General features: G+C 68.4%; 53 protein-coding genes and 1 pseudogene (2 of these 54 cut by a window edge). 22 read left to right on the top strand and 32 right to left on the bottom strand.

Annotated elements, in window-relative coordinates; genetic code table 11:
• The 4 genes in view from VQ065_RS16335 to VQ065_RS16320 are tightly spaced (each overlapping or abutting the next) and all read left to right on the top strand, a layout consistent with a single transcriptional unit that may run on beyond the window.
• Positions 1–26: the 3' end of a DUF72 domain-containing protein gene (locus tag VQ065_RS16335; protein WP_003088937.1), read on the top strand. 913 nt of this gene lie to the left of the window's left edge; 26 of the gene's 939 nt are visible here — the last part of the coding sequence; its start codon lies beyond the left edge, outside the window; it ends in the stop codon at positions 24–26.
• On the top strand, positions 23–760 hold the full coding sequence (locus tag VQ065_RS16330; RefSeq protein WP_003113649.1) for an endonuclease/exonuclease/phosphatase family protein: 738 nt from the start codon (positions 23–25) through the stop codon (positions 758–760). The genes VQ065_RS16335 and VQ065_RS16330 overlap by 4 nt, the downstream gene beginning before the upstream one ends.
• Entirely contained in the window at positions 757–1,962 is a 1,206-nt protein-coding gene (gene clsB, locus VQ065_RS16325) for a cardiolipin synthase ClsB (protein ID WP_003088935.1), read from the top strand. The genes VQ065_RS16330 and clsB overlap by 4 nt, the downstream gene beginning before the upstream one ends.
• Entirely contained in the window at positions 1,959–2,954 is a 996-nt protein-coding gene (locus tag VQ065_RS16320) for a lysylphosphatidylglycerol synthase domain-containing protein (protein ID WP_003088933.1), read from the top strand. Before clsB ends, VQ065_RS16320 begins: the two co-directional genes overlap by 4 nt.
• A 1-nt stretch (position 2,955) precedes the next feature.
• On the opposite strand, the gene glgB is transcribed toward VQ065_RS16320, so the two are convergent.
• The 9 genes from glgB to VQ065_RS16275 form a co-directional block, all read right to left on the bottom strand.
• Complete coding sequence (glgB, locus tag VQ065_RS16315) at positions 2,956–5,154, bottom strand: 1,4-alpha-glucan branching protein GlgB (RefSeq protein WP_003113646.1); 2,199 nt, start codon at positions 5,152–5,154, stop codon at positions 2,956–2,958.
• A complete protein-coding gene (treS, locus tag VQ065_RS16310) occupies positions 5,151–8,453 on the bottom strand; it encodes a maltose alpha-D-glucosyltransferase (protein ID WP_003088929.1) in 3,303 nt (1,100 codons plus the stop codon). The genes glgB and treS overlap by 4 nt, the downstream gene beginning before the upstream one ends.
• 10 nt (positions 8,454–8,463) lie before the next feature.
• Positions 8,464–10,458 carry an alpha-1,4-glucan--maltose-1-phosphate maltosyltransferase gene (locus VQ065_RS16305; protein ID WP_003088927.1) on the bottom strand — a complete coding sequence of 665 codons (1,995 nt, stop codon included), beginning with the start codon at positions 10,456–10,458 and terminating at the stop codon, positions 8,464–8,466.
• A 143-nt stretch (positions 10,459–10,601) separates the two neighbouring features.
• Entirely contained in the window at positions 10,602–11,483 is an 882-nt protein-coding gene (gene ku / locus VQ065_RS16300; RefSeq protein ID WP_003088925.1) for a non-homologous end joining protein Ku, read from the bottom strand.
• A 22-nt stretch (positions 11,484–11,505) separates the two neighbouring features.
• Positions 11,506–11,748 carry a hypothetical protein gene (locus tag VQ065_RS16295; protein WP_003088922.1) on the bottom strand — a complete coding sequence of 81 codons (243 nt, stop codon included), beginning with the start codon at positions 11,746–11,748 and terminating at the stop codon, positions 11,506–11,508.
• 13 nt (positions 11,749–11,761) lie between these two features.
• Entirely contained in the window at positions 11,762–12,253 is a 492-nt protein-coding gene (locus VQ065_RS16290) for an MgtC/SapB family protein (protein WP_003088919.1), read from the bottom strand.
• Positions 12,250–12,384 (bottom strand): PSPA7_2676 family Cys-rich small protein, encoded by a 135-nt coding sequence (locus VQ065_RS16285; protein ID WP_003088917.1) that lies wholly within the window; start codon positions 12,382–12,384, stop codon positions 12,250–12,252. Before VQ065_RS16285 ends, VQ065_RS16290 begins: the two co-directional genes overlap by 4 nt.
• Positions 12,385–12,480: 96 nt before the next feature.
• Complete coding sequence (gene katE / locus VQ065_RS16280; protein WP_003088914.1) at positions 12,481–14,610, bottom strand: catalase HPII; 2,130 nt, start codon at positions 14,608–14,610, stop codon at positions 12,481–12,483.
• Positions 14,611–14,690: 80 nt separating this feature from the next.
• On the bottom strand, positions 14,691–14,858 hold the full coding sequence (locus tag VQ065_RS16275) for a general stress protein (RefSeq protein WP_003088912.1): 168 nt from the start codon (positions 14,856–14,858) through the stop codon (positions 14,691–14,693).
• 248 nt (positions 14,859–15,106) lie between these two features.
• Between VQ065_RS16275 and VQ065_RS16270 the strand changes: the two genes are divergently transcribed.
• Complete coding sequence (locus tag VQ065_RS16270) at positions 15,107–15,271, top strand: hypothetical protein (RefSeq protein WP_003088911.1); 165 nt, start codon at positions 15,107–15,109, stop codon at positions 15,269–15,271.
• A gap of 85 nt (positions 15,272–15,356) precedes the next feature.
• Complete coding sequence (locus VQ065_RS16265; protein WP_003088908.1) at positions 15,357–15,755, top strand: hypothetical protein; 399 nt, start codon at positions 15,357–15,359, stop codon at positions 15,753–15,755.
• A 6-nt stretch (positions 15,756–15,761) separates the two neighbouring features.
• Here the strand turns inward: VQ065_RS16265 and VQ065_RS16260 are convergent, their stop codons facing one another.
• A complete protein-coding gene (locus tag VQ065_RS16260; protein ID WP_003088906.1) occupies positions 15,762–18,200 on the bottom strand; it encodes a glycogen/starch/alpha-glucan phosphorylase in 2,439 nt (812 codons plus the stop codon).
• A 52-nt stretch (positions 18,201–18,252) separates the two neighbouring features.
• Complete coding sequence (locus VQ065_RS16255) at positions 18,253–18,540, bottom strand: DUF2513 domain-containing protein (RefSeq protein WP_003088904.1); 288 nt, start codon at positions 18,538–18,540, stop codon at positions 18,253–18,255.
• A gap of 254 nt (positions 18,541–18,794) precedes the next feature.
• On the opposite strand from VQ065_RS16255, the gene VQ065_RS16250 reads away from it, so the two are divergent.
• The gene (locus tag VQ065_RS16250) at positions 18,795–18,971 is read left to right on the top strand and encodes a hypothetical protein (protein WP_169057975.1); all 177 of its coding nucleotides are present in this window, start codon (positions 18,795–18,797) and stop codon (positions 18,969–18,971) included.
• A gap of 19 nt (positions 18,972–18,990) precedes the next feature.
• Here VQ065_RS16250 and VQ065_RS16245 read toward each other — a convergent pair whose 3' ends face one another.
• The 6 genes and pseudogenes from VQ065_RS16245 to VQ065_RS16220 all read right to left on the bottom strand — a co-directional run bounded on the left by VQ065_RS16245 (position 18,991) and on the right by VQ065_RS16220 (position 23,885).
• A complete protein-coding gene (locus tag VQ065_RS16245) occupies positions 18,991–19,851 on the bottom strand; it encodes an SDR family oxidoreductase (protein ID WP_003088901.1) in 861 nt (286 codons plus the stop codon).
• Positions 19,848–20,395: pseudogene (locus tag VQ065_RS16240) on the bottom strand (CinA family protein). The gene VQ065_RS16245 and the pseudogene VQ065_RS16240 overlap by 4 nt, the downstream one beginning before the upstream one ends.
• 10 nt (positions 20,396–20,405) lie before the next feature.
• Positions 20,406–20,645: a metallothionein gene (locus tag VQ065_RS16235; RefSeq protein ID WP_003088895.1), complete on the bottom strand. Its 240-nt coding sequence runs from the start codon at positions 20,643–20,645 to the stop codon at positions 20,406–20,408.
• 19 nt (positions 20,646–20,664) lie between these two features.
• Positions 20,665–20,880, bottom strand: a complete 216-nt coding sequence (locus VQ065_RS16230; RefSeq protein ID WP_003088893.1) for a PLDc N-terminal domain-containing protein — start codon at positions 20,878–20,880, stop codon at positions 20,665–20,667.
• A 75-nt stretch (positions 20,881–20,955) separates the two neighbouring features.
• A complete protein-coding gene (gene ligD, locus VQ065_RS16225; RefSeq protein WP_014603804.1) occupies positions 20,956–23,478 on the bottom strand; it encodes a DNA ligase D in 2,523 nt (840 codons plus the stop codon).
• A 17-nt stretch (positions 23,479–23,495) separates the two neighbouring features.
• Positions 23,496–23,885, bottom strand: coding sequence for a response regulator (locus VQ065_RS16220; protein WP_003088884.1), 390 nt, complete (start codon positions 23,883–23,885; stop codon positions 23,496–23,498).
• A 248-nt stretch (positions 23,886–24,133) separates the two neighbouring features.
• On the opposite strand from VQ065_RS16220, the gene VQ065_RS16215 reads away from it, so the two are divergent.
• Complete coding sequence (locus VQ065_RS16215) at positions 24,134–24,658, top strand: hypothetical protein (RefSeq protein ID WP_003088874.1); 525 nt, start codon at positions 24,134–24,136, stop codon at positions 24,656–24,658.
• Between the two features lie 25 nt (positions 24,659–24,683).
• Positions 24,684–25,133 (top strand): DUF421 domain-containing protein, encoded by a 450-nt coding sequence (locus VQ065_RS16210; protein ID WP_003088873.1) that lies wholly within the window; start codon positions 24,684–24,686, stop codon positions 25,131–25,133.
• Here VQ065_RS16210 and VQ065_RS16205 read toward each other — a convergent pair.
• From VQ065_RS16205 to VQ065_RS16170, 8 genes are all read right to left on the bottom strand, one after another.
• On the bottom strand, positions 25,111–26,475 hold the full coding sequence (locus VQ065_RS16205; RefSeq protein WP_023098667.1) for a cation:proton antiporter: 1,365 nt from the start codon (positions 26,473–26,475) through the stop codon (positions 25,111–25,113). The genes VQ065_RS16210 and VQ065_RS16205 overlap by 23 nt on opposite strands.
• 28 nt (positions 26,476–26,503) lie before the next feature.
• On the bottom strand, positions 26,504–27,028 hold the full coding sequence (locus tag VQ065_RS16200; RefSeq protein ID WP_003088871.1) for a DUF4142 domain-containing protein: 525 nt from the start codon (positions 27,026–27,028) through the stop codon (positions 26,504–26,506).
• Positions 27,029–27,168: 140 nt separating this feature from the next.
• On the bottom strand, positions 27,169–28,026 hold the full coding sequence (locus tag VQ065_RS16195) for an EAL domain-containing protein (protein ID WP_003088869.1): 858 nt from the start codon (positions 28,024–28,026) through the stop codon (positions 27,169–27,171).
• Positions 28,023–28,736 carry a fimbrial biogenesis chaperone gene (locus VQ065_RS16190; RefSeq protein WP_003109870.1) on the bottom strand — a complete coding sequence of 238 codons (714 nt, stop codon included), beginning with the start codon at positions 28,734–28,736 and terminating at the stop codon, positions 28,023–28,025. Before VQ065_RS16190 ends, VQ065_RS16195 begins: the two co-directional genes overlap by 4 nt.
• Positions 28,726–30,087, bottom strand: coding sequence for a fimbrial protein (locus VQ065_RS16185; protein WP_003088866.1), 1,362 nt, complete (start codon positions 30,085–30,087; stop codon positions 28,726–28,728). Before VQ065_RS16185 ends, VQ065_RS16190 begins: the two co-directional genes overlap by 11 nt.
• Entirely contained in the window at positions 30,084–32,702 is a 2,619-nt protein-coding gene (locus VQ065_RS16180; RefSeq protein ID WP_003088865.1) for a fimbria/pilus outer membrane usher protein, read from the bottom strand. The genes VQ065_RS16185 and VQ065_RS16180 overlap by 4 nt, the downstream gene beginning before the upstream one ends.
• Positions 32,686–33,432 (bottom strand): fimbrial biogenesis chaperone, encoded by a 747-nt coding sequence (locus VQ065_RS16175; protein WP_003088863.1) that lies wholly within the window; start codon positions 33,430–33,432, stop codon positions 32,686–32,688. Before VQ065_RS16175 ends, VQ065_RS16180 begins: the two co-directional genes overlap by 17 nt.
• Positions 33,433–33,519: 87 nt before the next feature.
• Entirely contained in the window at positions 33,520–34,071 is a 552-nt protein-coding gene (locus VQ065_RS16170) for a fimbrial protein (RefSeq protein WP_003120281.1), read from the bottom strand.
• An 853-nt stretch (positions 34,072–34,924) separates the two neighbouring features.
• On the opposite strand from VQ065_RS16170, the gene VQ065_RS16165 reads away from it, so the two are divergent.
• From VQ065_RS16165 to VQ065_RS16155, 3 genes are read left to right on the top strand one after another with little or no spacing between them, the layout of a single operon-like run.
• Entirely contained in the window at positions 34,925–36,151 is a 1,227-nt protein-coding gene (locus tag VQ065_RS16165; protein ID WP_003088855.1) for a phosphoadenosine phosphosulfate reductase, read from the top strand.
• Entirely contained in the window at positions 36,148–36,660 is a 513-nt protein-coding gene (locus VQ065_RS16160) for a GNAT family N-acetyltransferase (RefSeq protein WP_003088854.1), read from the top strand. The genes VQ065_RS16165 and VQ065_RS16160 overlap by 4 nt, the downstream gene beginning before the upstream one ends.
• A complete protein-coding gene (locus VQ065_RS16155; RefSeq protein WP_003088853.1) occupies positions 36,578–37,213 on the top strand; it encodes an IbrB-like domain-containing protein in 636 nt (211 codons plus the stop codon). The genes VQ065_RS16160 and VQ065_RS16155 overlap by 83 nt, the downstream gene beginning before the upstream one ends.
• A 35-nt stretch (positions 37,214–37,248) precedes the next feature.
• Here VQ065_RS16155 and VQ065_RS16150 read toward each other — a convergent pair whose 3' ends face one another.
• From VQ065_RS16150 to VQ065_RS16135, 4 genes are all read right to left on the bottom strand, one after another.
• Complete coding sequence (locus VQ065_RS16150; RefSeq protein WP_340080426.1) at positions 37,249–38,697, bottom strand: aldehyde dehydrogenase family protein; 1,449 nt, start codon at positions 38,695–38,697, stop codon at positions 37,249–37,251.
• Positions 38,698–38,718: 21 nt separating this feature from the next.
• On the bottom strand, positions 38,719–40,356 hold the full coding sequence (locus tag VQ065_RS16145) for a GMC family oxidoreductase (protein ID WP_014603802.1): 1,638 nt from the start codon (positions 40,354–40,356) through the stop codon (positions 38,719–38,721).
• Positions 40,357–40,460: 104 nt separating this feature from the next.
• Positions 40,461–41,393 (bottom strand): LysR family transcriptional regulator, encoded by a 933-nt coding sequence (locus VQ065_RS16140; protein ID WP_003088848.1) that lies wholly within the window; start codon positions 41,391–41,393, stop codon positions 40,461–40,463.
• 36 nt (positions 41,394–41,429) lie between these two features.
• Positions 41,430–42,566 (bottom strand): SRPBCC family protein, encoded by a 1,137-nt coding sequence (locus tag VQ065_RS16135; RefSeq protein ID WP_023657456.1) that lies wholly within the window; start codon positions 42,564–42,566, stop codon positions 41,430–41,432.
• A gap of 125 nt (positions 42,567–42,691) precedes the next feature.
• On the opposite strand from VQ065_RS16135, the gene bsrA reads away from it, so the two are divergent.
• The 4 genes from bsrA (at position 42,692) to VQ065_RS16115 (ending at position 45,670) form a co-directional block, all read left to right on the top strand.
• Complete coding sequence (gene bsrA / locus VQ065_RS16130) at positions 42,692–43,597, top strand: LysR family transcriptional regulator BsrA (protein ID WP_003088838.1); 906 nt, start codon at positions 42,692–42,694, stop codon at positions 43,595–43,597.
• 147 nt (positions 43,598–43,744) lie between these two features.
• Positions 43,745–44,173, top strand: coding sequence for a nuclear transport factor 2 family protein (locus VQ065_RS16125; RefSeq protein ID WP_003088837.1), 429 nt, complete (start codon positions 43,745–43,747; stop codon positions 44,171–44,173).
• Between the two features lie 16 nt (positions 44,174–44,189).
• A complete protein-coding gene (locus VQ065_RS16120; protein ID WP_003088836.1) occupies positions 44,190–45,302 on the top strand; it encodes a DUF2855 family protein in 1,113 nt (370 codons plus the stop codon).
• Between the two features lie 125 nt (positions 45,303–45,427).
• On the top strand, positions 45,428–45,670 hold the full coding sequence (locus tag VQ065_RS16115) for a DUF2790 domain-containing protein (protein ID WP_003088835.1): 243 nt from the start codon (positions 45,428–45,430) through the stop codon (positions 45,668–45,670).
• Positions 45,671–45,836: 166 nt separating this feature from the next.
• On the opposite strand, the gene ada is transcribed toward VQ065_RS16115, so the two are convergent.
• Complete coding sequence (ada, locus tag VQ065_RS16110) at positions 45,837–46,913, bottom strand: bifunctional DNA-binding transcriptional regulator/O6-methylguanine-DNA methyltransferase Ada (protein ID WP_014603800.1); 1,077 nt, start codon at positions 46,911–46,913, stop codon at positions 45,837–45,839.
• A gap of 191 nt (positions 46,914–47,104) precedes the next feature.
• On the opposite strand from ada, the gene VQ065_RS16105 reads away from it, so the two are divergent.
• Positions 47,105–48,088: a hypothetical protein gene (locus tag VQ065_RS16105; RefSeq protein WP_003088832.1), complete on the top strand. Its 984-nt coding sequence runs from the start codon at positions 47,105–47,107 to the stop codon at positions 48,086–48,088.
• On the opposite strand, the gene VQ065_RS16100 is transcribed toward VQ065_RS16105, so the two are convergent.
• Complete coding sequence (locus VQ065_RS16100) at positions 48,073–48,870, bottom strand: putative hydro-lyase (RefSeq protein ID WP_003088830.1); 798 nt, start codon at positions 48,868–48,870, stop codon at positions 48,073–48,075. The two genes, VQ065_RS16105 and VQ065_RS16100, sit on opposite strands and share 16 nt — an antisense overlap.
• Before the next feature lie 106 nt (positions 48,871–48,976).
• Positions 48,977–49,930: a LysR family transcriptional regulator gene (locus tag VQ065_RS16095; protein ID WP_003088829.1), complete on the bottom strand. Its 954-nt coding sequence runs from the start codon at positions 49,928–49,930 to the stop codon at positions 48,977–48,979.
• Between the two features lie 254 nt (positions 49,931–50,184).
• On the opposite strand from VQ065_RS16095, the gene VQ065_RS16090 reads away from it, so the two are divergent.
• The 5 genes in view from VQ065_RS16090 to VQ065_RS16070 are tightly spaced (at most 32 nt apart) and all read left to right on the top strand, a layout consistent with a single transcriptional unit that may run on beyond the window.
• Positions 50,185–51,456: an MFS transporter gene (locus tag VQ065_RS16090; RefSeq protein ID WP_003088828.1), complete on the top strand. Its 1,272-nt coding sequence runs from the start codon at positions 50,185–50,187 to the stop codon at positions 51,454–51,456.
• A 24-nt stretch (positions 51,457–51,480) separates the two neighbouring features.
• Positions 51,481–52,710 carry an OprD family porin gene (locus VQ065_RS16085; protein WP_003088827.1) on the top strand — a complete coding sequence of 410 codons (1,230 nt, stop codon included), beginning with the start codon at positions 51,481–51,483 and terminating at the stop codon, positions 52,708–52,710.
• Positions 52,711–52,742: 32 nt separating this feature from the next.
• Entirely contained in the window at positions 52,743–53,486 is a 744-nt protein-coding gene (locus VQ065_RS16080; protein ID WP_003088826.1) for a 5-oxoprolinase subunit PxpA, read from the top strand.
• Complete coding sequence (locus VQ065_RS16075; protein ID WP_014603798.1) at positions 53,483–54,196, top strand: 5-oxoprolinase subunit B family protein; 714 nt, start codon at positions 53,483–53,485, stop codon at positions 54,194–54,196. The genes VQ065_RS16080 and VQ065_RS16075 overlap by 4 nt, the downstream gene beginning before the upstream one ends.
• On the top strand, positions 54,193–54,572 hold the start of the coding sequence (locus VQ065_RS16070; RefSeq protein WP_010794134.1) for a 5-oxoprolinase subunit C family protein. Its footprint extends 562 nt past the window's final position; only the first 380 of its 942 coding nucleotides appear in the window; it begins with the start codon at positions 54,193–54,195; its stop codon lies beyond the right edge, outside the window. Before VQ065_RS16075 ends, VQ065_RS16070 begins: the two co-directional genes overlap by 4 nt.

The raw sequence follows: 54,572 nt of genomic DNA, 5'->3' as shown, positions 1-54,572 counted from the left end.
ATGACCTGCGGGAGAGTGCCGCATGATCCTGCCGCGCCTGCAGGTGCTGACGGTGAACACCCACAAGGGTTTCAACCCGTTCAATCGGCGCTTCATCCTGCCGGAGTTGCGCGAAGCGGTGCGCAGCGTCGGTGCCGACCTGGTGTTCCTCCAGGAGGTCCTCGGCTCCCATAGCCTGCACGCCGCGCGCCTGCCGTCCTGGCCGCCGGCGCCGCAATACGAGTATCTGGCCGACAGCATGTGGCCGCAGTTCGCCTACGGGCGCAACGCGGTGTATCCCGAAGGCCACCATGGCAATGCCGTGCTCTCCAAGCATCCGATCCTCGCCCACCGCAACCTCGACGTCTCGGTGGCGGGCAACGAGGAACGCGGCCTGTTGCATGCGGTGATCGACATCGGCCGTCCGCTGCACGCGGTCTGCGTGCACCTGGGATTGCGCGAGGCGCAGCGCCAGCGCCAGTTGCAACTGCTCTGCGAGCTGGTGGCGGGCCTGCCGGAGCGCGAGCCGGTGGTGGTCGCCGGCGACTTCAACGACTGGCGCCAGCGCGCCGACCGCCTGCTCGCTGGTTGCGGCCTGCGCGAAGTCTTCGTCGGCGCCCAGGGCCGGCCGGCGCGCAGCTTCCCGGCGCGCTGGCCGGTGCTGCCGCTGGACCGCATCTACCTGCGCAATGCCCGCGGGCGCCAGCCGCGCATCCTCTCGCGGCGGCCCTGGTCGCACCTGTCCGACCACCTGCCGCTGGCGGTGGAGGTGGAGCCATGAACTTCCCCTGGCGCGACGGCAACCGCGTAGAACTGCTGATCAACGGCGAAGAGTACTTTCCGCGCCTGTTCCAGTGCATCGCCGAGGCGCGCCGGGAGATCCTCCTGGAAACCTTCATCATCTTCGAGGACGAGGTCGGCCGGCAGTTGCAGGAAGCCCTCAGCGCCGCCGCCGAGCGCGGTGTCGAGGTACAGGTAACGGTGGACGGCTACGGCACCGCCTCGCTCAGCACGGACTACCTGGCCAGGCTCACCGCCGCCGGGGTTCGCGTGCACCTGTTCGACCCGCGCCCGCGCCTGCTCGGCATGCGTACCAACCTGTTTCGCCGGTTGCACCGCAAGCTGGTGGTGATCGATCGCCGGCAGGCCTTCGTCGGCGGCATCAACTACGGCGAGGACCACCTGGTGCGTCGCGGCAACATGGCCAAGCAGGACTACGCGGTGCGCGTCGAGGGTCCGGTGGTGCGCGATATCCGCCAGGCCTGCCTGGCGTTGCTCGAACCGGACGCCGACTACCCGCCGTTGCGGCCGTCGGGCGCCGGGCAGCCGGCGCGGGTGCGCCTGGTGATCCGCGACAACGACCAGTCCAGCGACGACATCGAGCGCGAGTACCTGCAGGCGATCCGCCAGGCGCGGCGGCGCCTGCTGATCGCCAACGCCTATTTCTTCCCCGGCTACCGCCTGCTTCGCGAGCTGCGCGATGCGGCGCGCCGCGGCGTGCGCGTCGACCTGGTACTACAGGGCATGCCGGACATGCCGCTGGTGCGCCTGTGCAGCCGGCTGCTCTACGACTACCTGCTGCGCGAGGGCGTGCGTATCCACGAATACTGCCAGCGTCCGCTGCACGGCAAGGTCGCGGTGATCGACGACGACTGGTCGACCATCGGTTCGAGCAATCTCGATCCCCTCAGCCTGTCGCTGAACCTGGAGGCCAACCTGGTGATCCACGACGTCGCCTTCAACGGCCAGCTCTACCAGCACCTGCGCGAACTGGCGCGCCGCCACTGCCGGCGCATCAGCCGCCGCCACGCCAGGCGCGGTTACTGGTGGCGGGCGCCGCTGATCTTCCTCGGCTTCCACTTTTCCCGGCATTTCCCGGCCATCGCCGGTTGGGTACCCGCCCATCTGCCGCGCCTGAAATCGCTGGAGCCGCGTCCGTCGCGGCGCTGGCAGGAACGCCAGGGCCAGCGGGGCAACCCATGAACGGCGGCGGTCACGCAACTGCCTCGGCGGCGCCACGCCGCGCTCACTGGCGCTGGCTGCGCAGGCTGCTGACCCTGGCGTTCTTCGTGCTGGTCCCGGTGCTGCTGTTCCTGCTGGTGAAGAATCTCGACTGGCAGGAAGTCCGCCACGCCCTCGGCGAGTATCGCCCCGCGACCCTGTTCCTCGGGCTGCTGCTGGCGGCCGCCGGCTATACGGTGTTCAGCAGCTTCGACCTGCTCAGCCGCTACTACATCGGCCACTCGCTGCCCAAGCGGCGGGTCTTCACCGTGGCGTTCGTGTGCAATGCGTTCAACCTCAACCTGAGTTCCTGGGTCGGCGCCGTGGCGCTGCGCTATCGCCTGTACAGTCGGCTCGGCCTGGACATCGCCGATATCACCCGGATCCTCACCTTCAGCCTGGTGACCAACTGGTTCGGCTACCTGCTGCTCGCCGGCATCCTGTTCAGCTGCGGCCTGCCGGCCTTGCCGCCGGGCTGGAAGCTCGGCAGCGACGGCCTGCGCCTGATCGGCGCCCTGCTCCTGGCGCTGGCCGCCGGCTACCTGCTGGCCTGCCGTTTCGCCCGACGCCGCGCCTGGGGCTGGCGCGAGCATCGGCTGACCCTGCCGTCCTGGCGGCTGGCGGCCCTGCAAGGCCTGCTCGGAGCGAGCAACTGGTCGCTGATGGCGCTCCTGCTGTACAGCCTGCTGCCGCACGGCGTGGATTACCCGAGCGTCCTGGCGATCCTCCTGATCAGCAGCATCGCCGGGGTCATCACCCATATCCCGGCCGGGCTCGGGGTGCTCGAAGCGGTGTTCATCGCCCTGCTCCAGGGGCGCCTGTCCCAGGGCGTGCTGCTGGCCGCGTTGATCGGCTACCGGGTGCTGTATTTCCTCCTACCCCTGGCGCTGGCCTGCGTGGTCTACCTGCTGTTGGAGCGCCGGGCGATCCGCCTGCGCCGCAAACAGCGCCGCCTGCGCCAGGGCCAGGCGTGAATCAGCCGGCCGGACGCAGCAGCAGCGTGCCCAGCGGCGGCAGGTCGAGCACCAGCGACTGCGCCTGGCCATGGGCGCCGCACGACTCGCTGGAGACGCGGCCCTGGCTGCCTGCGCCGGAACCGGCGAACGCCTGGGCGTCGCTATTGAGCAGCACGTCCCAGTCGCCGCCTTGCGGTACGCCGATCCGATAGCCCTGGCGCGGCACCGGGGTGAAATTGTGTACCGCCAGCAGCGATGGCTCGCCGGCCGCGTGGCGCAGCCAGGCGTAGACACTGTTCGCCTGGTCGTCGCCGATCAGCCATTCGAAGCCGAGCGCCTCGCCGTCGCGCGCATGCAGTGCGGGGAGTTCGCGGTACAGCCGGTTGAGGGCCGCCACCAGGTCCTGTACGCCCTGATGCTCCGGATAGCGCAGCAGGTACCAGTCCAGTTCGCCGTCGTGGTTCCACTCGCGCCACTGGCCGAACTCGCATCCCATGAACAGCAGCTTCTTGCCCGGGTGCGACCACATGAAGCTCAGGTACAGGCGCAGGTTGGCGAACTTCTGCCAGCGGTCGCCGGGCATCTTGTCCAGTAGCGAGTGCTTGCCATGTACCACCTCGTCGTGGGAGATCGGCAGGATGAAATGCTCGGAGAAGGCGTAGAGCAGGCCGAAGGTCAACTGGTGGTGGTGATAGCGCCGGTGCAGCGGGTCTTCGCCGATGTACGCCAGGCTGTCGTGCATCCAGCCCATGTTCCACTTATGGCTGAAGCCCAGGCCGCCCTCCGCCACCGGACGGCTGACGCCGGGCCAGGCGGTGGATTCCTCGGCGATCACCAGCGCGCCGGGGGTTTCGCTGGCGACCACCTGGTTGAGGTGATGGAGGAAGTCGATGGCCTCCAGGTTCTCCCGGCCGCCATGGCGGTTCGGCAGCCATTCGCCTTCCTTGCGCGAATAGTCGCGATAGAGCATCGAGGCCACCGCATCCACCCGCAGGCCGTCGACGTGGTAGGTGCGCAGCCAGTGCAGCGCCGAGGCCAGCATGAAGCCGTGCACCTCGCTGCGGCCAAGGTTGTAGATGTAGGTATCCCAGTCCTGGTGGAAGCCTTCGAAGGGATGTTCGTACTCGTACAGCGCCGTGCCGTCGAAACGGCCCAGGCCGTGGGCGTCGGTGGGAAAATGCGCCGGCACCCAGTCGAGGATCACGCCGATGCCGGCCTGGTGGCAGGCGTCGACGAACGCGGCGAAGTCCTCCGGCGTGCCGTAGCGCGCGGTGGGGGCGAACAACCCGAGCGGCTGGTAGCCCCAGGAGCCGCCGAAGGGATGTTCCATCACCGGCATCAGCTCGATATGGGTGAAGCCGAGCTGGCGCACGTAGGGAATCAGCTCCTCCGCCAGTTCCGACCAGTGCGGCGGCCGGCCGTCGCGGTGGCGCCAGGAGCCGGCGTGGACTTCGTAGATCGACAGCGGTGCCGCATAGCCCTGGCGCTCCGCGCGCCGGGCCAGCCAGTCCTGGTCGCGCCACTCGTGGCGCAACGCCGCGCAGGTCTTCGAAGCGGTTCCGGGCGGCGTCTCGCAGGCCAGCGCCAGGGGGTCGGCCTTCAGCGGCAGGAGGCCGTCGTGGCCCTGCAACTCGTACTTGTACAGTTCGCCCTCGCCGAGGCGCGGGACGAACAGTTCCCAGACGCCGGATGGATAGCGTCGTCGCATCGGGTGACGGCGCCCGTCCCAGCCGTTGAAATCGCCGACCACCGAGACGCGCACGGCGTTCGGCGCCCAGACTGCGAAGCGCACGCCCTCCACGCCTTCGTGACGGGTCAGTTGCGCGCCCAGGCAGGAGGCCAGTTGGCGGTGGTTGCCTTCGGCGAACAGGTAGAGGTCGAGTTCGCCGAGCAACGGCCCGAAGGCATAGGGGTCTTCGCTTTCCTGCACGCCGTCCGGCCAGTGCACGCGCAGGCGGTAGCGCGGTGGCAGGCGCTCCAGGTGGCGCTGGAACAAGCCGCTGCCGGGGTCGCTCTGCTCCAGTTCGGCGAGCGTCGCGCCGTCTTCGTCGAGGAGCTCGACGCGCTGCGCGCCGGGCAGGTAGGCGCGCAGCACGCCGCCTTCGCCGCCGGGGTCGCGCTGCGGGCCGAGGAAGGCGAATGGATCGCCCTGCAGGCCGCGCTGCAGCTTGTCCAGCTCCAGTTGCCAGCGTTCGCGTTCGGACATCGGTTCGCTCATCGGTTCTTGCCCTTCAGGAGGTGTTCGGTGAGTTCGGCCAGACCGGCGAGAGGCACTTCCAGCCAGTCGGGGCGGTAGTCGGCTTCGTAGAGCAGTTCGTAGGCGGCCTTTTCCAGGCAGGCCAGGGCCAGCGCCGCCCCTTCGCCTTCGCGACCGTGCCAGGCGTGCATGAGACCCGCCGCGGCGGCCCGATAGCCGGCCAGGAAGGCATCGCGGGCTTCGCTGCGATAGCGCATGGCGACCTTGCGCCGGGCGCTGTCGGCCTGTTCCGAGCTATCGGTGCTCTGCGCGTTGCGCAGGACCATCGCCGCCGCGTAGTCGAACGAGCGCAGCATGCCGCCGACGTCCTTCATCGGACTGTGACGCTGGCGGCGCTCTTCCAGGCTGCGCGCCGGCTCGCCCTCGAAGTCGATGAAGCGTGCGTCGCCCTGGACCATCAGCACCTGGCCCAGGTGCAGGTCGCCGTGAACCCTGATCAGCAGCCCGCCGGCTGCCTGCCGGGCCAGCAGCGGCAGGCGTTCGAGCAGCGCCGGCAGGCGTTCCAGCAGGCGCCGCGCCTGTTCCGCCGCCTCGCCCTGCAACGGCCGTGGCGGCTCGCTCAGGCGTTTGCCGGCTTCGCGCAACTGTTCGGCGATGCGCAGCGCCCAGGCCTGGACGCTGGCTTCGTCGCTCTCGCGGCTGCCGAAGGCCGGATCGTCCGACTCGCCGGCCAGTACGCTGTGCATCTCGCCGAGCCGGGCGCCGAGGTTGGCGGCGAAGCCGCGCAGTTCGGCGAGGCTGTCGTATTGCCCTTCGAGCGCCTCGCTGGCCGCGGATATCTCGTCGCGCACGGCTCGCTCCAGGTTGTCCAGGGTCCAGTTCCAGGCGTCGCCCTGGTTGTTCAGGTAGCCCTGCAGGATCATCAGCGTGTGCGGCTCGCCATCCGCGCCGACCCGCCGTACCTCGCCGAGCAACGGGGCGATGCCGGGGTAGCCGTGGCGGGTCAGGTAGCCGCCGACCTCGATTTCCGGGTGCAGCCCCGGAAGGATCTTGCGCAGCACCTTGAGGACCATGCGCTCGCCGAAGCGGATCGAGCTGTTGGACTGCTCCACCGAGAACGGCAGGACGTCTTCGTCGGCGATGTCGTCCATTTCCGCCAAGCCCGCCGCCGGGATGAACTGGATCTCGCCGTCGCCGTGGGCGATCACCGCCTCGGCGCGGAGTTGCGCGAGGACCTTGCGGGCGAACAGCGGCAGGCTGGCGGCGTCGGTCAGCAGGCCGACCTTGCGACCGCGCCGCAGGCGCGCCAGGGCCAGCAACTGAGGCAGGCTGTCGCCGCGCTGGTCGGCGTCGAGGAAGCCCAGCGGCAACTGGTAGCGCAGCCCGTCGATCTCCACTTCGCACAATGCACAGCGCGGCTCCGCCTCGTCCAGCGGAACGATGTAGCAGAGCCGTGGCTGGCCTTTCTCGCCGGCGAACCAGCGGCGCTTCGGCAGGTAGGCCGGCAGCGTCTCGCCTTCCAGGATGTTCCGCGATGCGCCCTGCAGCAGCTCGCCGAGGCGCTGCTTGACCACCAGGGTCGGCAGTTCCGGCAGGCGCTCGTCGGCGGCCACGTGCCAGCTCGGCATCTGCGTCGCGTCGGCCAGGTAGAACCAGTAGAAGCCGTAGGGCGGCAGGGTCAGCAGGTAGGTCAGCTCGCCGATCGGCGGGAACGACATGCCGCCGATCATCTCCACCGGCACCTTGCCGGCATGGCTGGCGAGGTCCAGTTCCACCGCCTGGGCCGCGCGCGACAGGTTGGCCACGCAGAGGATGCTGTCCTGCCGTTCGCCCTCGGCGTATTCGCGCAGGTAGGCGAGGATCCGTCGGTTGCTCGGCGCGAGCATCTTCAGGCTGCCGCGGCCGAAGGCCTTCTGCTGGCTGCGCACGGCGAGCAGGCGGCGCATCCAGTTGAGCAGCGAATGCGGGTCGCGCGCCTGCGCCTCGACGTTGATCGTCTGGTAGCCGTACAGCGGGTCGAGAATCGGCGGCAGCACCAGCTTCGCCGGGTCGGCGCGGGAGAAGCCGCCGTTGCGGTCCACCGACCACTGCATCGGGGTCCGCACGCCGTCGCGGTCGCCGAGGTAGATGTTGTCGCCCATGCCGATCTCGTCGCCGTAGTACAGGGTCGGCGTGCCCGGCATCGACAACAGCAGGCTGTGCAGCAGCTCGATGCGCCGCCGGTCACGCTCCACCAGCGGCGCCAGGCGCCGGCGGATGCCCAGGTTGAGGCGCGCGCGGCGGTCGGCGGCATAGTGGTTCCAGAGATAGTCGCGCTCGTCGTCGGTGACCATCTCCAGGGTCAGCTCGTCGTGGTTGCGCAGGAAGATCGCCCATTGGCAATTGGCCGGGATGTCCGGGGTCTGGCGCAGGATGTCGGTGATCGGATAGCGATCCTCCTGGGCGATGGCCATGTACATGCGCGGCATCAGCGGGAAGTGGAAGGCCATGTGGCATTCGTCGCCCTCGCCGCCATCCTCGCCGCCGAAGTACGGCCGGGTGTCTTCCGGCCACTGGTTGGCCTCGGCCAGCAGCATGCGGTCGGGATAGTGCGCGTCCAGCTCGGCGCGGATGCGCTTGAGCACCTGGTGGGTCTCCGGCAGGTTCTCGCTGCTGGTGCCGTCGCGTTCGATCAGGTAGGGAATCGCGTCCAGGCGCAGGCCGTCGACGCCCATGTCCAGCCAGTAGCGCATCACCCCGAGCACCTCGCGCAGGACCTGCGGGTTGTCGAAGTTCAGGTCCGGCTGGTGGGAATAGAAGCGGTGCCAGTAGTACTGTTGGGCTACCGGGTCCCAGGTCCAGTTGGACTGCTCGGTGTCGATGAAGATGATCCGCGTACCCTGGTATTTCTCGTCGCTGTCCGACCAGACGTAGTAGTCGCGGGCGCGCGATCCCTTCTTCGCGTGGCGGGCGCGGATGAACCAGGGATGCTGGTCGGAGGTGTGGTTGATCACCAGCTCGGTAATCACCCGCAGACCGCGTCGATGGGCCTCGGCGATGAACCGGCGGGCGTCGGCGAGGCTGCCGTAGTCACTGTGCACGCCACGGTACTGGGCGATGTCGTAGCCGTCGTCGCGGCGTGGCGACGGGTAGAACGGCAGCAGCCAGAGAGTGTTCACGCCGAGGTCGGCGATGTAGTCGAGCTTCTCGATCAGCCCGGCGAAGTCGCCGATGCCATCGTTGTTGGCGTCGTAGAAGGATTTCACGTGGACCTGGTAGATCACCGCGTCCTTGTACCATTGCGGGTCGTTGAGAAAGACCGGTTTCTCGCGTCTGGCCATGGGTTTCTCCTTATGCGTCGACGCGCCGCACGCGCCAGATGCCGAACGGCAGGTGCCAGGGTTCGATGCGCATCCACTGGACCTTGCCGTGCCAGACCCAGCGATGCCCGTTCATCAGGTCCTCGCCCTGGAGGCTGGCGTCGTCGGGCAGGCCGAACTCCCACAGCGGCAGTTCGAAATGCGCCTCCTGGGCTTCGTGCGGGTCCAGGCAGACCGCCACCAGGACGAAGTTGGCGAGGTCCGCGGTGCGCTTGCCGAAATACAGGATGCGGTCGTTCCAGGCGTTGTAGGCCTGGAACCCGAGGTGCGTCTGCAATGCCGGGTTTTCCCGGCGGATGCGGTTGAGCCGGGCGATCTCGGCGACGATGTTGCCCGGCGCCTGGTAGTCGCGCGGACGCAACTGGTATTTCTCCGAGTCGAGGTACTCCTCCTTGCCCGGCAAGGCCGCCGCCTCGCACAGCTCGAAGCCGGAGTACATGCCCCACAGCCCCGACCCCATGGTCGCCAGGGCGGCACGGATGAGGAAGCCGGGGCGGCCGGAGCGTTGCAGGAACCAGGGATTGATGTCCGGGGTGTTGACGAAGAAGTTCGGCCGGTAGCAGTCGCGCCAGGGTGGCTGGTTGAGTTCGGCGAAGTACTCCGCCAGTTCCTGCTTGTCGTTGCGCCAGGTGAAATAGGTGTAGCTCTGGCTGAAGCCGACCTTGCCCAGGCGCGCCATCATCGCCGGACGGGTGAACGCCTCGGAAAGGAAGATCACCTGCGGATGGCGGCCGCGCACTTCGGCGATCAGCCACTCCCAGAACGGCAGTGGCTTGGTGTGCGGGTTGTCGACGCGAAACAGCGTCACGCCCTGCTCGACCCAGCCCAGCACCACATCGCGCAAGGCTTCCCACAGGCTCGGCAGGGCCTGTTCGGCGTAGAAGTCGACGTTGACGATGTCCTCGTACTTCTTCGGCGGGTTCTCCGCGTAGCGCAAGCTACCGTCCGGACGCCAGGCGAACCAGCCGGGATGCTCGCGCAGCCAGGGGTGGTCGGGGGAGCACTGGATGGCGAAGTCCAGCGCCAGCTCCATGCCGTGCTCACGCACCGCAACGAGCAGCCGGCGGAAATCCTCGCGGTCGCCCAGTTCGGGATGGATCGCCTCGTGGCCGCCCTCCTCGCTGCCGATCGCATACGGGCTGCCGGGGTCGCCGGCCTCGGCACGCAAGGAATTGTTGCGGCCCTTGCGATGGGTGCGGCCGATGGGGTGGATCGGCGGGAAATAGAGAACGTCGAAGCCCATCGCGGCGATCTGCGGCAGGCGCCGGATCACATCGTCGAAGGTACCGTGGCGTGTCGGGTCGCCGCTTTCCGAGCGAGGGAACAGCTCGTACCAACTGGCGAAGCGCGCCAGCGGTCGCTCCACCTCCAGCGGGTATTCGCGGCTGCGCACCAGGTGCTCGCGCGGGCCGACCAGACGCAACAGTTCGCCGGTCTGCGCCGCCAGCCACAGCGCCACCCGCTCCTCGACGCTCTGGCAGGCCTGCAGGCGTTCGGCCAGCGGCGCACAGGCGGCGGCGATCTCCGGACCGCCGCGCTCGGCGCAGCGCCGCAGCAGTTCGTCGCCCTCGCGCAGCTCCAGGTCCAGCGGCAGGCGTGCGCCATGCTTGGCACGCAGTTCGCGGCGGTAGCCGGCGAAACGGTCGATCCAGGCCTCGATACGGAAGTACAGGCGGCCGCAGGGCGGCGTGCGCAACTGCGCGCTCCAGAAATCGTTGCCTTCGGGCAGCAGCGGCAGGCGCCGCTCCGCGGTTTCCCCGACACGCCGCCAGACCACTTCGGCACCGAGTACCTCGTGGCCATCGGTGAAGATTCGCGCGGCCAGGCGCAGGTCGCGGTCGCTCTCGGTCTTCGCGGGATAGGCGCCCTCTTCCACCACCGGGCTGACCGACTCGATGGCGATACGGGGCTGCTGGATGGCGATGACCAGCGGATCATCGTCGCTGTTGCGGACAATCGAACTCATCGAGGCGCGCTCCTCCGGGACGTGGGTTCGGCGATGGGTCGCGAGGCTTCCGCCGGCCTCGAATGGCCGGCGGCGCGGACGATCATTGATTCCGAGCCCGCCGGCGACCGATTGGTTCAGGTTGATTTACCCAGCGGTTCGCCTCAGGCCTTGCGCCGCGAACGCGAGGCACCGGACTTGGCGCGACCCTTCGCGTCGGCCCCGGCCTTTTCGCTACCCTTGTCCTTGCCGCCGCCGGCGCGGGAACGCAGGCTGCGCTTGAGCAGGTCGGTGAGATCGATGATGTCGGCGCCCTTGCCGGCCACCTCCTCCTCTTCCTCCACCGCGTGCAGTTGGCCCTTGGCGGCCTTTTCCTCGACCAGCTTCATGATCTTGTCGCTGAAGCTGTCCTTGTATTCGTCCGGCGCCCAGTGGGAGGCCATGTCCTCCACCAGGCGCTTGGCCATCTCCAGCTCGCGCTTGTCGAGTTTCGCCTCGGTGACGCTTTCGTCCAGCTCCAGGCCATCCAGGCTGCGCACCTGCGACGGCCAGCGCAGAGTGATCAGCACCAGGGCGTCCTGCAGAGGCCGCAGGAGCGCCAGGTGCTGGCGGGTGTGCAGGACGACGTTGGCCAGGGCGACCTTGCCGGTGCGCTCCAGGGTCTCCCGGAGCAGCGCGTAGACCTTGCCTCCGCGCCGGTCGGGGGCCAGGTAGTACGGGGTATCGAAGTGCTGCAGGGGAATTTCCTGGCTATCGACGAAAGCGAAGATCTCGATGGTCTGGGTCGACTTGGGATGCGCCGCGCGGATTTCTTCCTCGCTCAGCACCACGTAGCGACCCTTTTCGTACTCCACGCCCTTCACGATGTTCTCGCGCTCGATCTCCTTGCCGGTGACCTTGTTCACCCGTTTGTAGCCGACCGGCTCCATGCTGCGCTGGTCGAGCCAGTCGAAATCGATGCCCTGCGACGAGGTCGCCGCCGACAGGCTCACCGGTATATGCACCAGGCCGAAGCTGATCGCGCCTTTCCAGATCGCACGCGCCATGCCGGTTTCCTCCTCTTGATGGTTACAGCGTGCCGCCGTCCGCGTAACGCACGCGGCCGTCGGCGGCGATGTCGGTGATGCGCTGGAGCAGGTTGTCGGCGGCGGTCTCGGCGTCGCTCAGGCAACTGCAACCCGGGGTCACTACCCACAGCATGCGTACCGCCGCGCCACGCCGCTTGGGCTGATAGAGGATCAGGCCGACCGGCTGGCAGCGCTCCTGCATCGCGTCGGTCCAGGCGGTACAGGCGTCGAAGTCCTTGAACATGACGGAACTCTCCTCAATGGCTATCGGAAGATGGCGGCGAACGGTTCAGGCAGGCCAGGACATGCAGCACCAGTAGCGCCAGGACCGTCCCGAGTACCGCGGTACCCTGGTGACCGAGTCCGACCGCGACGCCTATGGCGGTGCTGGCCCAGAGTCCCGCCGCGGTGGTCAGGCCCCTGACCCGGCTTTCCCGACCTGCCTTGAGGATGGTGCCGGCGCAGAGGAAGCCGATGCCGGCGACGGTGCCCTGGATCACCCGGCTCAGCGCGTCCGCCCCGCCACCCTGCAATTGCAGCGGCATGACGAACAGCGCCGCGCCGAGGGTTACCAGCATGTGCGTGCGCAGGCCGGCGGCCTTGCCGCTCTGCTCGCGCTCGTAGCCGAGTACCGCGCCGAGCGCCGCCGCCAGCAGCAGGCGCAACGCGGCGCGGGCGGTCTGCTCGAAGTCGGCGAGATCGGCGAACTCCTCGCCGAGGATCTTCCACAGCGTCTCCCAGGCGCTCATCGGCGTTGTATCCCGCTGTAGCGCAGGGCACCGCAACGCAGGCAGCGCTCGCAGTCGAAGGTTTCCTCACCCAGTCGCAACGCCGGTTGCCGGCACCAGTCGCAACCGCCGATCAGGCAACGCAAGGTCATCCGGGTCCTCCCGCCGAATCGCTCGGCCAGCCGCCCTTTCCAGCTGTGACCGACGAGACGACGGGAAGGTGCGATCGGATTCGCCAGCGGCGCTCCTCAGGCGGGGATCGCCTTGGTCGCCGCCTCGCGCTGCCAGATCCGGTGCTGCATCAATGCCTGGCGCAGACCGGGGAAGACATCGGTGGCCGTGGCGCCGAGCACCACGCCGGGGTCGCCAGGCAACGAAAGCTGGCTGGCCAGCGCCTGGGCATCGCCAGCGAAGGCCACTGGCTTCAGGTGCTTGTAGGCTTCCAGCAGGTAGTGCAGACCGCGTCCGTCCGCGCCGATGGCCTGGCTGCTGGCCGCGCCACCAGGCACGAAGACCGCGTCGAAGGCTACCGACGGCAGGCCGTCCCAGGTTCCCTCCGGGATCAGTTCGGCACCGTTTTCGGCCTGCACCGGCGAAGCGCTGGGGGCGATCAGCTTGGCGTCCGCGCCCTCCTGTCGGAGCGCGTCGCGTAGGTCGCTGACGTCGCTCTCGGCGACGCCGTCGGCGATCAGGATCGCCACCTTGCGCGAACGGATGTCGCCGGACAGCAGGTTCATCTGGCTCAGCGCCGGCGACGGCTTCGGCTGCGGTGCCGGGTTGGCCGGCGCGGCGAGCTGCACACCGACGTTCGCCGCGACCCTGGCGGCCAGTTGCGGATCGATGTTGAGGAGTATCTGGTTGACTTCGCGCTCACGGATCGATTGCCGCTCGACCTTGGACAGTTCGAAGCTGTAGGCGGCGACGATATGCGCCTGCTCGGCCTCGCTCATGCTGTGCCAGAACAATGCGGCCTGGCTGAAATGATCGGCGAAGGAGTCGGCGCGCTTGCGCAGCTTGCTGCCGCTGACCGGCTCGTGGTAGCTGGAGAAGCCGCCGTTGCGCGCCGCCGGCGGGGTTTCCTTCGGCCAGCCGCCGTCGATCGAGTTCGGTTCATAGGAAGCCCGGCCGCGGTTGATGGTCTGCCGGTGCGGCGCGTCGCGCTGGTTGTTGTGGAACGGGCACAGCGGGCGGTTGATCGGGATTTCGTTGAAGTTCGGCCCGCTCAGGCGCAGCAGTTGGGTGTCGGTATAGGAGAACAGCCGACCCTGCAACAGCGGGTCGTTGGTGAAGTCGATTCCGGGGACCAGGTGGCCGACGTGGAACGCCACCTGCTCAGTCTCGGCGAAGAAATTGTCGGGGTTGCGGTTGAGTACCATCCGTCCCACCACCCTTACCGGCACCAACTCCTCGGGCACCAGCTTGGTGGGGTCGAGCAGGTCGAAGTCGAAGCTGTCCTGCTGGTTCTCCGGGATCACCTGCAGGCCCAGTTCCCATTCGGGATAGTCGCCCTTCTCGATGTCCTCCCAGAGGGTCCGCCGGTTGAAGTCGGGGTCCTTGCCGGCGAGCTTCTGCGCCTCGTCCCAGACCAGCGAGCAGGTCCCGGACTTCGGTCGCCAGTGGAACTTGACCAGCACGCTCTCGCCGGCCGCGTTGACCAGGCGGAAGGTGTGCACGCCGAAGCCCTGCATGTTGCGGTAGGCGATCGGAATGGCGCGATCGGACATCAGCCACATGACCATGTGCGCCGACTCCGGGGTCAGCGAAACGAAGTCCCAGAAGGTGTCGTGGGCAGACGCTCCGGTGGGAATCTCGTTGTGCGGTTCGGGTTTCACCGCATGGACGAAGTCCGGGAACTTGATCGCATCCTGGATGAAGAACACCGGCATGTTGTTGCCGACCAGGTCGAAGTTGCCTTCGTCGGTATAGAACTTCACGGCGAAGCCGCGTACGTCACGCACCGTATCCGCGGACCCGCGCGGCCCCTGCACGGTGGAGAAACGCACGAAGACCGGGGTACGCTTGCCCGCCTCGGCGAGGAAGCCGGCCTTGGTCAGGTCGCTGAGGTCCTCGTAGGCCTCGAAGTAGCCATGCGCCGCCGAGCCACGAGCGTGGACCACGCGCTCGGGAATGCGCTCGTGGTCGAAGTGGGTGATCTTCTCGCGCATGATGAAGTCTTCGAGCAACGACGGTCCGCGCTCGCCGGCCTTCAGGGTGTTCTGGTTATCGGCGATGCGGGTGCCGGTATTGGTGCTCAGGGCCTCTCCGGTGGCGTCCTCGCGATAGGCCTCCAGCTGTTCCAGCTTGGCGTTGCTGTTGCCACGGTCGACGGTGTCGGTGCCGGCCGCCTGGCTGCGCTGCTCGTTGTTCTGCTCGCTCATCGGTTTCCTCTCCTCATCCTGGGCATGAAAATGGGGCGGATGCCTCCCTGCTCCGCCCCATTCACTTCACTGCGCGGTTATCAGTTCCCGCCGTGGCTGCGCTGGCCACCTTTCTTGCCAGCCTCGGAGGCCCGCTGCGGATCGTTCTTGAAGTTGCCGCCGCTGGCCTGGCCGCCCTTCTTGCCGGCCTCCGAAGCACGTTTCGGGTCTTCCGCGAAGTTGCCTTTACCACCTTGATGCTGTGCCATTTCTATTTCCTCCGAATAATCTCTTCAGAACAGATTTCATGGACGCATGCGTTGCGCATGCCCTAACTCTGAGAGGGTGTTTCGCCAGGGGTTCAGATTATTTTCAGCGAATGAAAGCGAAGCGTTTTGCCAGCATGTTTCGAGCGCAATCCATAGGGTTCAAAGATCCTTGCCTTATTCCATTGCCAGCATTGACAGAAATCCCAGAATTGCGTCAGATGAAAGCCCGCACATCTCGGAGGAGCACCATGAAACCCTACGAGCATCCGGCCTACAGCGATCCCGTGGTAAGCAACGAAGAACCCGATCGCGATTGCCATGAATGGAATTTCGAACCGGGAGACAGCGATCAGGAACCCTACCCCGAATATCATGGAGCGAATACCGAAGAAGCCCCAGGCGGAGGCACTTAATTATTCTTTTCTATTGCAACCCCTGACATTCCGATAGACCCATTCAATAATTAATCGTCGAACTTTAAAACAAATGGAACTCGCCATGGAAAACAGTGACGAAGTGCGATTCCAGCACTATTTCATTTCTCTCGTCGAACAGGTGGCGAAACCGCTTTTCGTCGACTCCTGCGAAGAGGCGCGCAGCTACGGCCTGGACTGCAACGTGGACCTCAACCTCGACGAGGACGGCCATCCTCGCCTGCGCCTGGAAGTCGGCGAGCCGGGAGGCGAGAAAAGCCACTACAGCCTGCTGGCGATTCCCGGCGAGCGGGTCATCCATCGCCAGTACCTGGCCGGGGCCCAGGAATGGCACAGCCTGCCGGCCGAGCTGGCGTCGATCAACCCGATGGTGCTGGACAGCGAGCTGGCGGTATTCTTCCGCCGCGCCTTCGACCTTCGCCTGGAGGGCCCCGAACGCCGTCACCCGGCCGGCTTCTGGTAAGGCCCTTCATAGCTTCCAGATATCCCGGGCGTATTCGCTGATCGTCCGGTCGGCGCTGAACCAGCCGATCCGCGCCACGTTGAGCAACGCCGAGCGCCACCAGCGATCGGGCTCGCGCCAGACTTCCTCGACCCGGCACTGCGCATGCCAGTAGGCCTCGAAGTCGGCGCAGAGCATGAAGCGGTCGTCGTGCACCAGGCCGTCCACCAGCCCTTCGTAGCGGCTGCGGTCGTCGGCCGAGAACAGCCCACTGCGGATCGCCTCCAGGGCTTCCTCCAGCCGCGGCGAGGCCGCGATCACCCCGCCCATCTCCAGCTCCCCGGCTTGCCGGCGCTGCTCCACCTGCTGGGCGCTGAGGCCGAAGATGAACATGTGTTCCAGGCCGATCCGCTGGCTCATCTCGACGTTGGCGCCGTCCAGGGTGCCGATGGTCAGCGCGCCGTTGAGGGCGAACTTCATGTTGCTGGTCCCGGAGGCCTCGAGCCCGGCGGTGGAAATCTGCTCGGAGAGGTCCGCCGCGGGAATGATCGCCTCGGCCAGGCTGACGTTGTAGTTGGGCAGGAACACCAGCTTGAGCAGGCCGCGCACGGTGGGGTCGTCGTTGATGGTGCGGGCGATGTCGTTGGCCAGCTTGATGATCAGCTTGGCCTGGTGGTAGCTGGCGGCAGCCTTGCCGGCGAAGATCTTCACCCGCGGCACGCGGTCGGCGGTCGGGTCGTTGCGGATCTCCTGGTACAGCGCCACGGTGTGCAGCAGGTTGAGCAACTGCCGCTTGTATTCGTGGATACGCTTGATATGCACATCGAACAGCGCTTCCGGTTCGATCGCCACGCCGAGGCTGTCCAGCACCAGGCGCGCCAGGGCGGTCTTGTTCTGCCGGCGCTGCTCGGCGAAGCGCGCCCGCAGCCTGGCGTCCTCGACGTGTTCCTCGAGGTCCGGCAGGCGCCGTTCCGGGGTGTCCAGCAGGTCGGCGCCGAGGGTCTCCACCAGCAGCTCGGTCAACCCCGGGTTGGCCTGGAACAGCCAGCGGCGGAACGACACGCCGTTGGTCTTGTTGCTGATGCGCTGCGGGTAGAGGCGATGCAGGTCATGGAACACGGTTTCGCGCATCAGCTCGGTGTGCAAGGCCGATACCCCGTTGATCTGGTGCGAACCGAGGAACGCCAGGTTGCCCATGCGCACCCGCCGGCCGTGGCCCTCCTCGATCAGGCTGACCGAACGCAACAGGTCGAAGTCGTGGATGTCCTGGGCGCGCAGCGCGTCTATATGGAAGGCGTTGATCAGGTAGATGATCTGCATGTGGCGCGGCAGCAGGCGCTCCATCAGCGCCACCGGCCAGGATTCCAGGGCTTCCGGGAGCAGCGTGTGGTTGGTGTAGGACAAGGTCGCCACGCTCAGCGCCCAGGCGTCCGGCCAGGCCAGTTGGTGCACGTCCACCAGTTGCCGCATCAGCTCGGCGACGGCGATCGCCGGGTGGGTGTCGTTGAGCTGGATCGCCACCTGTTCCGGCAGGCTACGCAGGTCGTGATGATGGCGCAGGTGGCGGTCGAGCAGGTCCTGCAGCGAGGCTGAGACGAAGAAGTACTCCTGGCGCAGGCGCAGTTCCTGACCGGCCTCGGTGCTGTCGGCCGGATACAGCACCCGCGAGATGCTCTCCGCCTTGACCACGTCGACCACCGCGCCGATATGGTCGCCGGCGTTGAAACGGTCCAGTTGCAGGTCTTCCTCGGCGCGAGCGCGCCACAGGCGCAGGGTATTGACGCTGGCACGCCGCCAGCCGACGATCGGCGTGTCGTAGGCGATCGCCCGGATCCGCTCGTCCGGCCGCCAGATGGCACGGCCACTGTGCTCGCTGTCGACCTGCACGCTGCCGCCGAAGTCGATGTAGTAGCTGACCTCGGGTCGTTCGAACTCCCAGGGATTGCCGAAATCCAGCCAGGTCTCGGTCTGCTCCTGCTGCCAGCCGTCGGTCAGCACCTGGCGGAACAGGCCATGCTCGTAGCGGATGCCATAGCCATGCGCGGGAATGTCGAGGCTGGCCATGCTTTCCATGAAGCATGCCGCCAGGCGTCCGAGGCCGCCGTTGCCGAGCGCCGCGTCCGGCTCCAGGGCAACGATCCGCTGCAGGTCGACGCCCAGCTCGGCAAGGGCCTGGCGGGTTTCCTCGAGCAGCCCGAGGTTGCCGAGGTTGTCCAGCAACAGGCGACCGATGAGGAACTCCAGGGACAGGTAGTAGACCCGCTTGCGCGCGGGCGCTTCGCCTTGCGGGGTGGCCTCCTCCCAGTGGTCGATGATGTGGTCGCGCACCGCCAGGGCCACCGCTTCGAACCAGTCGTGCGGGCAGGCGGTGGATGGGTCGCGGCCGACGCTGTAGCGCAGCTTGGCGAGGATGCTGGCTTTCAGGGTCTGGACCGTGCTCGGGGTCTGGTCTTGGCTGTCGGGCATCGCCGGGCTTCCTTCCGGCCCGCCGCTGCAGGCCGGTGCTTGCGGGGTTTTCTCAGGCGCTCTTGCGTACCGGCACGGCGGCCGCCGCGCTTTCCTGGCGCAGGCGGTCGAGCAGGTCGTGGCCGGCCAGGGTCAGGTGGTGGACCACCCAGTGCTCCTGGCCGGTCCAGGAATGCTGGACGCTGCCGCAGAGCAGTTGCGCCTGGTTGAGCAACTGCAAGTGGTAGGCCACCGCCTCGCGGCAATGACCGGGCAGCTCGCGCGCTTCCCAGTGCTGGCCGAAGCCAAGGCTTTCCAGATGCTCCAGCAGATCCCTGATCAACCCCCAGTCGCGTTTCATCGCCGTGCTCCTTGTCTGCGTCGCGGCCGGCCGTTCCGGCTACCTAGAAGCGGAGTCGCGGCGGCCGCGATGGTTCATTCTTTTTCGCCGGCGGCCCGCCTGTCCGCACGACGGAACCGCCGGGCGCCGGCGTCAGTCGGGAGGAATGCCGTTGCCAAGGGTCGGTGCGCGAACTGGCGCGAGAGCTGGAGCGCAGCTTCACTGAGCAGTGACCTTTCCCGTATCCCGGCAGGAGCGCTCCGATGCAGGCTTTCATGGTTCATTTCTCAGACGCCGGACAACCCGGCCGGACCGTGCTCACCACTTTCGCGCCAACCCTCAGCACCAGCGAGGCGCACGTTCGCCTGCAACTCTGCTATCCCCTGCTGTTCCCGCAGCGTCTGAGCGCGGTGCGGGTCTACCCCCTGCTGCCGGCGGCGGCACGCGAGTGAACGCGGCCGCCGGGGCGCCTCAGCCGTTGACCACCGTACCGCCGTTGACGTGCAGCACCTGGCCGCTGACGTAGGACGAGTCGTTACAGGCCAGGTAGACGTAGCTGGCGGCCAGCTCTTCCGGCTGGCCGGGCCGGCCCATCGGCGTATCCGCGCCGAAGTGGGCGACCTTCTCGGCGCTGAAGGTGGACGGGATCAGCGGCGTCCAGATCGGGCCCGGGGCCACGGCGTTGACGCGGATGCCGCGGTTGACCAGGTTCATCGACAGCGACCGGGTGAACGAGGTGATCGCGCCCTTGGTCGAGGAATAGTCGATCAGCTGGGGGTTGCCCTTGTAGGCGGTGATCGAGGTGGTGTTGATGATCGCCCCGCCCTTGCCCATCAGCGGCAGGGCCGCCTTGGTCAACTGGAACATGCCGAAGATGTTGGTGCGGAAGGTCTTCTCCCACTGCTCTTCGCTGATGTCCTCCAGGCGCGCCTGCGGATGCTGCTCGCCGGCGTTGTTGACCAACACGTCGAGGCGCCCGCATTTCTGCCTTAGCGTGTCCACCACCTGGCGGCAGAATCCGGCGTCGGCGACGTCGCCGGCGAACGCCAGGCACTGGCGGCCGAGCGACTCGATGATCTCGCGGGTCTTCGCCGCGTCTTCGTTCTCATCCAGGTAGACCAGCAGCACATCCGCCTTCTCGCGGGCGAAAGCCACCGCCACCGCGCGGCCGATACCACTGTCGCCGCCGGTGACCAGGGCCACCTTACCCTCCAGCTTGGCCGCCGGACGGTAATCGGCGGAAACGAACTCCGGCTTCGGCTGCATCTCGCTTTCGTGGCCGGGACGTTGGTCCTGGTGCTGCGCCGGCAGGGTCTGTCGCTGTTCGCTCATGGTGGTTTCCTCTCTGTCGGACGCCTCAGGCGCGTTCGCCGCGCAAGGCGCGTTGATGGAATTCAGGCAGGCGCCGCAGCGCCCAGCGGGTGGCTTCCCGGCGCATCCGCGCGGGGTCGCCGTGGAAGCGCTCGCGGCGCGAGAACAGGGCGAGGCCGGCGGGCAACCGGAAGGCCCAGGCAAAGCACACGGTACCGGGCGGGATGCCGTCCTTCGCTTCACTGCCGAGCAACCCCGTGACCGCCAGCGCGGCGCTCGCCGGACTGCGTTGCAGGGCCGCCCTGGCCATGGCCTCGGCGACCTCCACGCTGGTCAGGTTGAAACGCTCCAGCCAGTTCGGGTCGAGCCCCAGCAGGGCAAGCTTGGCCGCCGGCGAATAGACGACGAAGCCGCCTTCCATCACCTTGCCGCTGCCGGCCACCGCCGACAGTTCGGCGCTGATCTGCCCGGCAGTACAGGATTCCGCGGTGATCAGGCTGAGGTCGGCGCTACGCAGGTAGGCCACCAGGCGAGAGGCCTCGTCCGCGAGTTGCAGGTCGGGCATGGCACGCTCCTCAGGGCGAGATCGGGTCGCTGGCGGGAAAGGTCTCCTTCAACGCGTCGTCCAGCTGGCGATCCTCCGCCACCTGGGGCCGGGTGGTGCCGCCACAGGGGCAATCGGCGTCGCCACACGGCTCGCCCTGGGGGTGGCCGCTGGCGCAGGCCGCGCAGCAATAGTGCTGGCCGTCGCGTTCGACGGCATCGGCGCCGGGCTGGCAGGTGCATTTGGGACAGGCACAGGTTTCGCTGTTCATGGGCAGTCTCCAGTGGGGTTCACTTGCTGTGTTCCGGTGAGGTCACCGGGCGCAAGCCACGGGGGCCGGTCCAGCCCCAGAGGACCAGGCCGAGCACGGGCAGGAGCAGGATCAGCAGCGACCAGCCGAGCTTGCGACTGGCGGAGCTGTCGCTGCGGAGCACGCTGTTGATGGCCCAGGCATCCACCAGGAGCAACAGGACCAGCAGCGCGAGGATCAGGTAGGCGGTATCCATCGGGGGCCTCCTCGGCATCTCGTTGCACGGTGGAGGCCCTGTGCGCCGGGGGAGTTCCGCCTTTTTCGCGGACGGTCAGCCGCGCCCGAGCTGGCGCCGCATGGCCGCGCTGATGCGCTGGCGGGTGCCGGCGTAGTCGGCCCAGGGATCGTCGCCGGCGAGTTCGTCGAGGCGCTGCGGCAGACTGCGCAGGTTCCATTGGTTGGCGCCCTGCAGCGAGTCGAGTTCCTCGCGGAACACCGGTACCGACACCGGCAACCCTTCGCGGGCGCGCACCGAGTAGGCGGCCACGGTGCTGGCGCCGCGGCTGTTGCGCAGGTAGTCGACGAAGATCTTGCCGACCCGGTTGCGCGGCCCGGAAACCGCCGAGAAACGCTCCGGCATCAGGCGCGCCAAGTGCTGGGAGATGGCCTGGGCGAAATCCTTGACCTCGTCCCAGCCATGCCGGCGCTCCAGCGGCACCAGCAGGTGCATGCCCTTGCCGCCGCTGGTCTTGAGGAAGGCGCGCAGGCCCAGCTCGTCGAGCAACGTCAGGCTCAGCTGGGTCGCTTCGAGCATGCGCTTCCACGGCAGCGCCGGGTCCGGGTCGAGGTCGAGGACGAAACGGTCGGGCCGCTCCAGGTTGGCCAGGCTGGCGTTCCAGGTATGGAATTCGATGCTGCCCATCTGCACCGCGCCGACCAGCGCCTCGGCGCTGCGGATCTGCAACAGCGGCGGATGACCGGGATCGAGCGCCGGGTCGAGCTGGACGATGCCGGGGATCTTCAGGCGCGCCGCGTGCTTCTGGAAGAACAGTTCGCCGCCGATTCCGTCGGGGCCGCGCACCAGCGACACCGGGCGCTCGCGCAGGTCGCGCAGGAGCAGGTCGGCGTAGCGCGCATGGAACTCGGCGAGCTCCAGCTTGCTGGCCTGGATCGACGGGTCGATCAGCCGCTGCGGATGGCTGATGCGCACGCCGGCGGTGGCCGCCCGCGACGCACCGGCGCCGGCCTTGCGCGCGCCGCGCAGCGACGGCGGGCCGGCGGGACGCTCGCCGGTCACCTCGCGCGCCGGCTTGTCTTCGCGCAAGCCGTGGAACACTGCCTGGCGGATGATCCCGCCACGGGTCATCTGCGCATAGGAAACCTCGCACAGCTGTTGCGGGCGCACCCACTGCACCGACCCGGTCTCGCGCGCCGGCGGCACCTTCGCCAATGGGCTGGAGCGGACCGCGAGGGGTTCCAGGCGCTCACGGACCTTCTTCAGGCTGGCCGCGGTGAAGCCGCTGCCGACCTTGCCGGCATAGCGCAGCCGGCGCTCCTCGTCAGGGCTGTAGAGGCCGAGCAGCAAGGCGCCGATATGCCGGCGAGAGCCCTTCGGCTCGGTATAGCCGACGATCACGAACTCCTGGCGCAACTGGCACTTCAGCTTGATCCAGTCGTTGCTGCGGCGCGAACGGTAGGCGCTGCCCAGACGCTTGCCGATCACGCCTTCGAGACCGAGCTTGCAGGCGCTGGCCAGCAGGTCGCGGGGGTCTTCCGCGAGCGTCGCGGAGAACCGCAGCGGGTCTTCGTCGCGCCCTTCCAGCAGCGCCTCCAGGCGCGCGCGGCGCTCCTCCAGGGCGACATCGCGCAGATCCTCGCCTTCGTGGTACGGCAGGTCGAAGAGGACGTACAGGATGTTCTCGCCGCGACCTTCCTCGAAGGCGTTCTGCAGGGCCTGGAAGTCCGGTCGACCCTCCTCGTCGAGGACCACCAGTTCGCCGTCCAGCCAACTGCGCTGCAGACCGAGCCCGGCCAAGGCCTTCTCCAGGTGCGGCAGGCGTTCGCTCCAGTCATGGCCGTTGCGGGTCAGCAGGCGCACGCGGCCGTCTTCGATGCGGCTCATCAGCCGATAGCCGTCCAGCTTGAGTTCGTAGGCCCACTGCCCTCGCGGAGGCTGCTCGACCAGGCTGGCCAGCTCGGGGGCGATCCATTCGGGCATCGGCGTCTTCCCCCCGCTCTTGCCGCGTCGCGCCGGCCTGGCCGCGGGCGTGGCGGCTTCGCCATGGCGGGGCAGCAGCGTACGCTCGCTGAGCACGCTGTCGGAACACTCCTTCAGCACGTCGAAGCGATCCAGGCTGCGCGCCTCGCCGTCCTTGGCCTTGACCAGGAACCACTGGGGTTGCTTGCCGCGCAGGTTGGTGCGGATCAGGTGCCAGCGCCCGGAGAGTTTCTCGCCGTCCAGGGCGAAGCTGAGATGGCCCTTTTCCAGGCCCTCGTGCGGATCGTCCAGAGGCGTCCAGGCGCCTCGGTCCCAGACGATGACGTCGCCGGCGCCGTAGTGCCCCTGGGGAATGCTGCCTTCGAAGTCGGCATAGTCCAGCGGATGGTCCTCCACCTGCACCGCGAGCCGCTTCACCGTCGGGTCGAGGCACGGCCCCTTGGGCACCGCCCAGCTCTTCAGGGTGCCATCCAGCTCCAGGCGGAAGTCGTAGTGCAGGCGGCTGGCGTCGTGCTTCTGGACGCAATAGCGGAGCAGCCCGGTGCTGTCCTTGCGAGGCTTGCGGCCGCTGGGCTCCGGGGTCTGGCGGAAATCGCGCTTGCGGGCGTACTCGGCGAGCGGCTTGCTGCTGGGCATGGCGGGCTCCTCGGTGGTCAGACGCCGGGGCAGACCGGCGCGCTGTGCAGGACCAGGTCGATGGCTTTCCCCAGTTCTTCCAGGGTCACCGGTTTGAGCAGCACCGGATAGGGTGCCGCCGGGTCGATGCCGACGCGAGCGCTGTCGCTGAGCAGGATCACCCGCATCCGCGGGCGCACCGGCAGGCTGGTTTCGATGAGCATGCTGCCGCTCAGAGGACCTTCGAGCTGCTCGCTGAGCAGAAACAGGTCGATCACCGCGTCCGAGGCCAGGTGGTCGAGGGCTTCGTCGCGACTCGCCGCGCTGAGCACCGCGTAGCCTCGATCAAGGAGGAATTCCTCGATCCGCCAGAGCTGGTCGGCGTGTTCTTCGAGGACCAGGACGATCTTGTTTTCTCCGTTCACCATGGTTCTCCCTGTCGGATTGTCAGGAAGGCTTCGCTGCAAGGTTCGCGCCGTCCGCCCCGCTTACGCCGGAGCAGCGTGACCACGGCGATTGGGCGCGGGCTGATCGCAAAGTGCGATCAGCAGAGTGCCCGGAAGGCGCCTGTTCATCGTGCAGATTGCCCGACCCGCGCCGACCGCTGGTAAGCCCGCCGGCACCAACCGCGTCGACCGGGGTCCAGCCTGAGAGACCGCGAGCGAAGGAGCCAGCCATGCGCCCTGCCCCAGAAGACGCCGCAGACGATGCGTTCGACCAGCGCGAGTATCCGATCCCGGAGCGCCTGGAAAGCCAGCGCCGCGCCTGGCGTTTCGAACGGGCGGGCCTGTGGGTCCTGCTCGGGGTGATCCTCCTGGCGCTGACCGGGGTGTTCGCCGGCGGGCCTCTGAGTTCGCGGACGCTGGTCAGCGACAGCGGCAGGCTGACCCTGGCCTACGAGCGTTTCGAACGCAGCGGCGCCGCCAGCCGCCTGCGCATCGATCTGCGCGGCGCGCCGGGCACCGAGGTTGGCGTGCGCCTGGGCGGCGGACTGCTACAGGCGCACAGCATCCAGAGCCTGCAACCGCAACCGCTGCGCAGTCACAGCTGGCGGGGTGGCCTGGAACTGGAGGGAAGGCTCGACGAAGACGGTCGCCTGAGCCTGTTCCTGACGTTGTTGCCGAACCAGCTCGGCGAAGTCGCCAGTCGACTGGAGTTCGCCGGCGAAAGCCTGGCCTTCGACCAGTTCATCTACCCCTGAGTCATCCGTTCCGAGGAGGCGCACGATGGATTCCGTACTGCGAGCCGCCGCGCTCTACCTGGTCCTGCTGGTACTCTTCCGCATCGCCGGGCGGCGTTCACTGACCGACATCACCACCTTCGACCTGCTGCTGCTGATGATCATCGGCGAAGCCACCCAGCAGGCGCTGCTGGGCGACGACTTCTCGCTGGTCAACGCGGTACTGGTGATCATCACCCTGATCGTCATCGACGTCGGTCTGTCCCTGCTCAAGCTGCGCCATCCGAAGCTCGACACCCTGATCGAGGGCTCGCCGACGCTCATCGTCGAGTACGGCAGGCCATTGCACGCACGCCTGGCCGAGGCCCGCCTGCGCGAGGAAGACATTCTCCTGGCCGCCCGCGAGACCCAGGGCCTGGAACGCATGGAGCAGATCCGCTTCGCCATCCTCGAGAAGAACGGCAAGATCTCGATCATTCCCGATCGCGGCGACTGACGCTGCGCGCGTGGCGCATCAGCAGCGGCTGGATGCTCAGGCCGTGCACGCAGATGCTCAGGGCGACGAGGCTCAGCACCAGGTCGCTGGCGGTATGCGCGAGCGCCGTAGGCAGCCCCTGGTTCAGCGCGTAGCTGAGGTAGTACAGGCTGCCGATGCCGCGGATGCCGAACCAGCCGAGCAGGCGCCGCTGCGCCGGGTGCATCAGCCGCCGGCCGACCAGCAGCCAGACCATCGCCGGCCGGCACACGCAGAACAGCAGCAGCGCCAGCGGCAGCGCGCGCCAGTCCCAGTGCTGGTAGAGCATGGCGCCGAGCAGGGTCACCAGCAGCACTTCCAGCGAGCGCTCCAGCAGGTTGCCGAAGGAGAGCACGTCGAGCATCACCGCGCCGGCTGCCACCTTCGGGTGTTCGCTGCGGTCGGCGCCATACTCGATGGTGCCGCTGGCCTGCCCGGCCTCGCGCACGTCGGCGGCGGCCGCCTGCGCCTCGGCCGGTGCCGAGGCGTGTCCCAGCGTCGCCACCTCGGCGTGGCGCAGGCCGATCCCGGCGGCGAAGCTGGCGAGGAAGCCCCAGCCGCCCAGCGCGTCGGCGCCGACATAGGACAGCGCGATCAGCGCCAGGGCGAGGAAGTCGTTGGCCGACACCGAGGTGTCGGTGTGCCGCGCCCGCAGGTGGATGGCCAGGCGGCCGAGGCCATGGCCCAGGCAATAGCCCACCAGCAATCCGGCGGGGATGGCCCAGAGGACGTCGCGCAACAGCCAGTCCAGGCCGCTGCGGTCGAACTCGCCAGGCAGGCCGCCGCCCTGACCGATCAGCAGCAGGGCGGCGATGACGAAGGGAAAGGCGATGCCGTCGTTGAGTCCCGCCTCGCCGGATACGGCGTAGCGCAGGCGATCGTCGTCGCCGGCGTGGTTGACCTGGATGTCGCTGGCCAGCACCGGGTCGGTGGGCGCGAGGATCGCCGCGACCAGCAAGGCCAGCCCCCAGTCCAGGCCGAACAGGAAATGCGCGCCCAGGGTAAGGCCGAGGATACAGCCGAGCAGGACCGGTCCGGCCAGCAGCCAGGCGGCGGTCCAGGCCGGCGAGCGCAGCGGCAGGCGCAGCTTGAGGCCGCCGATGAACAGCGAGATCAGCAGGGCCGCCTCGGCGAGGTGTTCGAACCAGCCGCTGATGTCCGCCAGGCCACTGCGCCAGGCATGCAGCCCGGCCGGGCCGATGGCCAGGCCGAACAGCAGGTAGAGGAACGAGGTGCTGACCGGCAGCAGGCGCAGGTAGGCCGAGGCCAGGCCGAGCGTCAGCAGGATGCAGCCCAGTACCAGCAACCACAGGCTGAAGCTCATGCCTGGCCAGGCTCCGCCCGCGGGGGCGTTACTTGGATGGGTGCGCCTTGGCCAGCGCGCGGGCCATTTCCAGGTGGTGCTTCAGGGCCGGCAGGTGGGTCTTGGCGAAGGCCTGCAGTTCCGGGTCGGTGAGGTTGTCTGCGGCCTGGGTGAAGAGTTCCACGGCTTTCTCGTGGGCCGCCACCTGGTTGTTGGCGTAGGCCGGGTCGAAGGAGGCGTCGCGCAGGTCGAGCAGGGTCGCCTTGGCCTTGTCGGTCAGGCTGGCGTCGTCTTCGACCTCCAGTTTCTTGCGCTCGGCCAGGCTGCGCAGTTCGGCGTTGACCTTGCCGTGGTCGTCGATCATCTGCTTGGCGAATACCTTCACATCGGCGGCGGTGCTCTTTTCCAGCGCCATCTTGCCGGCTTCGATTTCCGCCACGCCGGCCGCCGAGGCCTCGCTGACGAAGGTCTGTGGCGCGGTCTTGTTCATGTCCTGGGCGTTGGCGAAAGGCAGGGCCAGGACCAGCAGGAGCCAGGCGGCTCCCTTGAGGGGAAGGCTGATTGCTCTGTTCATGGTCGACTCCGTTGGCGTGACAGGGAAAAAATGCCGGGACTTCGGCACAACGCACCTCGGCATCGTCGCTGCTGTGACGGCGCCGCCGGCCGACCGTTCAGATTTTTCGCCGACCGTGCCAGGCCGGGCGCCCTCCCCGGTCACCCCTGGCGGCTCGCCAGCGCCTCGATCCGCGCCCGGCTCTTCGGCCGGCGTACGGACAGCGGCGGTTCGACCCGCATCGGCGGCGCGATCGCGTTGCCCTGGAGATAGACGTCCCCGGTCGGCAGCCGGGCGAACGCATCGTCCTCCTCGAGACCTTCCAGGACCACGCAGGGCGCCAGTTCGCGGCACAGGGCCAGCAGATGGCGCAGCACTTCGGCGCCCTTCGCCGAGCGACGTGCTTCGCGGGTATACCGGCAATCGATCTTGATCACATCGGGACGGGCATCGAGAACGAAGTCCAGGTTGTTGTGCGCCGCGCCGAAGTCGTCTATCGCGATGCGCACGCCATGTTCGCGCAGGCGTCGGATGAACTCCCGGGTCGCGACTCTCTCGCCCACGGCGGTCTCGGTCAGCTCCAGCGTCAGCCGCCGTGCCACCTGCGGACGGGCGGCCAGCCATCGGCAGACGGCTTCCCACCAGGCATCCATCGCCGCGCTCTGGCGCGACAGGTTGCAGGCCAGGCGCAAGGTAGGCTCGGCGTTCAGCCGGTCGAGGACCGTACCCAGCACGCAGCGATCGAGCAGGCGTACCAGGCCGAGCCGCTCCAGCGCCAGGATCAGTTCCTGGGTCGGCAACGGCGGCTCGCCGCTGGCGGCCGTGACCCTGAGCAGGGTTTCCCGGTAGAGCGGCTCCCATTCCGGATGCCCGGCATGCCGTACGGCCTGCCAGTCCAGGCGCACCCGACCGCGCGCCAGGGCGGCCTGGAAACGCCGGGCCAGGCGCAGGTCGCCGGCCAGGGAGGCGGCAACGGCCGGCGGGTGCTCGTGCTGGCGAGCCTGTGGGGAACTGTTCACTGTAGAGCTTTCCTTTCCTGGCGGCTGACGCCGTTGTCGTCGATCCAGTCGAACGCCACCTCGCCGCGCGTCCCGCTGTCCACCCGCCGCGGCAGGCCGAGGCGTCGTTGCGAGCGCGGAGCCAGCAGCGTTCCGGGCAGATCCAGGCGCGTCTCCCCTATCTCCAGCGCCAGCCCCGCCAGGGACACGAAGTACGGCGTCGGGTTGTCCACCCGCAGGGTCTCGTCGCGCAGCGCGAAGCCCAGTTCGGCGGCCGCGTCCTCGGCGTGCGGATGCAGGCCGTGCGGGCGGTACAGCACCTTCATCTGGGTTCGCAGGGTGACCGTGAGCCGGGGCCGGCCAGCGGCCTCGGCGGTGGCTTGCGGGGGGATCTCGTAGATGTTCAGCCAGTACAGCGATTCGCGATCCCGTGCCTGGGCCTGGCCGGTAGCCAGCAGGCGCAGGCTGCGCTGGCGTCCCGGCTCCAGGCGGAATACGGGCGGCAGCGGCAGGAACGGAGCCAGCGCGGTATCCGGTTCGCCGTCGAGGGCGCCGTCATCGACCCACGCCTGCACCAGCACCGGGTAGGGATTCTGGTTGACCAGCAGCAACGAGGCCTCGCGCTGGCCCTCCACGAACACCAGGCGGGTGCGCTCCGCGGTCACTCCGGCCTCGCTCGTCGGCGCGAGGCAAAGCATGGCCAGCAGCGCGAGCGCGCGCCTACTGGACACGGATAACCACCTGCGCCGTGGCCTCGACTCGCCCCGCCGTGACGCCGGGCTGGCTGCCGAGCGCGAGTTTCTCCAGGCGCGCGCGGAAGGTTTCGCGGTACAGGTCGATGCCGCCGCTACCGCCGTTGGCCTGGGTCGCGCCACCGATGGCGGGGTACCAGCCGGTGGCCTCGGCGTTGCTGCCGCCGGCGGAGTTCTCGTTGGCCAGGAGCGTCATCGGCGTGCCGTCGCGGTAGATGCGGATGCCGACCCCACGGGCAATGCCCGGCTCCCCGTAACGGTCGGAGAGCAGGTAGGACAGTCCGCCACTGGCGTTGACCAGGCCCAGCGCCGGGCTGGCCGCCAGGGCCCCGCTGGACACGCGGATGCCCAGCGCCGTGGCGCCGGCCCCGGTGCCGTTGGTCATGCCGCTCTGGCACTTGAAGGTGAGTTCGAAGGGCGCCTCGCGCACGCCGCCGCTATCGATCTCGGCCAGGGTGATGGGCGGGAACTGCACGTGCGGGGTGACCGTCATCACCGCGCAGGTGGGATAGCGTTTCAGGGTCACGTAGCGGTACAGGCCGATGGCACCCGGCCAGTTGCTGTACCAGCCGCCCCAGTTGCCGCCCACGTGCGCCTGGCCGACGGTCGGCGCGGTCAGGCCCGGCCCCTTGATGGCGATGTAGGCCGCCGGCTGGGTGTAGGAATAGGGCTGCGAGAGGATCGTCGGCGAGTAGTAGCGGATCGCCTCCAGCGGCGCGCTGTACAGCTCGGCGCGTACCGCTGCGAGGTTCTTCGCCTTGACCAGCTGGAAGCCGCGCGAGTCGATGTCCAGCCCGGAGAGCTGGCGCTCCTTCCAGATCGGCGTGATGGTTTCCCCCGTCTCGACGTTGGTCAGGCGCAGCAGCACGTTGGGCCAGGCGGTCCGGTAGGCATCCTGCAGGCCGATGTCGTTGCCCACCGTGTCGGCGCCGGTGTAGTAGCCGCTATAGAGATCGTCGCCGTTGGTAGAAAACATCTCGTAGACGGCGTCCCCGGCGCTACAGCGGAAGAACACCCGCTCGGGGTCGTAGCCGCCGGTGGCGCCGTACTGGGTCAGCGGCGCCACCGCGCTGGCGATGAGCGTCGGATAGGGCTGGAAACTCTCGTCGCTGACGTTGACCACGCTGGGCAGGCCGAGCGAGCCATTGCAGGTGTCGCAGGCGCCGGTCCAGCTGCCGGCGGTACCTTCGCCTGGGCGGATCTGGGTGTTCGAGGTGGTCGTCTCGCTGCCTACCGAGGTGACCCGGTAGCAAGTCGCCTGGCCACTGACGGGAAGCCCCAGCGACACGCCGAGGGCCAGCGCGGGCAGCAGAGGAAGCGTGCGGTTCATCTGGCGTTCTCCAGGTTGGAGTCGGTGGTGGCTGCCCGGCAGGTACCGCGCAGGCGGATCAGCGCCTGGTCGCGAGGCACACCGGCCAGGTCGTAGGGCAACTCGCAACGCTCCTTGCGCGCCGTTCCCCATTGCACCAGCAACCTGCCCCGCTGGTTTTCCGCGCGCGCATAGACCTGGCCGCCCTGCCCGACCATGCCGATGGCCGCCCCGCCGTCGTCGACCACCACGGCGCCGAGCGGCAGCACACTGCCGTCCTCGCGCCGCGCCTGGATCAGCAGCGGATGGCCGGTCAGCGTCCTGAACGTCACGCGCACGCTGGCACCGGCGTAGGGCGCGACCTTGCGCTCGGTTTCCAGCAGTTCGGCGTCGGGATCGATGCCAACGGGATCGAGGGAGATCGGGTTGTAGCGATAGGGCGACAGCGAGGGGGCCAGCGCATAGCCGTTGCCGTCGATGCGCGCGCCCTGCCCGCCGCGTATCGCGGCACCGCTGGCGCCCTTGGCCTCGACCAGGGCGAAGGTATCGCCGACGCTGGGGCCAAGGGTCAGCCCGTCGCGGTGGGCGACCAGCGCGCCACGGATGCCGCCGCTGTATTGCCGGTAGCGATCGCCCTGGGCATAGCCGGCATTCACGGTGGCCAGCGCCGCCTGCTTCTGCAACGTGCCGTTCCAGGTGGTGTCGGCGACCTCGCTGTCGCGGTTGGCGGACAGCGCGTAGCTCCAGGTACGCTCGTCGCCCAGCGTACCGTTCAGCCCGGTTTGCAGGCTGCCGCCACCGCTGTCGCCGGAGCGCCGGGTAGCCATGGCGCTGAGCGTCGGCGCCCGACTGGAAGAACCCAGCGGCATGGAGACGCTGAGGGTCAGGGTGTCGTTGCGCTGGCCGCTGCGCCGGTCGCGCCGGAGCAGCTCGACGCCAGGGTCCTGGTCGCCCTGCTCCTGGTAGTAGGTGGTGGTCTGCCGCGACCAGGCGAGGTTGTAGCTCAACTGCCCCCAGGTGTTGGAGTAGCCGAACTGCAATTGGGTGTCGCGGCTCTTGCCGTCGTAGAAATCGCTGGAGGAGCCGGAAAGATAGAGGTTGCCGTAACCGCCGAGGGCCTGGCTCACCAGCAGGTTGAACTGGTTGCGCTGCTTGTAGCTGCCGGAATCCCAGGTGTCCCCGTGGCGCAGTGCGTCGCGCGAGCCGAGCACGTCGCCGAGTTCGCGGTAGCCTTCGGTGGAATAGCGGTAGCCGGCCAGGGTCAGGGTAGTGCCGGTGGGCTGGAAGGTCCGGCTGTAGTCGAGCCCGATGCGCCAGCCCTGCTTGCGCGCGCCATCCTCGACGCGTGCGCTGGAATAGGTGCTGTTCAGGCCGAAGGCGCCGAAGCGGGTGGCGAGGACGCCGCCGCCCAGCATGGCCAGGTAGTCGTCGGCGACACGCAGTCCCAGGTTGGCGGTCAGGGCGTTGCTCATGCCGCGCTGGTAGGTGAAGTCGGCGAACAGGTCGTCGCCGTCGCCGTACTGGCGCGCCTGGCCCAGGGTGAAGCTGTAGCGCGACAGGCCGGGACGCATGGACTCCGGGACCGAGGCGAACGGCACGCTGAAGCTCGATACGCTGCCATCGGCTTCGAACACCTGGACATCCAGATCGCCGGCATAGGCGCTGTCGTAGAGATCGTCGATGACGAACGGACCGGGGGCGACATTCACCTCGCGGATCTTCCTGCCGTTCTGGCTGATCACCACCCGCGCCGCGGTGGCCGCGGTGCCCCGCACCTGCGGCGCATAGCGGCGCAGGGACTCGGGCAGCATGCGGTCGTCGGTGGCCAGGCTCAGGCCGCGGTAGCCGATGCTGCCGAGCAGGTTGCCGGCGGTGTAGCTCTCCCCCGCCGTCAGTTCGCTGCGCCAGGCCGGCAAGGCGCGCTGGGCATAGGTGCGGATGCCGTTCCACTTGCGCCTGGCCTGCCCGTTGTAGCGGGAATAGGTGTAGTTGGACTGGTGGCGCAAACGCCACAGGCCGAGGTTGATGCCGCTGTTCAGGCCGACATAGGCGTAGTCCGATCGTCCCGATTCGCCGCCGCGGTAGTCGGAGCGATAGAGGTTGGTGTCGTAGTTGACGAAGCCCATGCTGTCGCCGGCGTCCCACTCCTCGGGGCTGACGTAGCCGCGCGGCTTGAGGTCGAGCAAGGCTTGCGGCACCGAGAGGTCCAGGCGCAGGCGGGCGACGTCCAGGCTGAACCGCGAGCCGGGCAGGCGCGTGTCGAGAAAGGCGCAGTGGGCACCTTCGTCGCTCTTGCGCGGCTTTTCGCCAGGCTTGGCGCCGAGGCGCTGGCGCAGGAAGTCTTCCTCGAGGCAGGGCTCCACCGCGCCGCTGGCGGGGTTGGCGCGGAAACTCACTTCGCTGCGGCTGGCGAAGCGCTCGTTGAGGTAGACATCGACGTGATAGCGACCCGGATCGATCCGACCGTCCTGGTTGAAGCGCGACAGGTCGCCGCCGCCCAGGGAAGAGCCGAGCAACAGGCGATCATCGAATTCGTAGCCGGGCTGGGCATGACCGAAGGCGCTCGCCGCCAGCGCCATGCCGCCCGCCATCAGGGCCGTGCCGGTGCGGCAGCGGCGTTCATGGCGATAGGTCATGACGGATATCCATATGGGCGCCGTAGTCGTTGATCAGCAGCGCGTGCAGGCGCACACGTCCCGGCGGCAGGGCTTCGCGGGTTTCGGCCTGCCATTCGGCATGGCTGCGCGGCTCCAGCATGCCGCTGCGCAAGCGCCAGCGGCGCTGGCCGACGCTGAGCGTGGCGCTGGCGAACGAGGCGTAGTAGCCGCTCGGGTTGTCCACCCGCACCGCCCAGCCGGCGCTGCGCCGGACCAGTGCGAAACGCAGTTGCCCGGGCAGGTCCTCGGGACGGCCCTGGATGCCCGCCGGGCGGTAGAACAGCTTCAGGCGATTGCGCAGCATCAGCAGCATCTGGTTCCGATCCGCATGGCTGCTGTTGCGTGGCGGGATCTGCAGGACGTTGAGATGGAACAGCGATTCGCGATCGCCCGGCAGGCCCTGCCCGGTGTAGACGATGCGCAGCGTCTGGCCGCTGTCCGGGGCCATGCGGAACACCGCCGGATTGACCAGGAACGGCGCGTCCGCCTGGTCCGGCGGCGCGTCCGGGGCGTCGATGTCGACCCAGGCCTGGACGACGTTGGGAAACGCATCGCGATTGCTCAGTTGCACGGTCTTCTCCCGTGCCTCGCCGGGATAGATCACCCGGGTCCCGGTCACCACCACGCTTGCCCGCGCCTGGGCGATGCTCGCCAGCAGGACGAGCAGAAGCGCCGATGTCCTGCCGGATCGGTACGAATGTCTGGGCATGCGGCTTACCTGGCCGGGCACGGTCCAGCGACCGGGCCCGGCTTTAGTGCTGGGAAAAGGAAGGGGCGGCGCATGCGCCGCCGGCATTCACTCGTAACGCAGCGTGTAGGTCACGGCGCCGAGTACCGGACCGGGCGTCACGGTCGCCGCTTCGGAGACGTACTGCACCGCGTAGTCGTAGCTGGTGCTGGTGGCTCCGTTGGCGAGCACGATGTCGCCGGCGGGCACCGCCGCGCCGCCGGCCAGGTCGACCGGGTTGCCGCCGACGCTATCGAGCAATTGCAGCGCCACGCCCGTCGCGCCGCTGGCGGCGGTGTTCACCAGATTCCCGGCGGCGCTGGGGTTGGTGGCCTGGAACAGGGTGGTGAAATGCTCGTCGGCCGTCGGCGCGACGCAATCGGTGAGTTGCAGGGTGAAGGCGGTTTCGCCGGCGCTGCGGCCCACTGCGCCATCGAGGGCGCTCACCGGTACGCTGTCGAGGATCACCGTGGGGTCGGTGAAGCCGTTGACCGCGACCTGGCAGGTCTGGTCGGTCACTTCGCCGCTGAATGTGATAGTGTTTGCCGCCATCGCGGTTCCCGAAGCGGCAATTGCCGCAAAGGCCAATACCACTGCGCATGGGTTCGAAGTTCTGGTCATGCCTATGTTCCTTGTGTGAGGCAATAATCGTCCACCCGCCTTTTATTTCGGCCGGGAACGCGGTAAAGACTCGAACGAGTTCAAATCGATAATCAGTGGTGCGAACCACCGATATAAGTATCCCGTGCACAGGCGTCGAGGTGAACGCCGAACGGCGGACTTATAAATCCGTTCGAGTGCCCGCCATTCGGGGAATTGCCTCGTTTCGCAGGGTACCGCCGCCTCTTCGCGCTATCCGTCGACATTGCAACGCTTGTATTTCCGACTATGGAACTCTGGCATCCCGGCTTCTCTTGCTTGTCTTCGCCAGTTTGGACTTATAATAAAAACCGTCATCCGTGTAATGCATGGATGGTGCCATGCAGTTAACTTCCAAGTTGGAAGTATGCACTTCCCTGTTATTCAACGAATAATTACCGTCGACTTTTCCCAGGCAATTTCCATGTTCACCCGCAGGCGCTTCTCCTTGCGCAGCAAGCTTTTTCCGCCGCCGCTCAGAAGTCCGGTGCGCAGACGAGTGCCAACGGCGGCGTGCGCACTCTCGTTGCAAGTGGGCGCTGCGCCGATGCTGTTCGGAGAATCCGTCTTGCGACAAGTCAACAACTCGAACCACGGCTTCGCCTAGCATTGAAAAAGTTCCTGCACGACAGTTGTCGGGCCTGTTGGTCGTCGCTCTGCCAAGTGCCTGGACATATTTCCGTTATCCACTGATTCGGAGTCCAACGTCGCCGAACGTGCCGGCTGCCGCGACTCTCGAAAAAATAGCCTGGAGAAACTCCGAAACAAACATTGCACATGGACCGTCGTCGCAACGGTCTCCCTCAATAGTTATTAAAAGAAGAGGTTCGCACCCATGGCAGGCAAGCATTACCAGGATGCCGATGTGCATGCCGCAACCCTATCCCGCCTCCGACTGGTATTCCGGAACTTCGAGCGCGTCTGTGTCGCCTTCTCCGGTGGCAAGGACAGCTCGGTCACCCTGCAATTGGCGCTGGACGTGGCACGCGAGTTGGGACGCAGCCCGGTGGACGTACTGTTCATCGACCTGGAGGGGCAGTACCAGGCCACCATCGATCACGTCAGCGAGATGCTCGGGCGTCCCGACGTACGCCCCTGGTGGGTCTGCCTGCCACTCAACCTGCGCAACGCCTCCAGCCTGGAGGAACCCTACTGGTGCTGCTGGGAACCCGGCGCCGAGGCCGACTGGGTGCGCCCGCTGCCGAAGCACCCGGGGGTGATCAGCGACCCGGGGTTCTTCCCCTTCTACCGCTACCGCATGGAGTTCGAGGAGTTCGTCGCCGGCTTCAACGCCTGGCTGTCCAGGGAAGAGCCTACCGCGTTCCTGGTCGGCATCCGTTCGGACGAATCGCTCAATCGCTACCTGGCGGTCAAGCGCAGGAGCCGGGCGAAACAATGCGCCTGGACGCCGCCGGGCGGCTCCGCGCCGCTGGCCTGGAGCGCGCGCGACCGGGCCAACCCGCAGGCGGTGAGCTTCTTCCCGATCTACGACTGGCGTTTCGAGGATCTCTGGCGTTGCGTCGCCGACCACGGCTACGCCTATAACCGCCTCTACGACCAGATGTACCGCGCCGGCGTGCCGTTCTCGCAGATGCGCATCTGCCAGCCCTATGGCGACGACCAGCGCAAGGGCCTCGACCTGTTCCACCGGATCGAGCCACGCACCTGGTTCAAGGTAGTCCGGCGCGTCGCCGGCGCCAACTATGGGGCGCGCTATTGTCGCCAGCGCTTCCTCGGCTACCGTGGCGGCCTTGGCCTGCCGCCCTCCTTCGGCACCTGGCGCGAGTACAGCCAGTTCCTCCTGCGCAGCATGCCGCCGCCTCTGCGCGGCATCTACCAGCGGCGCATCGAGCGTTTCATCCTCTGGTGGAGGCAGCACGACTATCCCCTTGCCATCTGGCCGGACGCGGGGATCCCGGCCCTGGAGAATCGTCGCAAGCAGCCGTCCTGGCGGCGTATTGCGCTATCCCTGCTGAAGCAGGACATGGCCCGCTCGCTGTCCTTCGGCTTCTCCCAGGCCGATATCGACAGACTGGTCCCCGGTCGGGAGAAGCGCTCGTGATCCGCCCGCAAGACTGCGAGATCCTGCAGTGGCGCTCGTTCGACGACGAGGCCGCCTTCTTCGCCAGCATGGGCCGCTTCTTCGCCAGCGCCCGGGTGCGCCGCGAATGCGGCGGCTACCCGCTGAGCGACGGTCCCTACCACCGCTGGTTCGTGCTCCGCCGCCAGGGGGACACGCGGATACTGGGGTTCGTCAGCCTGGAGCAACATCCCGACGTGGTTCGCCTGCGCGATGCCTACCTGCGTGCGGAAGCGCGCGGTCGCGGGCTGTTCCGCACCCTGCGCGAGCGGGTCCTCGGACATGTCGACCAACTCGGGCTGGCCTGTACCACCCGCGCGCCCCAGGCCTGCGCGCGCCTTCTCGAACCGCACGGCTTCGCCGTGCATTCCACCCGGGGTAGCTGGGTGACGCTCATGAGGAAAGCCCATGGCACAGACAAAGACACTGACGGAGCGGGCCGAGGCGCTGTTCGGCGAACTGCACGGGTTGCCGCTTGCCGAGCGGATTGAAGCCATCAACCGGATCCGCCGGCTGCTCCACGCGCACAGTCCGTTCGCCGAAGAGCCGGTCGATTGCGTGCAGTGGGTGCGTGCCGAGCGCGTCGCCGGCAACGACTACAACCCCAATACCGTCGCGCCGCCGGAGATGCGACTGCTGAGGCTGTCCATCGAGTCCGACGGATTCACCCAGCCCATCGTCGCCTATCCGCAGGCCGACGGGCGCTACGAGGTGGTCGACGGCTTTCACCGCCTGCGCGTGGGCAGCGCCAAGGGCGCGCTGCGCCAGCGTTTGCACGGCTACCTGCCGATCGCCGCGATACGCGCCGGGCGTGAAGGCGACAGCGAGCGCATCGCCGCCACCATCCGCCACAACCGAGCACGCGGCGTGCACGGCGTATTGCCGATGACGGCGATCGTGGTGACCCTGCTCAAGGCCGGCTGGAGCGAGGCCGACGTGGCCCGCGAACTGGGCATGGACAATGACGAGGTGCTGCGTTTCAAGCAGGTTTCCGGATTGCCCGAGCTGTTCCGCGAACACGTGTATTCCCGCTCCTGGGAGTAGCGGGCGGCGCCGTCGGCCGCACCGCTCGCCCAGGCTCAGGCCGCGCCGGTGGTCAGGCTGATGTGCTTGTACTCGACGAAGTCGTCCAGGGCGGCGACCCCGTTCAGCCGGCCGAGGCCGGACTGGCGGTAGCCGCCCTCCTCGAATTCGTCGTAGACCTTGGCCCAGTCGTTGATCCACACGGTGCCGGCGCGGATCTTCCGCGCCACCCGGAAGGCACGCGCGACCTCGCGGGTCCAGACCCCGGCCGCCAGCCCGTACTCGCTGCGGTTGGCCAGGGCGACGCCCTCCTCCTCGCGGTCGAATACCTGCAGGGTCAGCACCGGTCCGAAGGTTTCCTGTTGCACGATGTCCAGGTCCGGATCATCGACCTCCAGCAGGGTCGGACGGTAGAAGGCGCCGGCCGCCAGCTCGCCCTCGGTTACCGGGCCGCCGCGGACCACCACCCGCGCGCCGGCGGCGATGGCCTGGCGTACGGCTCGCTCGACGCGCTCGACGTTGGCCTTGTCGATCAGCGGCCCCATGTCGCTGCGCGGGTCCGCCGCCGGCCCCACGCGCAGGTTTTCCAGGCGCTGAGCCAGGCGTTCGCGTAGCCGTTCGGCGACGCCGCGCTGCACCAGCAGGCGCGAACCGGTCATGCAGAACTGCCCGGCGAACACCGTCAGCGACTTCTCCAGCACGGGCAAGGCGGCGTCCAGGTCGGCGTCGTCGAACACCAGGTGCGGTGTCTTGCCGCCCAGTTCCAGGCCGAAGCGCTTCAGGTGCCGCGCGCCGGCGGCGGAAATCGCTCGTCCGGTGGCGCTCGAGCCGGTGAAGCTGATCACCGGCACCTCGGCCGCGTCGATCAATCGCCGGGCGCCTTCGGAACCCGATTCGCTGAAGATGTTCACCGCCCCGGCAGGCAGCGACGGCGCTTCGGCGATGATCCGCGCGACCATGGCGTTGGTCTGCGCGGTCTGCCCCGGCATCTTCACCACCGTGGTGGTACCGGCGGCCAGCGCCGGCGCCAGGGAGCGGATCATCAGCACCACCGGTGAATTCCACGGCACGATGATGCCGGCGACGCCCATCGGCTCGCGCAGCACCAGCGACACCACATCGGGGCGCGGCGTGCCGCTGGCGCCCCGTTCGCTGCGCGCCAGGCCGGCGTAGTAGCGCAGCTTGCCCGGCACCACGCCGACCTCGAAGGCAGCCTCGGGCTTGATCTTGCCGTTCTCCAGGGCAAGCAGGTCGATGAGCGCATCGGCATGCCGCTCGAAGGCCGCGGCGATTTCCTCCAGGGCTGTCGCGCGCAGCGCGTGGTCGTCCTTCCAGGGACCATCTTCGAAGGCGCGCACAGCGGCGGCGATCGCCGCATCGGCCTCGGCCCGCCCGCCGTCGGCGTAGGTGCCGATCGGCTGGCCGCTGGCCGGGTCGAAGGATTGTCCCCGCTGCGCGGAATCGAGCCATGCGCCGTCGATCCAGTGTCTGGCGTGTCCGTTCATCTGCAAGTTCTCCTGGGTCGGTCAGGCGATGCGCTGCGCGAGGTGCTCGGCAACGGCGATGGTGGTGATGTTGGTGGCCACCGAAATGGCATCGGGGAAGATCGAGGCGTCGATCACCCGCAATCCTTGCAGGCCATGCACCCTGCCCTCCAGGTCGACCACCGCCCAGCGCTCGCCGGCACGGCCCATCGGCGCGCTGGAGGTCGGGTGGTGGTAGGTATCGAGGGTGGCGCGGATCGCCGCTTCGATCTGCGCATCGCTGCGTGCCTCGGGCCCTGGTCCGAGTTCGGCGTGGATCAGCCCGGCGAGCGGTTCGCTGCGGCCTATCCGGCGCGCCAGCTTGACCCCTTCCAGCAACCGCGCGCGGTCTTCGGCCTCGGCGAGGAAGTTCAGGTCGATCAGCGGCGCGACGGCCGGGTCGCGGCTGGCCAGACGCACGCTGCCCAGCGATTGCGGCCGGGTCAGGGCCACGGCGAGGACGAAGCCGACCCCGGTCGGGCTCATCTCGGCGGGGAACAGGTGGGTGGCGGTGATGTGCAGGTCCAGCTCGCCGTTCTGCGCCCGCGAGCTATGGGTCCAGAGCTTGGCGCCGATCACCGGTGACTGCGCGCCGATGCGCTCCGGCCGGGCGGCATAGGCGTTGTAGTAGAACGGATGGTCCTTGAGCCGGCGGCCCACCGGCAAGTCGGCAAGCAACGGGATCGACAGCGCCTTCAGCTCGTCGGCCGGGCCGACACCGGAGCGCAGCAGGATCGCCGGGCTGCCGTAGGCGCCGGCGCTGAGGATCACTTCGCCGGCGTGGATTTCCTCGCCGGAGGCCAGGCGCACGCCCACCGCGCGCTTACCTTCGAAGAGCACCCGGTCGACCAGCGCGTCGCCGCGGATCGACAGGTTGGCGCGAGCGCGCACGGCGTTGTCGAGATAGGCCATGCCGGTGTTGACGCGCACACCGTTGACGACATTCATCGGGTACGGCCCGACGCCGTTGGCGTCGGCGCCGTCGAAATCGGCGATGGACTTGAAACCGTTGGCCAGGGTGGCGTCGACGAAGGCCCTCTGCATCGGCGAGAGATCGGCGCGGCTCAGTTGCCGCACCGGCAGCGGTCCGTCCCCGCCGTGCAGGGCCGGGTCGCCGCCCTGGCGGGTCTCCAGGCGGCGGAACGCCGGCAGCAGGTCGTCGTAGGACCAGCCCGGCAGGTTCCAGCGGGCGAAGTCTTCGCGCCGCGCGCGGATCGCCACCGCGCCGTTGATCGCCGAGCTGCCGCCGAGGACCTTGCCGCGGATCGCATGGATCGGATGCCCGATCGCCCCCGGTTGGGACTGGTAGCCCCAGTCGCTGGCGGGGTCGCCGCCGACGCTGTCGCTGCTGGCGATGATCCTGGGGTAGTCCCAGGCCGGATAGGCCTGGCCGGCTTCCAGCAACAGTACCCGGCGGTCGCCGCGCTCGCTCAGGCGCCGGGCGAGGACCGCGCCGGCGGAGCCGCCGCCGACGATCAGCACATCGATCCTGCCGCCATCGAAGGCCTTGCGGGGCGTTTCCGCCGTGGCGCTGGCCACGCCGGGCGCGCCGCCGAGCAGCGAGCCCAGGGCGAGCGCGGCGGAGCCGGCGACGGTCTGCGCCAGCAAGGTGCGGCGCGCCGGGTTTTCGGGTTGGTGCATGGGGTTCTCCCGTATCCAGATCGATTGACGGGAGCAACGCTATGCCCGGCGCGCCCTCGGCGACAGACAGCGGAAGGCGAACCGCTGGTTCGGTTTTTCCGAACTCAGCCCGGCGGCAACAGGCCACGCTCGATGAGCGCGCGGTCCCAGGGCGCCGGATCGCCGATTTCCTCTTCGAGGAACTGGCCGAGGACGAGGATCTTCCGGGGCGTCCGTTGGGTCTTGCGGTAGACCACGGAAACCTGCCCGCCGTCCGGCGAGTAGCCAGGCAGGACCGGCAGCAGCTCGCCGGCCAGCAAGGCATCGGCGGCCAGGAAGCTCGGCAGGATCGCCAGGCCGAGCCCGGCGCGCGCACCTTCGAGCAACTGGTGCCCGGAGTCGGTGCGCATCCTCACCCGGATGCGGAACGAGGCCGGTTCGCCGTCCACCGGCAGACAGAGCATGCCGCCGGGCTCGCGGTTGTAGTAGACCAGCCCGTCGTGCGCCTGTAATTCCTCGGGATGCTGCGGCACGCCATGCCGCGCCAGGTAGTCGGGACTGGCGCAGAGCAGGTGGCGGTTGGCGGTGATCGGCCGCGCCACCAGGCAGGAGTCGTCCAGCCGGCCCATGCGCAGGGCCATGTCGAAGCGCGGTTCCTGGAGGTTGACGAAACGATCGTCGGCCTGCACGTCCACCCGCAATTGCGGATGGCGCTCGGCGAAGCGCGCCAGCAGCGGCGCCAGGTAGCGCGGGGTGAAGGCCAGCGGCGCGGAGAGGCGCAGCTGGCCGCGCAGGTCGTCGTCGGCGTCGAGCACCGAGGCTTCCGCCTGCTCCAGCTCCTGTAGCAGGCGGCAGGCGTGTTCGTAGTAGGTGCGACCGGGGTCGGTGAGGCTCAGCGGCCGGGTGCGGTTCAGCAGCACCCGGCCCAGGCGCCTCTCCAGTTGCTGGATCCGCTGGCTGACTTGCGACTTGGTGGTGCCCAGGCGGCGGGCGGCTTCGGAGAAGCTACGGGCGTCGACCACGCTGACGAAGGTGGTCATTTCGGCAAACTTGTTCATCGGTGTCCTTCTGCGATCCGCCCCCGCGGACCCCGATCATACGCTTTCCGCCGCCGCTATCCGCGCCTCGGCGACCCGGCGCAGGCGCTGCATGGACTCCTCCGACTCGCGTTCGATGCGACGGCGCAGCAGGAACAGGTTGGCCAGGCGCATCGACCAGCCGTCGAAGCGGTATTCCAGGGTGCGCACGAAGCGGGTGCCGGCCGCGCTCGGCTGGCATTCGTAGCTCAGGCGCAGGTGCAGGCCGTGGTCGCCACGGGCGTTGGCGCGCCAGAGGTGGCCCGGCTGGTACTCGACCACCGTCCAGGACAGGTGCCCGGCGCGGCCGCCGGCGTGGATGTCCTCCTCGAAGCGCGCGCCGGCCGGCAGCGGGCCCGAGGCGCCGTCGACCCGCAACGACGAGGGATGCCATTCCGGCCAGAGCCCCGGGCTGGCGGCGTAGGCGAGGGTCGCCTCGGGCCCGCGGGCGATCTCGATTCGGTGCTGCATGCGGGTCATGGCGCGCTCCTCGGCGGTTTCCGCTTCCCAGTGGAGGGTGCCGTAGCACCAGTCCATCAACGGGAAGACCAGGTTGAAGTTGTGCGTCTGCATCAGCTCGCGACGGTGATGCAGTTCGTGCAGGCGGCGCATGTGGCGGATCCACGGCAGACGGCTGAGCGGATGCTCCGGCGGCAGGTGTTCGCAGGCGTGGAAGATCTCGTAGCTGAGGTAGCCCAGCAGCAGGGTCGCGGCGAACAGCGCGGCGAGGTTGTCGTTCAGCAGGCCGAGCAGGCTCCAGGCGAGCAGCGCGCCGAGGCTGAAGACCACCACCAGCCAGGCCGGGAACAGGATCACCCGCCAGTCGCGTGCCTGTTCGTAGCGCATCTGGCCGGCGACGAAGAAGCTGTGGTGGTCGCCGGTATGGCGCTTGTAGAACATCCGCCCCAGCGGGTGCTTGTGGTGGCCGAGGGACTTGTGGATGCGGTACTCGCCCCAGTTGAAGAACACCAGCGCGGCCGGCACCGTCAGCCATTCCAGCAGGCTCGGCTGCTCGAGCCGGGAGAGGAAGAAGACGATCCAGGCGCCGCCGTAGGCGAGGACGAAGCCGGCGTGCAGCCAGGGGTTGTAGCCGGGCCGGATGGCCGCGCGGTACTGCTGGCGAAAGGGTTGGGGATCGAAGGACATGGTCGGCATCTCGCGTGTGATTGTTATTGGCTGGGCCGCGAACCGGGCCGATCCGCCGGGGCGGAAGGGCTTGCATTCGAGTGTAGCGATGCCAGTCTTATCAGGGTAATGGATAAATAGAATGAGGATTATTCATGAAGCTGAACTTGCAGCAGCTCGACCTCAACCTGCTGCTGGTCTTCGATGCCCTGATGCGCGAACGCAACCTGTCGCGCGCGGCAATCCGCCTGCATCGCAGCCAGCCGGCGGTGAGCAACGCCCTCGCCCGCCTGCGCGAACAGCTCGACCAGCCGCTGTTCCGGCGCACCGCCAAGGGCCTGGAACCCACCGCCGCCGCCCTCGCCCTGTACGTGCCGGTGCGCCAGGCCCTGCATCTGCTGCAGGCCGGCCTTGGCTCCCAGGAAACCTTCGATCCGCACACTGCGCGGAGCTTCCGCCTGACGATGAACGACTATGCCCAGTTGCGCCTGCTGCCGGGCCTGGTGACCCGCTTGAAGACCCTGGCCCCGCAGGTGACGCTGGAGGTGCGGCCCGACGAAGGCGCCTCGATCCCGGCGCAGCTGGCCAGCGGCGAACTGGACCTGGCGATCGACTACCTGTACTTCGACGAGCCTGAGCTGGCCTACCGGCCGGTCGGCGAGGAACGCCTGGTGGTGATCGGCCGCCAGGGCCATCCGGCCTTCCGCGGCGGCCTCGACCGCGCCGCCTACGAGGCCGCGCAGCACGTCTCGATCCTGCCGCGGGTGGGTCGCGGCAGTCCGCTGGAGATCGTCCTCGGCTCGGCCAGGGTGCAGCGCCGGGTGCAATTGCTGGTGCCGCACTACCTGACCATCCCGGCCATCGTCGCCAGCACCGAGCTGCTCGGCACCGTGCCGCGCCGCCTGGCCGAGCGTTTCGCCGGCAGCCATGGTCTGCAACTGGCGGACGTCCCCTTCGAGATGGCTCCGGTGCAGGTCAACCTGATCTGGCATCGCCAGCAGGAAGCGACGCCCGGCCTGCAATGGCTGCGCGAGCAGATCGTGCAGATCGAACAGGGCTGAGTCGCAGGTTGCGCGCCAGGATCAGTCTTCCGTCACTTTCGATCATTGAGCGAGGCCTTTCCCGCGCCCTATGGTGAGGCTGCGCCCCGCTGCCGGTCCCCGGCCGCCCCGGGGATACAGTCCAGCACCCGCCAGAGGAGCCACCGTATGACCAGCCTGCCGCTCGAAGCCAACGCCGCCGCCACCCTCGCCGAATGGCACGGGCTGATCGCCCGCCGCGACCTCTCCGGGTTGCCGCGCCTGCTGCATCCCGACGCCGTGTTCCGCTCGCCGATGGCGCACAAGCCGTATGCCGGCGCGCCGGTGGTCTCGATGATCCTGAATACCGTGCTCACGGTCTTCGAGGATTTCGCCTATCACCGCCAGTTGGCCAGCGCCGACGGCCGCAGCGTGGTGCTGGAGTTCAGCGCGCGGGTCGGCGAACGCGAACTGAAAGGCATCGACATGATTCGCTTCGACGACGACGGCCGGATCGTCGACTTCGAAGTGATGGTCCGTCCCATGAGCGGCCTCCAGGCCCTCGGCGAGGAAATGGGCCGGCGCCTGGCGCCCTATCTGGCCGCGAGCAAGGCCTGAGGCGGAGGAACCTGCCATGACCCGCATCACCGAAGTCGTGGTCGAGCGTCGCCAGCTCGCCACCGCCGCCCTGCGTACGCGCAACCTGCCCGCCCCGGAGGCGCTGGCGGAAGGCCAGGCGCTGCTGGCGGTCGGCGAGTTCGCCCTGACCGCCAACAACGTCACCTATGCCGCCCTCGGCGATGCCCTGCGCTACTGGGAGTTCTTCCCGGCCGGCGAGGGGCTGGGCATCGTCCCGGTCTGGGGCTTCGCCGAGGTGCTTGCCTCGCGCTGCCCGGGGGTCGAACCGGGCGAGCGCTTCTATGGCTACTATCCGATGGCCAGCCACCTGCTGGTCGCGCCGGCGCAGGTCCGCGGCAGCGGCTTCGTCGACGCCAGCGAGCACCGCCGGAACCTCCCGTCGGTCTACAACCAGTACCTGCGCTGCAGCAGCGACCCGCTCTACCGGGCCTCCGACGAGGCCCTGCAGATGCTCCTGCGGCCGCTGTTCACCACCTCGTTCCTGCTCGACGACTTCCTCGCCGAGCATGCCTTCTTCGGCGCCACCGACCTGCTGCTGAGCAGTGCCTCGAGCAAGACCGCCATCGGCCTGGCCTTCCTCCTCCAGCGCAATCGTGCGCAACGCGGCCAGGACTACCGCATCGTCGGCCTGACCTCCGCGGGCAACCGCGCCTTCGTCGAAGGCCTGGGCTGCTATGACGAGGTCCTGGCCTACGACCGCCTGGATGCACTGGACGCCAGCGGAGACGCGTTGAGCGTGGATTTCGCCGGCAACGGCGCCCTGCTCGGCCAGTTGCACCAGCGCCTGGGCGACCGCCTGCGCTACAGTTGCCTGGTCGGCGCCGCCCACTGGGACCAGCGCGGCGGCCTGCCGAAGGCGCTGCCGGGTCCGACGCCGAAGCTGTTCTTCGCCCCGGCGCAGGCGGAAAAACGCCTCAAGGACTGGGGCGGCGCGGCGTTCCAGGCGCGCCTGGCGGAAGTCTGGGGCGAGTTCTCGGCCTTCGTCGGCGGCTGGATCCAGGTCCGCCGCGGTGTCGGCGGCAGCGAGGTGCTGGAGGTCTACCAGGACCTGCTGGCCGGGCGCTCGGCACCGCAACTGGGCTACATCCTTTCCCTCGACGGCGGCTGAGGCCGCCGTTCTATACTGCTGGACGGAGGTGGCGAACCCGTCGCGAACGACGAAGCGGGTTCCACCCATGGCGTCGGCGGCGCCCTTGCGCCGTCGCTTCGCGGGGGGATGGAGAGATACCGTCCATGAACCGAGCCAAGCTCTACCTCTGCTGCGTTGCACTACTGCTGGTGCCGGCCATCGCCGGTGCGGCGACTGCCGACTACGTCTACGGCATGCCGCTGGACGTGGCCAGGGTGCTGAGCGTCGACGAGGCGCCCAGCGATACCTGCCAGGTGGTGCGCGCCACCCTGGTGTACCTGGACTCCCACGGCGAGCGCCAGGTGTTGCACTACCTGAAGCAAGCGCGTGCGTGCAGCGACGAATGAAACGACGGAGGAAAGGACGAACGGTCAGGGTTGTCGTTTCATTTCACGAAATTTTCACCGCTGACATGGATACTGGAACCAGCTGAAGGACCAGCGCCCCATTGCATAGAGCCCACCATCGAGTGGGCTTTTTGCATTCCGGGCCGCGTATCGCCTGGCCTTGGGCTCAATCCCGCTCTTCCCTGCGCAGCAGTTCGCGCTTGCGCTCCACGCCCCAGCGGTAGCCGGAAATGTCGCCGTCGCGACGTACCACCCGGTGGCAGGGAATCGCCACTGCGATCCGGTTCGCCGCGCAGGCCTGCGCCACCGCGCGCACCGCTCGCGGCGCGCCGATCCGTTCGGCAATCTGCGCATAGCTCGCCGTGCTGCCCGGCGGTATTTCCCGCAGCGCCTGCCAGACCCGTTCCTGGAACGCCGTACCGCGTACGTCCAGCGGCAGGTCCAGTCCCAGTTGAGGCGACTCGACGAAGCCCACCACCTGCGCCACCAGCCGTTCGAAGTCGGCGTCGCCGCCGAGCAGCTGGGCGCGCGGGAACTGGTCCTGCAACTCGCGCAGCAACGGCTCCGGCTCCTCGCCGAGGAGGATCGCGCAGATGCCGCGCTGGCTCTGCGCCACCAGGATCGCGCCCAGCGAGCACTGGCCGATGGCGAAGCGGATCGCCGCGCCGGCGCCGCCATCGCGGTAATCGCGCGGGCGCATGCCGAGGCGTTGCGACGAGGACTCGTAGAAACGGCTGTTGGAGTTGAAACCGGACTCGTAGATCGCCTCGGTCACCGAGGCGGATGCCTGGCCCAGGCGCTCGCGCAGGCGCCGGGCACGATAGGCCGAGGCGTAGGCCTTGGGCGTCAGGCCGGTTTCGGCCTTGAACAGGCGATGGAAGTGGAACGGACTCATGCCCAGTCGGGCGGCCAGCGCCTCCAGTGCCAGCGGCGTCTCCGCCGTCTCGATCATCCGGCAGGCCTGCGCCACCCGCTCGGCGCGCTGCTCCGCCGCCAGGCTGCGGTCGCCGGCGGCGCGCCGGCTGGGCCGATAGCCGGCGGCCTCGGCGGCCTCGGCAGTGGCGAAGAACTCGACGTTCTCGCGCCTGGGCCGACGCGCCGAGGAACTCGGACGGCAATAGACCCCGGTGGTCTTCACCGCATAGACGAACGCCCCGTCCGCCGCCGCGTCGCGCGCCAGCACGGCGGCCCAGCGCTGTTCGTCGGTGTGGTAGGCGTTGCAAGGATCGGGCTGCTGGCTCATGGCGTTTCCCCTGTGGGAGCGGATGATGCCCGCAGACTAATTCGCCGTTCAAGCGCAAGAACTCCGGTTCTTGCGCTTGAATTCGAGCGAGGCCGTGCGCCCGGCTTCGGCAGGCGCGGGAGGCCGCCGGCTTGCCTACCCATCGCCAGGCGCCATAATGGCCCGCTCGAACCGGCGGAAGGACTGGGAACATGGCGTTCAAACGGATAGCACTGGCCTACTGCGTGCAACTGGAGCGAGTGATCTCCATCGCCAGTGCCCGCCGCGAATACTTCTCCCAGGCCGAGCCGCGCAAACGCTTCGACTTCCTCTGCTCCAGCGAAGCGTGCCGGGCACAGGGGATCAAGGTATCGGCGAGCAACTACGACAAGCTGCCGCAGGACACCCGCAAGGCCGCGCACTTCAGCAAGTTCCCGCATTCCACCCACCTGCCGGACTGCGAGTGGTTCGTCGAGGACGACGAGGACGCTCTGCGCCCGGGCGAATCCGCCGAGGAGGCCGGCCAGCGGCGCATCCGCGACAAGCTGGACGCCTACGTCGAGGAATTCGATCCGGCCATCGTCGAGGAAGCCGCGCCGCCACCAGCGGACCCGGACGCCGAGGAACAGCCGCCGGCCTCCGCCGCAGTGCGCGCCGACGCTCCCGCCGCGCCTCGGCAGAGAACGCAACGGCGGCGGCGCACCCGCGATTTCGAACAGCTCGTCGACACCTTTCGCCAGGCCCGCGCCGAACTGCCGGCGGAAGAATTCAAGCAGTTGGACATCCACATCAGCGGCCTCGGCCGGATAGCGCTGCGCGCCTATTTCCAGCACATCGGCTATGCCACCCCGGGCAGCGCCGGCAAGGTGTTCTACGGCGGCGCCGACCTGCTGCCCAAGCGCTACGGCTCGCCGAACCGGCCGCAAGGCTTCCGCTTCAAGTTCCGCGACCGCATCGACGGCAAGCCGGTATTCCTCTACGTCGCCCCGGAAACCTTGCAGGCCTATCCGCATCGGCGCTACCTCGAAGACATCCTCGGCTGCGCCGAAACGGTGCGCTACTTCACCCTCTACGCCCTCGGCCGGCTCGTCGAGGCGCCGAGCGGCAAGAGCTACAGCCTGGAGCCGGACGCCCTGCGCCACCTGGCGATCATCCCCGGTCCGGCGAAGGACGACGCCTCTCAGAGTTCGTCGTAGAGTCGGTCGCTGACCAGCATGTGCCCCGGCGCGTGGCTGATGTACAGCTCCGGCTGGGCTTCGGCGAGTACCGCCTGGGGCGTGACCCCGCAGGCCCAGAACAGCGGGATCTCGTCCGCCGCGAGCGGCACCGGGTCGCCGTAGTCGGGTCGCGCCAGATCGCGGATGCCGATCAGCGCCGGATCGCCCAGGTGCAGCGGTGCGCCATGGGTCATCGGGAAACGGCTGGTGACCTGGATCGCCCGGATCGCCTCGGCGGCCTTCAACGGCCGCATCGATACCACCGTGGGGCCGGCCAGGCGACCGCTCGGCCGGGTGGCGATGGCAGTGCGGTACATCGCCACGTTGCGGCCCAGCTCGAGGTGGCGCAGGCCGATGCCGGCGTCGAGCAACGCCTGTTCGAAGGAGAACGAGCAGCCGATGGCGAAGGCGACGAAATCCGCCTCCCAGAACGCGCCGATGTCGTTCACCTCGACGGGCTCCTGGCCGCGCCGATGCACCCTGTAGCGCGGCAGGTCGCTGCGCACGTCGATATCCGCGCCGAGCCGGGCGAAGTGCGGCGAGCCGGGTTCGCTGACGTCGAGCAGCGGGCAGGCCCGGGGGTTCAGGGCACAGAAGCGAAGGAACTCGTCGGCCCAGGATTTCTGCAGGATCACCAGGTTGGCCTGCAAGTGGCGCTGGCCGAGGCCGCTGGTATGGCCGGCGTAGTCGCCGCGGCGGATCAGCTGGCGCAGGACCGGCGGCGGCAGTTGCGCGAGTTCGTGGAAGGTCGGTTCGGGCATGGCGGCTCCGTGCGCTGGCGGACGTGGTTGTTGGCGGGTTTGTAGAAGCGGACGGCGGTCAGCGTCCAACGAGATTTTTCCGCCGGGGGCGATCGGAAAATCCGAATCAACGCGAACGCAGCCGCCCCACTCCTTTCTTCAGCGGCGCCAGGAGCATGCACTCCGGGCCTACGTTGGCCGCGTAGTCGGCCAGCACCGTCTTGCTCAGCTCCACCACTTCGTCCACCAGCTCCAGGCCGGTGCCGCCGCGCCAGGACACCACCACCGGCAGGTTCGGCGGCGGCGGGCCGAGGCGCAGCAGGGTCAGTTCGCCGCGTTCCAGTTCCTGGCTGACCAGCGCCGGCGGCAAGGCGCCGACGCCGAAGCCGTCGCGCAGCAGGCGGGTCATCGCCGCCACCGAGTTCACGCAGTTCAGGCGCGGTGCCGCGACGCCGTTGGCGTGCAGCAGGCCGAGCACGTCCTGGTGCGGCCGCGAGTGCTTGGAGAAGGTCACTACCCGCTCCCGCGCCAGGTCCGCCAGCGAGGCGTAGTCGCGGTGGTAGATCGAGCCGGTGGAGACGATCCAGCGCAGCGGGTAGCTGCCCAGTTCCAGGTTGAGCACCGACTCGTGGCGCAGCGAGTCGGTCTGGAAGATCAGGTCCAGGTAGCCCTTCTGCAACTGCTCGGAGAGGTTGCGCGCGGTGTCCGCCATCAGCTCGATCTCCACCGCCGGGAAGGTTTCCGTGACCCTGGCCACCAACGGGCTCAGCCAGGTGTGGATGACCGTGTCCATGGCGCCGATGCGGATTCGTCCCTGGGTGCTGGCGCCGGTGTCGAGCGACTGCTTCAGCGCGTGCATGGTGTCCATCATGCGCTCGGCGTAGGCCAGTACCTTGTCGCCTTCCGGGGTCAGGGTCACGCCGCGAGAGTCGCGGACGAACAGTTTCACGCCGAGTTCGTCCTCCAGCACGGCGATCCGGCTGGAAATGGAAGCCTGGGTGCTGAACAGCTTCTCCGCGGTGAGGCGGAAGCTCTTCAGGCGCGCGACCCAGACGAAGGTCTCGAGGAATTTCAGGTTCATGTGGCGGGCACCGACGGGCAAGGGACACAAGGTGGCAGGAGCGAGCAGCTTCCATGCCAGCGCCCGCTTTCCGGCGGCACATGATCGACGCATGACGGCCTGCTCCGCCATCGAAATTTCTTATCCCCGGCGGCCGCATAAATTAGTTGGACGCTCGCTGGCCAGCCTCGAAGAATGCAACCACCGGGTGCGACGGCGCCCACCGAATCCTCATAACACCAATAACGACGATCGGTGCCCCCATGGAAAAACACATGACCCTCGACGCCGGCCCGGACGCTTCCCGGGACGGTCATTTCGGCTGGTATCGCGCCCTCGACAAGCAGGAACGCCGGGCCTTCTGGAGCTGCAAGATCGGCTACGGCCTGGACGGCATGGACACCCAGATGCTGAGCTTCGTGATCCCCACCCTGATCGCCCTGTGGGGGATCAGCACCGGCGAAGCCGGCTTCATCCACACCATGACCCTGCTCGCCTCCGCCGCCGGCGGCTGGATCGCCGGGATCCTCTCCGACCGCATCGGCCGGGTGCTGACCCTGCAACTGACGGTGCTCTGGTTCGCCTTCTTCACCTTCCTCTGCGGCCTCGCGCAGAACTACGAGCAGTTGCTGGTCGCGCGGACCCTGATGGGCTTCGGCTTCGGTGGCGAATGGACCGCCGGCGCGGTACTCATCGGCGAAGTGATCAAGGCCCGCGACCGCGGCAAGGCGGTCGGCCTGGTGCAGTCCGGCTGGGCCATCGGCTGGGGCCTCACCGCCATCCTCTACTCGCTGATGTTCAGCCTGCTGCCGCCGGAGGAGGCCTGGCGCGCGCTGTTCATGCTCGGCCTGTTGCCGGCACTGTTCGTCCTGGTGGTACGCCGGCTGGTCAAGGAACCGGCGATCTACCGCGAGGCCAGGCAACGCAACCAGGGCGCCGACAAGGTCAGCTTCTACGAGATCTTCGCCCCCGGGATGCTCAGCATCACCCTGCGCGCCTCGCTGCTGACCACCGGCGCCCTCGGCGGCTACTACGCCATCACCGCCTGGCTGCCGACTTTCCTCAAGACCGAACGCGGGCTGACCGTGCTCGGCACCAGCGGCTACCTGGCGATGGTGATCCTCGGCTCCTACGTCGGCTACGTGGTCAGTGCCTTCCTCACCGACCTGATCGGGCGCAAGAAGAACTTCGTCCTGTTCGCCGTCGGCTCCTTCACCGTAGTCCTGCTCTACACCCAGTTGCCGGTGAGCAACGGCGCCATGCTATGGCTCGGCTTCCCGCTCGGCTTCTTCGCCTCGGGCATCTTCAGCGGCATGGGCTCGTTCCTCACCGAGCTGTTCCCGACCCGCATCCGCGGCTCCGGCCAAGGCTTCTGCTACAACGCCGGGCGCGCCATCGCCGCGCTGTTCCCGATGCTGATCGGCATGCTCGGCCAGAAGCTCTCGCTGGGCCTGGGGATCGGCGCCTTCGCCGCGGTCTCCTACGGCGTGGTGATCCTCGCCGCCCTCAGCCTGCCGGAAACCCGCGGCAAGCAACTGGAACTCTGAGCCGTCGACCGAGGAAACCCCAGCATGCATCCCACTCCCCGCCTGGCTGCCGCGCTGCTCGCCGGCAGCGGGCTGGGCTGGCCGCTGCTCGCCCAGGCCGACCTGGTCGAGGACAGCCACGCCAGCCTCGCACTGCGCAACTTCTACTTCAACCGCGACTTCCGCCAGAGCGGCGCGCGCGACAACGCCGACGAATGGGCGCAGGGCTTCCTCCTGCGCCTGGAGTCCGGCTTCAGCGCAGGCACCGTCGGCTTCGGCGTCGACGCCATCGGCCTGCTCGGCCTCAAGCTCGACTCCGGCGGCGGCAGCGGCGGAACCGGGCTGCTGCCGGCCGACGGCTCCGCCGGGGGCTCCCAGGACGACTACGCCAAGCTCGGCCTGACCGCCAAGGCGCGGGTCTCCAACAGCCTGCTCAAGGTCGGCGCGCTGCACTTCAAGAGCCCGCTGGTCTCGGCCAACGACACCCGCCTGCTGCCGGAACTGTTCCGCGGCGCGCTGCTCGACGTGCAGGAGATCGACGGCCTGACCCTGCGCGGCGCGCACCTGGACCGCAACAAGCTGAACAGCTCCAGCGACTACCAGGTGTTCAGCGCCAACCGCATCGGCGGGCGCAGCGATGCCTTCGACTTCGCCGGCGGCGACTATCGCCTGACCCCGGCGCTGACCGCCAGCCTGCACCAGGGTCGGCTCAAGGACATCTACCGACAGACCTTCGCCGGCCTGGTACACACCCTCGACCTCGGCGGACAGCGCTCGCTCAAGAGCGACCTGCGCTTCGCCCGGGCCAGCGAGGACGGCGGCTTCCGCGAACTGGACAACCGCGCCTTCGGCGCCCTCTTCAGCCTGCGCCTGGGCGCCCACGCGGTGGCCGCCGGCTACCAGCGGATCAGCGGCGACGATCCCTATCCCTACATCGCCGGCAGCGACCCGTACCTGGTCAACTTCATCCAGATCGGCGACTTCGGCAACGTCGACGAGCGCTCCTGGCAACTGCGCTACGACTACGATTTCGGCGCGCTCGGCCTGCCCGGCCTGAGCTTCATGAGCCGCTACGTCTCCGGCGACAACGTCGCCCGCGGCGCGGCCAACGACGGCAAGGAATGGGAACGCAACACCGACCTCGGCTACGTGGTGCAGAGCGGGCCGCTGAAGAACCTCGGAGTGAAATGGCGCAACGCCACGGTGCGTTCGAATTTCGCCAACGACCTCGACGAAAACCGCCTGATCCTCAGCTACAGCCTGGCGCTGTGGTGAGGTCCGGCGAGCAATGACCTGAAGGAACCAGCATGAACAGCCTGTTGTTGAACTGCGATATCGGCGAGAGCTTCGGTGCCTGGAGCATGGGCCTGGACGCCGAGGTGATGCCGCTGATCGATTGCGCCAACATCGCCTGCGGCTTCCACGCCGGCGATCCCGGCACCATGCGCCGCACCGTGGCCCTGGCGGTGGAGCATGGCGTGCGCATCGGCGCGCACCCCGGCTACCCCGACCTGGTCGGCTTCGGCCGGCGCTCGCTGGCCTGCTCGGCGCAGGAAGTGGAAGACCTGCTGCTCTACCAGATCGGCGCCCTCGACGGACTCTGCCGCGCCCAGGGCGAACGGGTACGCTACGTCAAGCCGCACGGCGCGCTGTACCAGGACATGATGCGCGACCCGGCGATCCTCGCCGCCGTGCTGCGCGCACTGGCGGCCTACGACCGCACCCTGCCGCTGATGCTGATGAGCACCCGCGACAACACCGCGGCGCGCGCGCTGGGCGAGGCCCACGGCATCGAGCTGTGGTTCGAGGCGTTCGCCGACCGCGCCTACGACGGCGCCGGCTACCTGGTCTCGCGCAGCCAGCCCGGCGCGGTACACCACGACGCCGAGACGGTGCTCGCCCAGGCCCTCCTGCTGGCCCGTGGCGCGCCGCTGAGAGCCAGCGACGGCAGCGCCCTGGCGCTGGAGGCGCAGACCCTCTGCGTACACGGTGACAACCCCGCCTCGCTGGCCGCGGTGCGGCGCATCCGCGACGCCCTGGAGGCGGCATGAGCCAACCGCAACCGCGCATCGAGGTGGCCGCCATCGACAGCTTCGTCCTGCGCCTGTTCGAGCGCATCGACGAAGCCAACATGCCCTGGCTGCTGGCGGCGGAGGAAAACCTGCGGGCGGCGTTCGGCGCCGCCCTGCTCGACCTGGTGCCGTCCTACACCACCCTGCTCCTGCAATACGACCTGCTCCAGCTCGACCCCGGCGAAGCCCGCGCGCGGATCGCCGCGGCGCTGTCCGACTTGAGCCCGAAACGCCAGGACGGCGGCCGCCTGCACGTCCTGCCGACCTGGTACGACCCGCGGGTCGGCCCCGACCTGGAACCCCTGGCGCGGCGCAAGCAGCTCGGCGTCGCCGAGCTGATCCGCCGCCACAGCCAGCACGAGTACCGGGTCTTCGCCCTCGGTTTCAGCCCCGGCTTCGCCTTCATGGGGCTGGTCGAGGAAGCCCTGGCGGCACCCCGTCTGGCGACTCCCCGGCAACGCATCGCCGCCGGCAGCGTCGGCATCGCCGAGCACCAGACGGCGGTCTATCCGCAGGCCTCGCCAGGCGGCTGGAACCTGCTCGGGCGCTGCCCGGTGCGCTTGTTCGACCTCACCCTGGACGGCTACAGCCTGCTGCGCGCCGGCGACCGGGTGCGTTTCGAACCCATCGGACACGCCGAATTCGTCCGCCTCGGCGGCGACGACACGCCCCTGGAGGTCCAGGCATGAACGACTCCATCCACGGCGGACTGCGGGTGTGCCAGAGCACCCCGCTGGTCCAGTTGCAGGATCGCGGCCGCTTCGGCTGCCGCCATCTCGGCGTGACCCAGGGCGGCGCCCTCGACTGGCTGTCCATGGGCTGGGCCAACTGGCTGCTGGGCAATCCCCTGGACGCCGCGGTGATCGAGATCGCCCTCGGCGGTTTCGTCGCCGAATGCCGTGCCGACGGCTGGTTGGCCCTGGCCGGCGGCGATCTCGGCGCGACCCTCGATGGCCAGCCGCTGCCGGCCTGGGGCGCGTTCGCCGTGCGCGACGGCCAGCGCCTGGCCTTCGCCCACCCGCGCCAGGGCGCCCGCGCCTACCTGGCGGCGCCCGGCGGCTTCGC

This window comes from Pseudomonas sp. KBN10P06128 (genome assembly GCF_037574945.1).
GTDB classification, from domain to species: Bacteria; Pseudomonadota; Gammaproteobacteria; order Pseudomonadales; family Pseudomonadaceae; genus Pseudomonas; species Pseudomonas aeruginosa.
Note: the sequence above shows the minus strand (reverse complement) of the source record. Positions and strands in the feature narration are given on the sequence as shown.

Excerpts from the sequence above, each read along its gene's own strand:
- VQ065_RS16330 (WP_003113649.1), top strand. The coding sequence starts at position 23 with ATGATCCTGCCGCGCCTGCAGGTGCTGACGGTGAACACCCACAAGGGT.
- clsB (WP_003088935.1), top strand. The coding sequence starts at position 757 with ATGAACTTCCCCTGGCGCGACGGCAACCGCGTAGAACTGCTGATCAAC.
- VQ065_RS16320 (WP_003088933.1), top strand. The coding sequence starts at position 1,959 with ATGAACGGCGGCGGTCACGCAACTGCCTCGGCGGCGCCACGCCGCGCT.
- glgB (WP_003113646.1), bottom strand. The coding sequence starts at position 5,154 with ATGAGCGAACCGATGTCCGAACGCGAACGCTGGCAACTGGAGCTGGAC.
- treS (WP_003088929.1), bottom strand. The coding sequence starts at position 8,453 with ATGGCCAGACGCGAGAAACCGGTCTTTCTCAACGACCCGCAATGGTAC.
- VQ065_RS16305 (WP_003088927.1), bottom strand. The coding sequence starts at position 10,458 with ATGAGTTCGATTGTCCGCAACAGCGACGATGATCCGCTGGTCATCGCC.
- ku (WP_003088925.1), bottom strand. The coding sequence starts at position 11,483 with ATGGCGCGTGCGATCTGGAAAGGCGCGATCAGCTTCGGCCTGGTGCAT.
- VQ065_RS16295 (WP_003088922.1), bottom strand. The coding sequence starts at position 11,748 with ATGTTCAAGGACTTCGACGCCTGTACCGCCTGGACCGACGCGATGCAG.
- VQ065_RS16290 (WP_003088919.1), bottom strand. The coding sequence starts at position 12,253 with ATGAGCGCCTGGGAGACGCTGTGGAAGATCCTCGGCGAGGAGTTCGCC.
- VQ065_RS16285 (WP_003088917.1), bottom strand. The coding sequence starts at position 12,384 with ATGACCTTGCGTTGCCTGATCGGCGGTTGCGACTGGTGCCGGCAACCG.
- katE (WP_003088914.1), bottom strand. The coding sequence starts at position 14,610 with ATGAGCGAGCAGAACAACGAGCAGCGCAGCCAGGCGGCCGGCACCGAC.
- VQ065_RS16275 (WP_003088912.1), bottom strand. The coding sequence starts at position 14,858 with ATGGCACAGCATCAAGGTGGTAAAGGCAACTTCGCGGAAGACCCGAAA.
- VQ065_RS16270 (WP_003088911.1), top strand. The coding sequence starts at position 15,107 with ATGAAACCCTACGAGCATCCGGCCTACAGCGATCCCGTGGTAAGCAAC.
- VQ065_RS16265 (WP_003088908.1), top strand. The coding sequence starts at position 15,357 with ATGGAAAACAGTGACGAAGTGCGATTCCAGCACTATTTCATTTCTCTC.
- VQ065_RS16260 (WP_003088906.1), bottom strand. The coding sequence starts at position 18,200 with ATGCCCGACAGCCAAGACCAGACCCCGAGCACGGTCCAGACCCTGAAA.
- VQ065_RS16255 (WP_003088904.1), bottom strand. The coding sequence starts at position 18,540 with ATGAAACGCGACTGGGGGTTGATCAGGGATCTGCTGGAGCATCTGGAA.
- VQ065_RS16250 (WP_169057975.1), top strand. The coding sequence starts at position 18,795 with ATGGTTCATTTCTCAGACGCCGGACAACCCGGCCGGACCGTGCTCACC.
- VQ065_RS16245 (WP_003088901.1), bottom strand. The coding sequence starts at position 19,851 with ATGAGCGAACAGCGACAGACCCTGCCGGCGCAGCACCAGGACCAACGT.
- VQ065_RS16235 (WP_003088895.1), bottom strand. The coding sequence starts at position 20,645 with ATGAACAGCGAAACCTGTGCCTGTCCCAAATGCACCTGCCAGCCCGGC.
- VQ065_RS16230 (WP_003088893.1), bottom strand. The coding sequence starts at position 20,880 with ATGGATACCGCCTACCTGATCCTCGCGCTGCTGGTCCTGTTGCTCCTG.
- ligD (WP_014603804.1), bottom strand. The coding sequence starts at position 23,478 with ATGCCCAGCAGCAAGCCGCTCGCCGAGTACGCCCGCAAGCGCGATTTC.
- VQ065_RS16220 (WP_003088884.1), bottom strand. The coding sequence starts at position 23,885 with ATGGTGAACGGAGAAAACAAGATCGTCCTGGTCCTCGAAGAACACGCC.
- VQ065_RS16215 (WP_003088874.1), top strand. The coding sequence starts at position 24,134 with ATGCGCCCTGCCCCAGAAGACGCCGCAGACGATGCGTTCGACCAGCGC.
- VQ065_RS16210 (WP_003088873.1), top strand. The coding sequence starts at position 24,684 with ATGGATTCCGTACTGCGAGCCGCCGCGCTCTACCTGGTCCTGCTGGTA.
- VQ065_RS16205 (WP_023098667.1), bottom strand. The coding sequence starts at position 26,475 with ATGAGCTTCAGCCTGTGGTTGCTGGTACTGGGCTGCATCCTGCTGACG.
- VQ065_RS16200 (WP_003088871.1), bottom strand. The coding sequence starts at position 27,028 with ATGAACAGAGCAATCAGCCTTCCCCTCAAGGGAGCCGCCTGGCTCCTG.
- VQ065_RS16185 (WP_003088866.1), bottom strand. The coding sequence starts at position 30,087 with ATGAACCGCACGCTTCCTCTGCTGCCCGCGCTGGCCCTCGGCGTGTCG.
- VQ065_RS16180 (WP_003088865.1), bottom strand. The coding sequence starts at position 32,702 with ATGACCTATCGCCATGAACGCCGCTGCCGCACCGGCACGGCCCTGATG.
- VQ065_RS16175 (WP_003088863.1), bottom strand. The coding sequence starts at position 33,432 with ATGCCCAGACATTCGTACCGATCCGGCAGGACATCGGCGCTTCTGCTC.
- VQ065_RS16170 (WP_003120281.1), bottom strand. The coding sequence starts at position 34,071 with ATGACCAGAACTTCGAACCCATGCGCAGTGGTATTGGCCTTTGCGGCA.
- VQ065_RS16165 (WP_003088855.1), top strand. The coding sequence starts at position 34,925 with ATGGCAGGCAAGCATTACCAGGATGCCGATGTGCATGCCGCAACCCTA.
- VQ065_RS16155 (WP_003088853.1), top strand. The coding sequence starts at position 36,578 with ATGGCACAGACAAAGACACTGACGGAGCGGGCCGAGGCGCTGTTCGGC.
- VQ065_RS16150 (WP_340080426.1), bottom strand. The coding sequence starts at position 38,697 with ATGAACGGACACGCCAGACACTGGATCGACGGCGCATGGCTCGATTCC.
- VQ065_RS16145 (WP_014603802.1), bottom strand. The coding sequence starts at position 40,356 with ATGCACCAACCCGAAAACCCGGCGCGCCGCACCTTGCTGGCGCAGACC.
- VQ065_RS16140 (WP_003088848.1), bottom strand. The coding sequence starts at position 41,393 with ATGAACAAGTTTGCCGAAATGACCACCTTCGTCAGCGTGGTCGACGCC.
- VQ065_RS16135 (WP_023657456.1), bottom strand. The coding sequence starts at position 42,566 with ATGCCGACCATGTCCTTCGATCCCCAACCCTTTCGCCAGCAGTACCGC.
- bsrA (WP_003088838.1), top strand. The coding sequence starts at position 42,692 with ATGAAGCTGAACTTGCAGCAGCTCGACCTCAACCTGCTGCTGGTCTTC.
- VQ065_RS16125 (WP_003088837.1), top strand. The coding sequence starts at position 43,745 with ATGACCAGCCTGCCGCTCGAAGCCAACGCCGCCGCCACCCTCGCCGAA.
- VQ065_RS16120 (WP_003088836.1), top strand. The coding sequence starts at position 44,190 with ATGACCCGCATCACCGAAGTCGTGGTCGAGCGTCGCCAGCTCGCCACC.
- VQ065_RS16115 (WP_003088835.1), top strand. The coding sequence starts at position 45,428 with ATGAACCGAGCCAAGCTCTACCTCTGCTGCGTTGCACTACTGCTGGTG.
- ada (WP_014603800.1), bottom strand. The coding sequence starts at position 46,913 with ATGAGCCAGCAGCCCGATCCTTGCAACGCCTACCACACCGACGAACAG.
- VQ065_RS16105 (WP_003088832.1), top strand. The coding sequence starts at position 47,105 with ATGGCGTTCAAACGGATAGCACTGGCCTACTGCGTGCAACTGGAGCGA.
- VQ065_RS16100 (WP_003088830.1), bottom strand. The coding sequence starts at position 48,870 with ATGCCCGAACCGACCTTCCACGAACTCGCGCAACTGCCGCCGCCGGTC.
- VQ065_RS16095 (WP_003088829.1), bottom strand. The coding sequence starts at position 49,930 with ATGAACCTGAAATTCCTCGAGACCTTCGTCTGGGTCGCGCGCCTGAAG.
- VQ065_RS16090 (WP_003088828.1), top strand. The coding sequence starts at position 50,185 with ATGACCCTCGACGCCGGCCCGGACGCTTCCCGGGACGGTCATTTCGGC.
- VQ065_RS16085 (WP_003088827.1), top strand. The coding sequence starts at position 51,481 with ATGCATCCCACTCCCCGCCTGGCTGCCGCGCTGCTCGCCGGCAGCGGG.
- VQ065_RS16080 (WP_003088826.1), top strand. The coding sequence starts at position 52,743 with ATGAACAGCCTGTTGTTGAACTGCGATATCGGCGAGAGCTTCGGTGCC.
- VQ065_RS16075 (WP_014603798.1), top strand. The coding sequence starts at position 53,483 with ATGAGCCAACCGCAACCGCGCATCGAGGTGGCCGCCATCGACAGCTTC.